The sequence below is a fragment of the Pseudomonas sp. M2(2023) genome, from assembly GCF_030263955.1.
GTDB classification, from domain to species: domain Bacteria; phylum Pseudomonadota; class Gammaproteobacteria; order Pseudomonadales; family Pseudomonadaceae; genus Aquipseudomonas; species Aquipseudomonas asiatica.
Map to the genome: position 1 here is coordinate 1,549,986 of NZ_CP127114.1, position 55,156 is coordinate 1,605,141.

Annotated in this window: 54 protein-coding genes, 5 tRNA genes and 1 pseudogene (2 of these 60 only partly in view); 46 read left to right on the forward strand and 14 right to left on the reverse strand. The window is 62.8% G+C overall.

Features of this window, described 5'->3' with window-relative positions; translation table 11 throughout:
* On the forward strand, positions 1–637 hold the final stretch of the coding sequence (locus QN085_RS07185; RefSeq protein ID WP_013971539.1) for a DEAD/DEAH box helicase. 1,043 nt of this gene lie to the left of the window's left edge; the window shows 637 of its 1,680 coding nt (coding positions 1,044–1,680); the start codon falls outside the window, past its left edge; the stop codon is at positions 635–637.
* A gap of 152 nt (positions 638–789) precedes the next feature.
* On the opposite strand, the gene QN085_RS07190 is transcribed toward QN085_RS07185, so the two are convergent.
* Complete coding sequence (locus QN085_RS07190) at positions 790–1,557, reverse strand: DODA-type extradiol aromatic ring-opening family dioxygenase (RefSeq protein WP_285690197.1); 768 nt, start codon at positions 1,555–1,557, stop codon at positions 790–792.
* Positions 1,558–1,658: 101 nt separating this feature from the next.
* On the opposite strand from QN085_RS07190, the gene QN085_RS07195 reads away from it, so the two are divergent.
* Positions 1,659–2,309, forward strand: a complete 651-nt coding sequence (locus tag QN085_RS07195; protein WP_024086512.1) for a thiopurine S-methyltransferase — start codon at positions 1,659–1,661, stop codon at positions 2,307–2,309.
* A 169-nt stretch (positions 2,310–2,478) separates the two neighbouring features.
* On the opposite strand, the gene htpX is transcribed toward QN085_RS07195, so the two are convergent.
* Complete coding sequence (gene htpX / locus QN085_RS07200) at positions 2,479–3,366, reverse strand: protease HtpX (RefSeq protein ID WP_003259721.1); 888 nt, start codon at positions 3,364–3,366, stop codon at positions 2,479–2,481.
* 293 nt (positions 3,367–3,659) lie between these two features.
* Positions 3,660–4,871, reverse strand: a complete 1,212-nt coding sequence (locus tag QN085_RS07205) for a pyridoxal phosphate-dependent aminotransferase (protein WP_013971543.1) — start codon at positions 4,869–4,871, stop codon at positions 3,660–3,662.
* A 167-nt stretch (positions 4,872–5,038) separates the two neighbouring features.
* Here QN085_RS07205 and msrB point away from each other — a divergent pair, with 167 nt between their 5' ends.
* Together msrB and QN085_RS07215 are read left to right on the forward strand one after the other, a co-directional pair.
* Positions 5,039–5,434, forward strand: a complete 396-nt coding sequence (msrB, locus tag QN085_RS07210; protein ID WP_038409123.1) for a peptide-methionine (R)-S-oxide reductase MsrB — start codon at positions 5,039–5,041, stop codon at positions 5,432–5,434.
* A gap of 13 nt (positions 5,435–5,447) precedes the next feature.
* Positions 5,448–5,936 carry a glutathione peroxidase gene (locus QN085_RS07215; protein ID WP_285690202.1) on the forward strand — a complete coding sequence of 163 codons (489 nt, stop codon included), beginning with the start codon at positions 5,448–5,450 and terminating at the stop codon, positions 5,934–5,936.
* On the opposite strand, the gene QN085_RS07220 is transcribed toward QN085_RS07215, so the two are convergent.
* Positions 5,926–8,283, reverse strand: coding sequence for a hybrid sensor histidine kinase/response regulator (locus QN085_RS07220; RefSeq protein WP_024086513.1), 2,358 nt, complete (start codon positions 8,281–8,283; stop codon positions 5,926–5,928). The two genes, QN085_RS07215 and QN085_RS07220, sit on opposite strands and share 11 nt — an antisense overlap.
* A 200-nt stretch (positions 8,284–8,483) precedes the next feature.
* Between QN085_RS07220 and QN085_RS07225 the strand changes: the two genes are divergently transcribed.
* Both QN085_RS07225 and msrC read left to right on the forward strand, forming a co-directional pair.
* A complete protein-coding gene (locus tag QN085_RS07225; protein ID WP_013971547.1) occupies positions 8,484–9,371 on the forward strand; it encodes an ATP-binding protein in 888 nt (295 codons plus the stop codon).
* A complete protein-coding gene (gene msrC / locus QN085_RS07230) occupies positions 9,372–9,854 on the forward strand; it encodes a free L-methionine (R)-S-oxide reductase MsrC (protein WP_003260813.1) in 483 nt (160 codons plus the stop codon).
* A gap of 127 nt (positions 9,855–9,981) precedes the next feature.
* Here msrC and QN085_RS07235 read toward each other — a convergent pair whose 3' ends face one another.
* Positions 9,982–10,749, reverse strand: a complete 768-nt coding sequence (locus QN085_RS07235) for a hypothetical protein (RefSeq protein ID WP_013971548.1) — start codon at positions 10,747–10,749, stop codon at positions 9,982–9,984.
* A 377-nt stretch (positions 10,750–11,126) separates the two neighbouring features.
* Here QN085_RS07235 and QN085_RS07240 point away from each other — a divergent pair.
* The 5 genes from QN085_RS07240 to QN085_RS07260 all read left to right on the forward strand — a co-directional run bounded on the left by QN085_RS07240 (position 11,127) and on the right by QN085_RS07260 (position 11,689).
* A tRNA-Glu gene (locus QN085_RS07240) sits at positions 11,127–11,202 on the forward strand.
* Between the two features lie 4 nt (positions 11,203–11,206).
* A tRNA-Gly gene (locus QN085_RS07245) sits at positions 11,207–11,282 on the forward strand.
* A 91-nt stretch (positions 11,283–11,373) separates the two neighbouring features.
* A tRNA-Glu gene (locus tag QN085_RS07250) sits at positions 11,374–11,449 on the forward strand.
* A gap of 3 nt (positions 11,450–11,452) precedes the next feature.
* Positions 11,453–11,528, forward strand: a tRNA-Gly gene (locus QN085_RS07255).
* 85 nt (positions 11,529–11,613) lie between these two features.
* Positions 11,614–11,689 (forward strand) — tRNA-Gly (locus QN085_RS07260).
* Positions 11,690–11,929: 240 nt separating this feature from the next.
* On the opposite strand, the gene QN085_RS25940 is transcribed toward QN085_RS07260, so the two are convergent.
* Positions 11,930–12,049 carry a fimbrial protein gene (locus QN085_RS25940; RefSeq protein ID WP_410953376.1) on the reverse strand — a complete coding sequence of 40 codons (120 nt, stop codon included), beginning with the start codon at positions 12,047–12,049 and terminating at the stop codon, positions 11,930–11,932.
* 65 nt (positions 12,050–12,114) lie between these two features.
* Between QN085_RS25940 and QN085_RS07265 the strand changes: the two genes are divergently transcribed.
* The 3 genes from QN085_RS07265 to QN085_RS07275 all read left to right on the forward strand — a co-directional run bounded on the left by QN085_RS07265 (position 12,115) and on the right by QN085_RS07275 (position 16,798).
* Positions 12,115–12,987, forward strand: coding sequence for a hypothetical protein (locus QN085_RS07265; RefSeq protein ID WP_285690207.1), 873 nt, complete (start codon positions 12,115–12,117; stop codon positions 12,985–12,987).
* A 114-nt stretch (positions 12,988–13,101) separates the two neighbouring features.
* Positions 13,102–15,282 (forward strand): autotransporter outer membrane beta-barrel domain-containing protein, encoded by a 2,181-nt coding sequence (locus QN085_RS07270; protein WP_285690209.1) that lies wholly within the window; start codon positions 13,102–13,104, stop codon positions 15,280–15,282.
* Positions 15,283–15,340: 58 nt separating this feature from the next.
* On the forward strand, positions 15,341–16,798 hold the full coding sequence (locus QN085_RS07275) for a hypothetical protein (RefSeq protein WP_285690212.1): 1,458 nt from the start codon (positions 15,341–15,343) through the stop codon (positions 16,796–16,798).
* Here QN085_RS07275 and QN085_RS07280 read toward each other — a convergent pair.
* The 4 genes from QN085_RS07280 to QN085_RS07295 all read right to left on the reverse strand — a co-directional run bounded on the left by QN085_RS07280 (position 16,782) and on the right by QN085_RS07295 (position 21,245).
* A complete protein-coding gene (locus QN085_RS07280; protein WP_031324438.1) occupies positions 16,782–17,525 on the reverse strand; it encodes a fimbrial biogenesis chaperone in 744 nt (247 codons plus the stop codon). The genes QN085_RS07275 and QN085_RS07280 overlap by 17 nt on opposite strands.
* Before the next feature lie 57 nt (positions 17,526–17,582).
* A complete protein-coding gene (locus QN085_RS07285; RefSeq protein ID WP_013971556.1) occupies positions 17,583–18,128 on the reverse strand; it encodes a fimbrial protein in 546 nt (181 codons plus the stop codon).
* A gap of 179 nt (positions 18,129–18,307) precedes the next feature.
* Positions 18,308–18,718 carry a PA2817 family protein gene (locus tag QN085_RS07290; RefSeq protein WP_013971557.1) on the reverse strand — a complete coding sequence of 137 codons (411 nt, stop codon included), beginning with the start codon at positions 18,716–18,718 and terminating at the stop codon, positions 18,308–18,310.
* Between the two features lie 79 nt (positions 18,719–18,797).
* Positions 18,798–21,245 (reverse strand): acyl-CoA dehydrogenase, encoded by a 2,448-nt coding sequence (locus tag QN085_RS07295; RefSeq protein ID WP_285690217.1) that lies wholly within the window; start codon positions 21,243–21,245, stop codon positions 18,798–18,800.
* A 284-nt stretch (positions 21,246–21,529) separates the two neighbouring features.
* On the opposite strand from QN085_RS07295, the gene QN085_RS07300 reads away from it, so the two are divergent.
* From QN085_RS07300 to QN085_RS07310, 3 genes are all read left to right on the forward strand, one after another.
* Complete coding sequence (locus QN085_RS07300; RefSeq protein WP_024086519.1) at positions 21,530–22,153, forward strand: glutathione S-transferase; 624 nt, start codon at positions 21,530–21,532, stop codon at positions 22,151–22,153.
* 144 nt (positions 22,154–22,297) lie between these two features.
* Positions 22,298–23,230: an ABC transporter ATP-binding protein gene (locus QN085_RS07305; protein ID WP_013971560.1), complete on the forward strand. Its 933-nt coding sequence runs from the start codon at positions 22,298–22,300 to the stop codon at positions 23,228–23,230.
* Entirely contained in the window at positions 23,227–24,006 is a 780-nt protein-coding gene (locus QN085_RS07310) for an ABC transporter permease (RefSeq protein ID WP_003260104.1), read from the forward strand. Before QN085_RS07305 ends, QN085_RS07310 begins: the two co-directional genes overlap by 4 nt.
* 9 nt (positions 24,007–24,015) lie before the next feature.
* Here the strand turns inward: QN085_RS07310 and QN085_RS07315 are convergent.
* Positions 24,016–24,522: pseudogene (locus tag QN085_RS07315) on the reverse strand (DUF2062 domain-containing protein); the annotation flags it as partial.
* 142 nt (positions 24,523–24,664) lie between these two features.
* Between QN085_RS07315 and QN085_RS07320 the strand changes: the two are divergent.
* From QN085_RS07320 to murB, 8 genes are all read left to right on the forward strand, one after another.
* Complete coding sequence (locus QN085_RS07320) at positions 24,665–26,878, forward strand: DNA internalization-related competence protein ComEC/Rec2 (protein ID WP_024086520.1); 2,214 nt, start codon at positions 24,665–24,667, stop codon at positions 26,876–26,878.
* A gap of 331 nt (positions 26,879–27,209) precedes the next feature.
* Positions 27,210–27,845, forward strand: a complete 636-nt coding sequence (gene pocA, locus QN085_RS07325; protein WP_003259970.1) for a flagellar polar localization protein PocA — start codon at positions 27,210–27,212, stop codon at positions 27,843–27,845.
* Complete coding sequence (gene pocB, locus QN085_RS07330; protein ID WP_023662669.1) at positions 27,842–28,276, forward strand: flagellar polar localization protein PocB; 435 nt, start codon at positions 27,842–27,844, stop codon at positions 28,274–28,276. Before pocA ends, pocB begins: the two co-directional genes overlap by 4 nt.
* Positions 28,276–29,277 (forward strand): tetraacyldisaccharide 4'-kinase, encoded by a 1,002-nt coding sequence (gene lpxK / locus QN085_RS07335; protein WP_196184115.1) that lies wholly within the window; start codon positions 28,276–28,278, stop codon positions 29,275–29,277. Before pocB ends, lpxK begins: the two co-directional genes overlap by 1 nt.
* Before the next feature lie 44 nt (positions 29,278–29,321).
* A complete protein-coding gene (locus QN085_RS07340; protein ID WP_011532874.1) occupies positions 29,322–29,507 on the forward strand; it encodes a Trm112 family protein in 186 nt (61 codons plus the stop codon).
* Entirely contained in the window at positions 29,504–30,268 is a 765-nt protein-coding gene (kdsB, locus tag QN085_RS07345) for a 3-deoxy-manno-octulosonate cytidylyltransferase (RefSeq protein WP_013971566.1), read from the forward strand. The genes QN085_RS07340 and kdsB overlap by 4 nt, the downstream gene beginning before the upstream one ends.
* On the forward strand, positions 30,268–30,732 hold the full coding sequence (locus QN085_RS07350; protein ID WP_003259973.1) for a low molecular weight protein-tyrosine-phosphatase: 465 nt from the start codon (positions 30,268–30,270) through the stop codon (positions 30,730–30,732). The genes kdsB and QN085_RS07350 overlap by 1 nt, the downstream gene beginning before the upstream one ends.
* Positions 30,729–31,748 carry a UDP-N-acetylmuramate dehydrogenase gene (gene murB / locus QN085_RS07355; RefSeq protein WP_023662429.1) on the forward strand — a complete coding sequence of 340 codons (1,020 nt, stop codon included), beginning with the start codon at positions 30,729–30,731 and terminating at the stop codon, positions 31,746–31,748. The genes QN085_RS07350 and murB overlap by 4 nt, the downstream gene beginning before the upstream one ends.
* A 184-nt stretch (positions 31,749–31,932) precedes the next feature.
* Here murB and rne read toward each other — a convergent pair whose 3' ends face one another.
* On the reverse strand, positions 31,933–35,205 hold the full coding sequence (rne, locus tag QN085_RS07360; protein WP_024086521.1) for a ribonuclease E: 3,273 nt from the start codon (positions 35,203–35,205) through the stop codon (positions 31,933–31,935).
* Between the two features lie 799 nt (positions 35,206–36,004).
* On the opposite strand from rne, the gene rluC reads away from it, so the two are divergent.
* The 4 genes from rluC to QN085_RS07380 all read left to right on the forward strand — a co-directional run bounded on the left by rluC (position 36,005) and on the right by QN085_RS07380 (position 39,841).
* Positions 36,005–36,961 carry a 23S rRNA pseudouridine(955/2504/2580) synthase RluC gene (gene rluC, locus QN085_RS07365; RefSeq protein ID WP_013971570.1) on the forward strand — a complete coding sequence of 319 codons (957 nt, stop codon included), beginning with the start codon at positions 36,005–36,007 and terminating at the stop codon, positions 36,959–36,961.
* Positions 36,962–36,964: 3 nt separating this feature from the next.
* Positions 36,965–37,639, forward strand: a complete 675-nt coding sequence (locus QN085_RS07370) for an HAD family hydrolase (RefSeq protein ID WP_013971571.1) — start codon at positions 36,965–36,967, stop codon at positions 37,637–37,639.
* Positions 37,640–37,645: 6 nt separating this feature from the next.
* Positions 37,646–38,635 (forward strand): signal peptide peptidase SppA, encoded by a 990-nt coding sequence (gene sppA, locus QN085_RS07375; protein WP_013971572.1) that lies wholly within the window; start codon positions 37,646–37,648, stop codon positions 38,633–38,635.
* Between the two features lie 252 nt (positions 38,636–38,887).
* Positions 38,888–39,841 carry an IS110 family RNA-guided transposase gene (locus QN085_RS07380; RefSeq protein WP_013973518.1) on the forward strand — a complete coding sequence of 318 codons (954 nt, stop codon included), beginning with the start codon at positions 38,888–38,890 and terminating at the stop codon, positions 39,839–39,841.
* Between the two features lie 102 nt (positions 39,842–39,943).
* Here QN085_RS07380 and QN085_RS07385 read toward each other — a convergent pair whose 3' ends face one another.
* Positions 39,944–40,522 (reverse strand): Maf family protein, encoded by a 579-nt coding sequence (locus QN085_RS07385; RefSeq protein ID WP_024086523.1) that lies wholly within the window; start codon positions 40,520–40,522, stop codon positions 39,944–39,946.
* A 96-nt stretch (positions 40,523–40,618) separates the two neighbouring features.
* Between QN085_RS07385 and QN085_RS07390 the strand changes: the two genes are divergently transcribed.
* The 17 genes from QN085_RS07390 (at position 40,619) to QN085_RS07470 (ending at position 54,616) form a co-directional block, all read left to right on the forward strand.
* Positions 40,619–41,146, forward strand: coding sequence for a YceD family protein (locus QN085_RS07390; RefSeq protein WP_012313431.1), 528 nt, complete (start codon positions 40,619–40,621; stop codon positions 41,144–41,146).
* Between the two features lie 13 nt (positions 41,147–41,159).
* The gene (rpmF, locus tag QN085_RS07395) at positions 41,160–41,342 is read left to right on the forward strand and encodes a 50S ribosomal protein L32 (RefSeq protein WP_003247154.1); all 183 of its coding nucleotides are present in this window, start codon (positions 41,160–41,162) and stop codon (positions 41,340–41,342) included.
* Between the two features lie 3 nt (positions 41,343–41,345).
* Positions 41,346–42,356 carry a phosphate acyltransferase PlsX gene (gene plsX, locus QN085_RS07400; protein ID WP_023661403.1) on the forward strand — a complete coding sequence of 337 codons (1,011 nt, stop codon included), beginning with the start codon at positions 41,346–41,348 and terminating at the stop codon, positions 42,354–42,356.
* Positions 42,357–42,608: 252 nt separating this feature from the next.
* Positions 42,609–43,547 (forward strand): ACP S-malonyltransferase, encoded by a 939-nt coding sequence (fabD, locus tag QN085_RS07405; RefSeq protein ID WP_023661404.1) that lies wholly within the window; start codon positions 42,609–42,611, stop codon positions 43,545–43,547.
* A gap of 15 nt (positions 43,548–43,562) precedes the next feature.
* Positions 43,563–44,303: a 3-oxoacyl-ACP reductase FabG gene (gene fabG / locus QN085_RS07410; protein WP_003247160.1), complete on the forward strand. Its 741-nt coding sequence runs from the start codon at positions 43,563–43,565 to the stop codon at positions 44,301–44,303.
* 203 nt (positions 44,304–44,506) lie between these two features.
* Positions 44,507–44,743, forward strand: coding sequence for an acyl carrier protein (gene acpP / locus QN085_RS07415; protein WP_013971576.1), 237 nt, complete (start codon positions 44,507–44,509; stop codon positions 44,741–44,743).
* A 188-nt stretch (positions 44,744–44,931) separates the two neighbouring features.
* Positions 44,932–46,176: a beta-ketoacyl-ACP synthase II gene (fabF, locus tag QN085_RS07420; protein ID WP_015269411.1), complete on the forward strand. Its 1,245-nt coding sequence runs from the start codon at positions 44,932–44,934 to the stop codon at positions 46,174–46,176.
* Positions 46,176–46,991: an aminodeoxychorismate lyase gene (gene pabC, locus QN085_RS07425; RefSeq protein WP_013971578.1), complete on the forward strand. Its 816-nt coding sequence runs from the start codon at positions 46,176–46,178 to the stop codon at positions 46,989–46,991. The genes fabF and pabC overlap by 1 nt, the downstream gene beginning before the upstream one ends.
* A 4-nt stretch (positions 46,992–46,995) precedes the next feature.
* On the forward strand, positions 46,996–48,198 hold the full coding sequence (gene mltG, locus QN085_RS07430) for an endolytic transglycosylase MltG (RefSeq protein WP_013971579.1): 1,203 nt from the start codon (positions 46,996–46,998) through the stop codon (positions 48,196–48,198).
* Positions 48,199–48,207: 9 nt separating this feature from the next.
* Positions 48,208–48,840, forward strand: coding sequence for a dTMP kinase (gene tmk, locus QN085_RS07435; protein ID WP_023661450.1), 633 nt, complete (start codon positions 48,208–48,210; stop codon positions 48,838–48,840).
* Positions 48,833–49,819, forward strand: a complete 987-nt coding sequence (locus QN085_RS07440; RefSeq protein WP_013971581.1) for a DNA polymerase III subunit delta' — start codon at positions 48,833–48,835, stop codon at positions 49,817–49,819. Before tmk ends, QN085_RS07440 begins: the two co-directional genes overlap by 8 nt.
* 30 nt (positions 49,820–49,849) lie before the next feature.
* Complete coding sequence (locus QN085_RS07445) at positions 49,850–50,632, forward strand: TatD family hydrolase (protein WP_013971582.1); 783 nt, start codon at positions 49,850–49,852, stop codon at positions 50,630–50,632.
* Between the two features lie 411 nt (positions 50,633–51,043).
* Positions 51,044–51,679, forward strand: coding sequence for a TetR/AcrR family transcriptional regulator (locus tag QN085_RS07450; protein ID WP_013971583.1), 636 nt, complete (start codon positions 51,044–51,046; stop codon positions 51,677–51,679).
* 153 nt (positions 51,680–51,832) lie between these two features.
* A complete protein-coding gene (locus QN085_RS07455) occupies positions 51,833–52,801 on the forward strand; it encodes a GTP 3',8-cyclase MoaA (RefSeq protein WP_023661448.1) in 969 nt (322 codons plus the stop codon).
* Positions 52,802–52,867: 66 nt separating this feature from the next.
* A complete protein-coding gene (locus QN085_RS07460) occupies positions 52,868–53,473 on the forward strand; it encodes a DUF4823 domain-containing protein (RefSeq protein WP_013971585.1) in 606 nt (201 codons plus the stop codon).
* Between the two features lie 10 nt (positions 53,474–53,483).
* Positions 53,484–54,044 (forward strand): DUF1285 domain-containing protein, encoded by a 561-nt coding sequence (locus QN085_RS07465; protein ID WP_023661447.1) that lies wholly within the window; start codon positions 53,484–53,486, stop codon positions 54,042–54,044.
* Positions 54,045–54,199: 155 nt separating this feature from the next.
* The gene (locus tag QN085_RS07470) at positions 54,200–54,616 is read left to right on the forward strand and encodes a cupin domain-containing protein (protein ID WP_013971587.1); all 417 of its coding nucleotides are present in this window, start codon (positions 54,200–54,202) and stop codon (positions 54,614–54,616) included.
* On the opposite strand, the gene QN085_RS07475 is transcribed toward QN085_RS07470, so the two are convergent.
* A protein-coding gene (locus QN085_RS07475; protein WP_023661446.1) for a cytidine/deoxycytidylate deaminase family protein crosses the window boundary here: on the reverse strand, positions 54,589–55,156 show its end. The gene runs 719 nt beyond the window's last position; only the last 568 of its 1,287 coding nucleotides appear in the window; its start codon lies off the right edge, out of view; it ends in the stop codon at positions 54,589–54,591. The two genes, QN085_RS07470 and QN085_RS07475, sit on opposite strands and share 28 nt — an antisense overlap.

A 55,156-nucleotide genomic window follows, 5' to 3' on the forward strand; every position in this document is an offset into this window, starting at 1 on the left:
GGTCACCCCGCGTGAGCGCCGCATGCTGCAGGTGATCGAGCGCGTAACCGGGCAGAAAGTTGCCGAAGCCCGCCTGCCGAATGCCCAGGCCGTGCTGGACGCCCGCATCAAGAAGCTGACCTCGAGCCTGGCGCCGCTGGTTGCCGAAGCGGAAGCCACCCACGGCGAACTGTTCGACCGCCTGACCGCCGACCTGGGTTGCAGCGCGCGTGCCCTGGCTGCTGCCCTGCTGCGCAAGGCCACCAATGGCCAGGCGCTGGACCTGGCCGCGGTAGAGCGTGAGCAGCCGCTGGTGCCGAGCTTCGCCCCGCGTGGTGAGCGTACCGAGCGTGGTGAGCGTGGCGAGCGCTCGGAGCGTGGTGACCGCGAGCGCCGTGCGCCGATGCCGCTGGCCGAAGGCCGTGTGCGTTGCCGTACTGCCCTGGGTGCCCGTGACGGCATCGCTGCCAAGAACCTGCTGGGCGCGATCCTCAACGAGGGTGGTCTGGCTCGTGACGCCATCGGCCGCATCCAGGTGCGCGACAGCTTCAGCCTGGTCGAGCTGCCGGAAGATGGCCTGGAGAAGCTGCTGTCCAAGCTCAAGGACACCCGCGTGGCTGGCAAGCAGCTGAAGCTGCGTCGCTACCGCGAGGATTGATCCTGGCGCAATGAAAAAATCCCCGGCTTTGGCTGGGGATTTTTTTTGCCTGTGCCGGCCTCTTCGCGGGCTTGCCCGCTCCCACAGGTGCATCACAGCTCTCAAGGCCTGTGGAGGACCTGTGGGAGCGGGCAAGCCCGCGAAGAGGCCCTTCAGTCGAACCGATAAATGTCCATCCCCAACGCCCCCAGGGTAAACCCCTGGTGCACCACCCCGAACTTGCCGCCAGCCCCCTGTGCAAAGAACAGCGGCAGGAAATGCTCATCACTGGGATGGTTACGCACCGCAAACGGCGCCTGCTGCCGATAACCCAGCAACGCTTCCTGGTCATTCGCCCGCAGCTTTTCCACCACCCAATCCCTGAACGCCAGTGCCCAAGGCTCGATCACATCCGGCCCGGCATGCCAGTCCAGTTCGCCCAGGTTGTGGGTAATGCTGCCCGAACCGATCAACAGCACGCCCTGATCGCGCAAACCCGCCAGCGCCTGGCCTACCTTGACCTGCAGCGCCGGCCCCATGTGGCTGGGCAGTGAAACCTGCACCACCGGAACACCCGCATCCGGGTACATCAGCGACAGCGGCACCCAGGCACCATGGTCGAACGGCCGCTGCGCGTCCAGCCGGGCTGGCAGCCCGGCAGCCTGCAGCAGTTCACTGACCTGGCCGGCCAGGGTGGGGTCACCCGGCGCCGGGTACTGAACCGCATACAGCGCCGGTGGGAAGCCGTAGAAGTCATGCCAGGTCTCTGGTTGTGCGCTGCCGGTAACCAGCAGTTCGCGGCTTTCCCAGTGCGCCGACACCACCACGATCGCTTTCGGCCGGGGCAGGGCATTGGCAAGCCCTGCCAGCGCAGGCCCGCTGGCGCCGGGTTGCAGGGCAAGCATGAGAGAACCATGGGAAATGAACAGGCTGGGCAGCATGGCGGGGTCCTGACGGTTAAGATGCAATCATCTTCGATCAACTACAGATCGAAATCCAAACCAACTTTTACCGACAAACCATCTAAAAATCAGGAGTGATCATGGAGCCAGCGTTCTGGCAGCAGAGGTGGGCCGACAACCAGATCGGCTTTCACCAGGCGCAGGTGAACCCCTATCTGCAGAGGTACTGGCCAACGCTTGGCCTGGCGCCGGGCAGCCGCGTGCTGGTGCCGTTGTGCGGCAAGAGCCTGGACCTGGCCTGGCTGGCCGGGCAGGGGTATCGCGTGTTGGGCGTAGAGTTGTCGCGGCAAGCGGTGGAGGCATTCTTCCGTGAGCATGGGCTTGAAGCCGAGGTGCAACAGCGCGGGGTTTTCGAAGTTTGGCGCAGTGGTGACGTTGAGCTCTGGTGTGGGGATTTCTTTGCGTTGAAGGTCGAGGATATTGGCGATTGCGCGGGGCTGTATGACCGGGCGGCGTTGATTGCCTTGCCGCCGCAGATGCGTGTGGCTTACATGCAGCTGTTGTCGGGCTTGCTGCCGGCGGGTTGCCAGGGGTTGGTGGTGACTCTGGATTATGACCAGGCTTTGCTGGACGGACCGCCGTTTTCGGTCGGGGATGAAGAGCTGCGGCAGGGGTTTACCGGGTGGCAGGTGGATGAGCTGGAGGCTGTGGAGGTGATTGAAGAAAGCCCGAAGTTTTCGCAGGCCGGGGTATCGAGTTTGTTGGAGCGGGTGTACCGGGTTAGCCGATGACAGGTGTGTAGCCTGCACCGGCCCTTTCGCGGGTGAACCCGCTCCCACAGGTACTGCACAATCCTCAAGGTGTGTGGTGAACTTGTGGGAGCGGGTTTACCCGCGAAGAGGCCGGCACAGGTGTACAAAAAAAGGCGACCGCAGTCGCCCTTTTGTTTTACCGATTGGATCAACCGCGACGGCGCAGGGCCTCGATACGGTCTTCCAGCGGCGGGTGGCTCATCAGCAGCCCGGCCAGGCCGTGCTTCAGGCCACCATTGATGCCGAAGGCCTTCATGGTGTCGGGCATGTGCACCGGCAGGCCTTGCTCCACGCGCAGGCGCTGCAGGGCGCCGATCATTGCTGCGGTACCGGCCAGCTGTGCACCGGCTTCGTCGGCGCGGTATTCGCGGCGGCGCGAGAACCACATCACGATCATGCTGGCCAGAATGCCCAGGATCAGCTCGGCAACGATGGTCGCTACGTAGTAGGCAATGCCCTGGCCTTCTTCGTTCTTGAAGATCACCTTGTCGACGAAGTTGCCGATGATGCGCGCGAAGAACATCACGAAGGTGTTCACCACGCCTTGCACCAGCGCCAAGGTGACCATGTCGCCGTTGGCCACGTGGCCGATCTCGTGGGCCAGCACTGCGCGCACTTCATCGGGCGAGAAACGCTCCAGCAGGCCCTGGGACACGGCGACCAGCGCGTCGTTGCGGTTCCAGCCGGTGGCGAAGGCGTTGGCCTCGTACGCCGGGAAGATACCCACCTCGGGCATCTTGATGCCCGCTTCACGGGACAGCTCTTCCACCGTTTGCAGCAGCCACTGTTCGTGGCGGGTGCGCGGCTGGCTGATGATCTGGGTACCGGTGGTCATCTTCGCCATCCACTTGGAGATGAACAGCGAGACGAGGGAGCCGGCAAAGCCGAACACGGCGCAGAACACCAGCAGGCTGCTGAGGTTCAGGTCGACCCCGTTGGCGGCCATGAACCCGTTGAAACCGAACAGGCTCAGGGTAATGCTTGCAACCAGCACCACCGCGAGGTTGGTGGCTACAAACAACAGAATGCGCATCATGGTTGTTACGTTCTCCTGACGGATGAGTTGTCGCTTACTGCGGGGTATATAAGGGGCCGGCCGTGCCGATTCAATCGGGCGACTATTTCAAACTGTGTACGGCGGAGTATGGCAGAGGATGGCGCGGGGGCTGTGGGATAGAGCGTTGCAGGATGTAAGAAACATCCTGTGGGGTTTTGGGGGCTGCTTTGCAGCCCATCGCGACACAAGGCCGCTCCTACAACTGATCGCGTAACCCTGTAGGAGCGGCCTTGTGTCGCGAAAGGGGCGCAAAGCGCCCCCAGGGCCTTCACTTACTGCGAATAACCCTTCAGGAAATTCCCGATCCGGCCAATCGCCGCCTCCAGGTCATCCACCCGCGGCAAAGTGACCACGCGGAAGTGGTCCGGCCACGGCCAGTTGAACGCCGTACCTTGAACGATCAGCAGCTTTTCCGACAGCAGCAGGTCGAGCACGAACTTCTCGTCGTTGTGGATCGGGCAAACCTTCGGGTCGATCTTCGGGAATGCATACAGCGCACCCATCGGCTTCACGCAGCTAACGCCCGGGATGTCGTTCAGCAACTCGTAGGTGCGGTTGCGCTGCTCCAGCAGGCGGCCGGGTGGCAGCACCAGGTCGTTGATGCTCTGGTAGCCGCCCAGCGCGGTCTGGATGGCATGCTGGGCCGGCACGTTGGCGCACAGGCGCATGTTGGCCAGCATGTCGATGCCTTCGATGTAGCTTTGTGCGTGGTGCTTGGGCCCGGAGATGATCAGCCAGCCGGAACGGAAGCCCGCCACCCGGTACGACTTGGACAGGCCGTTGAAGGTCAGGCACAGCAGGTCGGGGGCCAGCGAGGCGGTGCTGATGTGCACGGCTTCGTCGTACAGGATCTTGTCGTAGATCTCGTCGGAGAACACCACAAGGTTGTGCTGGCGAGCCAGCTCCAGCATGCCCAGCAGCAGCTCTTTGGAGTACACCGCGCCGGTCGGGTTGTTCGGGTTGATGATCACCAGGGCCTTGGTGTTCGGGGTGATCTTGGCCTTGATGTCCTCAAGGTCTGGGAACCAGTCGGCCTGCTCGTCGCACAGGTAGTGCACCGGCTTGCCGCCGGCCAGGCTCACGGCAGCGGTCCACAGCGGGTAGTCGGGGGCAGGGATCAGCACTTCATCGCCGTTGTTGAGCAGCGCCTGCATCGACATCACGATCAGCTCGGACACACCATTACCCAGGTAGATGTCCTCGATGCCGACGCCTTCGATCTGCTTCTGCTGGCAGTACTGCATCACCGCCTTGCGCGCGCTGAACAGGCCTTTGGAGTCGCTGTAGCCCTGCGCGGTGGGCAGGTTGCGGATCACATCCTGGAGGATTTCGTCAGGCGCCTCGAAGCCAAACGGCGCCGGGTTGCCGATGTTCAGCTTGAGGATGCGGTGGCCTTCCTCTTCCAGGCGCTTGGCGTGCTTGAGCACTGGGCCGCGAATGTCGTAGCAGACATTGGCGAGCTTGTTCGATTTGCTGAACTGCATGATGGGATCCCGATTGAGAAAACGCGCTACGCCCCGCCGAAAGGTTTGAAAGGGCAGGAAGCGGGTGCCAGACTGAACGCCTGGCACACGAAGCCAACTAATATACGTGCCACCCGCGCCCCGGAAAAGACGGTGCGCAGTGAAATTCAGCCTGCCGAGGTCCCTACATGCAAAAGATCGAGAAAACCCTGGAGCAATGGCGGTCGATGCTCGACCCCGAGCAGTACCAGGTGTGCCGCCTCAAGGGCACCGAGCGGCCGTTCAGCGGCAAGTACAATAGCGAGCGCCGCGACGGCATCTACCACTGCATCTGCTGCGGCCTGCCGCTGTTCGATGCGCAGACCAAGTTCGATTCCGGCTGCGGCTGGCCGAGCTTCTACGCACCCATCGAGGAAGCCGCGATGATCGAGATTCGCGACACCTCCCACGGCATGATCCGCACCGAAGTTACCTGTGCCCGCTGCGATGCGCACCTGGGCCACGTATTCCCCGATGGTCCGCCACCGACCGGCCTGCGCTACTGCATCAACTCGGTGTGCATCGACCTGCGCCCGCGCGACTGACCGGAGCCCGACCATGGCTGGATCGATACTGGACATCCCCTGCGTGACCCTGGGCGGCGAGCACAAGAAGCTCGGCGACTTCCCCGGCAAGGCGCTGCTGGTGGTCAATACCGCCAGCCAGTGCGGCTTTACCCCGCAGTACAAGGGCCTGGAGCAACTGTGGCAGGCTTATCGCGCGCGTGGCCTGGTGGTGCTGGGCTTCCCCTGCAACCAGTTCGGCAAGCAGGAGCCGGGCGATGCACGGGAAATTGCCCAGTTCTGCGAGCGCAATTTCGGTGTGAGCTTCCCGCTGTTCCGCAAGGTCGAGGTCAACGGCCCCGGCAGCCACCCGCTGTTCGTCGAACTCAAGCAGCGCGCCCCGGGCATTCTGGGCAGCCAGAAGATCAAGTGGAACTTCACCAAGTTCCTGGTCTACCCGGCCTCTGGCCAGGTAACGCGCTACGCCCCCACCACCAAGCCGCAGGCCCTGGAAGCGGACATCGAGCGCCTGCTCAGCCGTTGACCGGCACCCAGTGGTCGACCAGCGCCAGCAACTCTTCACGGCGGAACGGCTTGGCCAGGTAGTCGTTCATGCCGGCTGCCCGGCAGCGCTCGCGCTCTTCGGGCATGGCGTTGGCGGTGAGGGCGACGATTGGCAGGTCGGGCCAGCGACCGCTTTGGCGGATACGCCGGCTGGCCTCGTAGCCGTCCATCACCGGCATGTTGCAATCCATCAGGACCAGGTCGAATTCGTCCTGTTCCAGTAGCTCCAGGGCCTCGGCGCCTTGGGTGGCCAGCTGTACCTGGCAGCCGAGCTTGGCCAGCATGCCCTTGGCCACCAGCTGGTTTACCGGGTTGTCCTCCACCAGCAAGATGCGCGCGCGGCCTTGGTCCAGTGTGATGGCCGGGGTAGCCAGCGGGTGTTCGGGCTCATGGCCCTGCAAGGTGCGGCGCAAGGTCTGGTACAGGGCGTTGCGCGCCAGCGGCCGGGCCAGTTGGTGCAGGGGGGCGAGGGCGACCGACTGTTCGCTGGGCAGGAAGTTGCCGTAGGCGGTCACCAGCAAGATCGGTGTTTTCAATGCCGGGCGCAGTTCGAACAGGTGGTCCAGGCTGTCGGTGATGAGCAGGTCGATGGCCGTCGCGTCGAGCCCCGCGCAGCTGTCATGGTGCTGGTAGGCAAGGCCCCAGGCAGGCAGCAGGTCCTGCAATAGTTCATCGAGCCCGCTGCCGGCCGTGCTCAGCGCCGCCACGCGCCCGTGCAACGGTGCTGGCGCAATGGCCTCGGTGTGCACGGCCAGTGGCAGTTCGGCGGTGAAGCGGCTGCCGAAGCCAGGGTCGGACTTGATGTGCAGGTGGCCCTGCATGGCCTTGCACAGGTTGCGTGTCAGCGCCAGGCCCAGGCCGGTGCCGCCGTACTGGCGGGTGATGCCGGCGCCGGCCTGGGTGAATGGCTGGAAGATCCGTGCCTGGGCTTCTTCGGGGATGCCGATGCCGGTGTCGCGCACTTCCAGGCGCACACCGCCGACGATGGTCGACAGGCGCACATCCACGCGGCCGAAGCGGGTGAACTTGAGGGCGTTGGACAGCAGGTTGCTGACGATCTGCCGTACCCGCGTGGGGTCGCCAAGCACGCTGCTGGGGAAGTCGCGGGCGATCAGGCAGGTCAGCTCCACGCTTTGCGCGGTGTTCTGCGACAGCAGGTTGGCAGTGTCCTCGACCATCGAGCCCATGTCGAACGGAATGCGCTCCAGCTCCAGCTGGCCGGCATCGAACTTGGACAGGTCGAGAATATCGTTGAGCAACTCCACCAGCACCTTGCCCGAGTCATGGGCTATCGCCAGCTGCTGGCGTTGCTCGCTGGGCAGCGGGCTGTCCAGGGCAAGGGCGATCATGCCGAGCATGCCGTTGAGCGGGGTACGGATTTCGTGGCTCATGTTGGCGAGGAAGGCGGCGCGCGCCTGGGCCATGTCCAGCGCCCGGCGGCGGGCTTCTTCCAACTCCTGGTTGGACAGGCTCAGGCTGCTGTTGCTGGCCTTCAGCTCGTTGGTGCGTGCCGAGACGATATCTTCCAGCTCGTTGAGGTACTGGGTCAGGCGGTTTTCTGCGGTGCGCCGCTGATCGATCTCGGTGGCCATGCTGACGAACTGCTGGTTGGCGACCCTTACCAGTACGCCGATTTCGTCATGTTCATGTCCGGGTGGGCATTGCAGGCGGGTTTGCGTGGGTTTGCGCGGGTCGCTGCCGCTGAGCGCACCAATTACCGTCACCAGCGGCTTGGTCAGCATCATGTAGAACAGCGCCAGGAGGATGCCGGTCAGCACCAGGCTACGGGCGAAGCCGTTGAGCAGGGTGATCCCGGCACGGTCGAGAAAGCGGCTGCCGAAGGCGTAGGTGTCCACCTCCAGGTAGAGGGTGCCGAGGTTTTCCTCGGGCATGTGGGTCAGATACAGGCGTTCCTTGAACTGGCGCTGATCGCCGAACAGGAAGTCGCTGAGTGGCCGGTAGCGGTCCTCCAGGCGCGGTCGTTCGACGTCGGCCAGTACCGTTTCGTTGTTGTCGATCAGCCGCGCACGGATGATGGCCGGCGACTCCAGCAGGCCGCGAGTCAGCTCCAGCGCCAGTTCCGAGTCGATGTTGTAGGCGATGCGCGAGGCCGGGTTGTGGCTGATTTGCAGCAAGGCGCGCACTTCACGGTTGATGGACGCGTCTTCGCTGGCATAATCGATGCCGATCTGGATGAGACTGAGCAATGTTCCCAGGATGAAGCCGACCAGGACTGTCAACCGGGCTTGCTTGTATGACAGGCGATTGGTGAACTTGATATCCATGTGTCCCGAGCCGGTTTCACGTCCCTTGCGCTGCGCAAGCATAGCCGAATAGCCCCGGCTGCTGGTGGGTCTGTCACACATTCAGCCTTGATTGCTCTACTGGCTGTGCCGGCCTATTCGCGGCTAAAGCCGCTCCCACAGGTACATCACAGGTCTCAAGGGCGGTGATAAACCTGTGGGAGCGGCTTTAGCCGCGAAGAGGCCGGCACAGCAGCCCCGAATCTGAACTTGCAGGAGCCCTGATGGACGCTCGCTTGATTGCTTTCCTGGACCGCGCCGAATCGGTACTGGCCCGCCTCGAACCCCTGTTGCCGGCCCAGCGCCCGAACATCGACTGGGCCACTACCCTGGCCGCGCGCTGGCAGCGTGATGGCCGCAGCGGCTACCTGCTGCCACTGGAAGTCAGCCTGGACATTCGCCTCAGCGACCTGATCGGCGTCGACCAGCAGCGTGACCAATTGGGCCGCAACACCCATCAGTTCATCAACGGCATGCCTGCCAACCATGCACTGCTGTGGGGCTCGCGCGGCACCGGCAAGTCGTCGCTGGTACGTGCCCTGCTGGCCGAGCACGCGGGTGCCGGCCTGCGCCTGATCGAAATCGAACGCGACCACCTGGCCGACCTGCCACGGGTGGTCGAGCAGCTGCAGAAGCTGCCGCAGCGCTTCATCCTGTTCTGCGACGACCTGTCGTTCGAAGCCGGGGAGGGCGACTACCGGGTGCTCAAGAGCGTGCTCGACGGCTCGCTCGAGCAGGCTCCGGACAACGTGCTGCTGTACGCCACCTCCAACCGCCGCCACCTGGTGCCGGAAAAGGAGAGCGACAACGAGAACTGGAAGCGCGTGGACGGCGAGCTGCACCCCAGTGAAGCGGTGGAAGACAAGATTGCCCTGTCCGACCGTTTTGGCCTGTGGCTGTCGTTCTACCCCTTCACCCAGGAACACTTCCTGAACGTGGTCGAGCACTGGATCGGCCAGCTCGCGCAAACTGCCGGCCTGGCCTGGCAGCGCAGCGAAGAACTCGACATCCTCGCCGTGCGCTGGGCCACCGGCCGCGGTAACCGTAATGGCCGTTGTGCCTATCAGTTCGCCCGCTACTGGGTCGGGCTGCAATTGCTGGAGCAAAAGTAAATGATCGACCTCAATGCCAGTGGCGCCGGCCTCGACGGTTACAACCTGCTGGCGGCGCAAGTGCAGGCGCTGTTTGCCGACGAGCGTGACTTCATCGCCAATGCCGCGCAGTTTTCGGCATTCCTCTATAACCAGGTGGACGACCTCAACTGGGCGGGGTTCTACCTCAACCGCAACGAAGAACTGGTGCTGGGCCCGTTCCAGGGCCAGGTGGCGTGCGTGCGCATCCCGTTCAGCAAGGGCGTGTGCGGGGCGGCAGCGGCCACCCGGCAGACTCAGCGGGTAGAGGACGTGCATGCGTTCCCAGGGCATATTGCCTGTGACAGTGCGTCCAACAGCGAGCTGGTAATCCCGCTGGTGAAGGAGGGCAGGTTGATTGGTGTGCTGGACCTGGACAGCCCGAAGCTTGGGCGCTTCAGTGAGGCGGATCAGGTGGGGCTGGAGCGGTTGGCGGCGATTTTTCTGGAGCTGACCGACTGCTGATGGTCGCTGCCTGTACCGGCCTCTTCGCGGCTAAAGCCGCTCCTACAAGGATCGCACCAAGCCTGAGGGCGATGCGGTCCCTGTAGGAGCGGCTTTAGCCGCGAAGAGGCCGGTACAGGTTAAAGCATCAGTCGTACATCACCTTCTTCTTCCAGGTCTCTTCCTCATCGGTCTTGAGCCCCTGGGTCAGTTCATTCTGCTCGTCCTCCGCCGGGGCCAGGCGGTCCAGCACCTGGGCGTTGGCCCGAGCCAGCAGCTTCTCCAGGTACGTCAGCTGCTCTTCATACACCTTCGGTTCCGGCTGCTTGCGCAGGTACTGCACGCCGCGCTCGAAGGCCAGGCGCGCCTGGCCTGGCTGGTTCTGCTGCAGGGCCTGCTGGCCGAGGTTGTTGAAGAACTCGATATGCAGCAGCACCAGGATATGGCGGATTTCCTTGATCCATTGCTTGGCCTCGGGCGTGGGCAGGAAGCCCTCCTGGGCGGCTCGGGTCACCTGGTTGTGCAACGCCTCCAGCAGGAAACGCACATCCTTGGCCTTGATCTCGGTCTGGATCGGGTTGGGCGGGTTGTTCACCGGGATCTGCGTACCCTGGGCAATCAGGTTTTCCAGTTCGGCGATGCGCGCCTTGATCTCGGCATTGTGCTTGTCCATCGCCAATTGACGCTGGTTGAGGTTGAGCTCCAGGCGGGTCAGCAGCAACTTCAGCGCCGGGGTCATGAACTGGCCGGGGAAGGTCTCGGTGATTTCGCCACAGCGGCGCAGGCGGTCGGCCAGCTCGATCTTCATCCGGGCGCGCTCGAGCTTGCCGTTCTCGACCACATTGTTTAGGTAGCCGATCACGATCAGCAGCGCGATACCCGCCACGATGAGCAGGGTGATCAGAAGTGGTGTCACCGTTAATGCCTCATTGAAGAAGAATTACAGCTTTGAGTGTAGTGAGTTCGGTGTGGGACGAACAGCTGCTAAATCCCTGTGCCGGCCCTTTCGCGGCTAAAGCCGCTCCCACAGGTACGGCACTGCCTTCAAGCTGCGCACGGTCCCTGTGGGAGCGGCTTTAGCCGCGAAAGGGCCGGCACAGGATTGCTTCTCTCTATATCGGCAACCCATCCCGCATCTGCACCCCAACACACCCGGAAGTCATTGATTTAAATAAATTTCTACAAAGGGGTTGACGCCTGTCCGAACCATCCATAGAATGCGCGCCACTTGCAGCGTAAAGCACACAGCGAAACGCGGCAGGGAGTGAAAGCAGGCAGTAATGCCAGCAGCGTGTCCCCTTCGTCTAGTGGCCTAGGACACCGCCCTTTCACGGCGGTAACAGGGGTTCGAGTCCCCTAGGGGACGCCAAATTGCGGGAATAGCTCAGTTGGTAGAGCACGACCTTGCCAAGGTCGGGGTCGCGAGTTCGAGTCTCGTTTCCCGCTCCAGTTTCTCCGGCAACGCTTAACTGCGGGGCAGGAAAAGAAAATCCAGGCTGAATCGTGAGGTTCAAACCTGGTGCACTGAAAAGTGTCGTGTGTCCCCTTCGTCTAGTGGCCTAGGACACCGCCCTTTCACGGCGGTAACAGGGGTTCGAGTCCCCTAGGGGACGCCATTTGCGGGAATAGCTCAGTTGGTAGAGCACGACCTTGCCAAGGTCGGGGTCGCGAGTTCGAGTCTCGTTTCCCGCTCCAGTTTAAATACTGTGGCGTCTATGCGGTGCAGTGGTGGTGAAGGTCTTCAAGGCGCTTCACGCCGATAGTGGTAAAGCTTCAAAATGCGGGAATAGCTCAGTTGGTAGAGCACGACCTTGCCAAGGTCGGGGTCGCGAGTTCGAGTCTCGTTTCCCGCTCCAAACATGTAACCAGACGCCCCGACTTGTTCGGGGCGTTTGCTTTTGTACTGAAAAAAGCTCTCCAGCCTCTCATGGCTTCATTTTCCTGGCTCCCAGGACACGGATTGCCCGCTTGGGCTGTACGTGGTGGGCGCACCCTATAACGAGAAATGCTCCCCATCTTTCGATGCGGAGCATTTTTGCGTTTTTGCTTTTCCCAAACCAACAACCTGGCAAGCAAGTTGCCAGGCCGGGTGCAAATCAGCGATAAGTGACGGTGAAATTGAGTGCTCCATTGGCCTCGCCCGGGGTTACGGTGGGCGCGGTCTGGTAATAGCGGGCCTGGAAATTCAGGGTGAGGTCGCCGGGGCTCAGCGGCATCACGGCAACTTCTTCTTCCAGCCGAAAGGGCCACCGTGCCGCAAGGTGGTCGGGACATCGATGTCATGGTCAATCTCGAGCGGGTTGGCCCAGTCGGCCCTGATCCAGATCCGGAGTGGCCGGAGCCGGTGAACCCGCGGCTGCCGCTTCCTGCTGTTTACGGCAAGAAATCCGACACCGAGAACACTTTGCTTCCTGATGATGAGTTCGAGGCTGCACGGTTACTTCTGAAAATTGATGCTTCATTGCAGGAGAACGACGTACTCACGTTCTACTGGGACGACACCCATCTCGACACATTGGACTATTCATTGGCAACAGACGATATCGGTGAAGATATGGAATTCGAGGTGCCATGGGCGGCCATAGCAGCGAGGGGCAACGATATCGTTCCAGTCCACTACAAGGTCAGGCGACCGGGCAACCCGAACGTTGTATGGTCCGATACCGTCGATGTAGACGTGACTGCCATCGGCATCCATCCGGAACAACCAAAGTTCCTGGGCGGCAATACCAGTGAACCTGTCGGCTGGCTGACCTGCGATGCGCTTTACGATGACGGTGATCCAGATAACCCGCTTGACCCTGCGATCCGTGTCCAGGTACCGGATCTGGCGCAGTATGGGCTCAAAGTGGGTGACAAGGTGACGCTGAAATGGACTGCCGTTCAAGGATTAGAAGGCGAAACACCAGTAGCTGGTGTGGATTTGGACGAAACAATCGACCTCACAGCGACCAACATCAATGGTTTCGTCTGGCGTGTACAGCCTTATGCAAAACATATTCTGCCCATCTTCAATCCTCCTATCCATGATGGGCGAGGAAGGGTCCACTACGAGTTTGAGTTGGCAGGGCGTACCTATGAATCGGACATCGAAGAGGAGGTTGTTGCCATGCACGACGCTGAGGGCTCCTGCCCATTGAGATCCAGACCCTGAGGATGTGAGGAAAGGCCGTCCATTCGGCATTTGTCGGCTTTTCCTACATATCGTGGCGGTTTTTCTTTGTAGCTTTGTAAGTCTTCGACGCATTTCTTACAGGCGAGCTTTCTTATGAAGTCTATTCAGTGTTTTGGTTTGAATGTGATAACCCGCAGCCTCAGAGCATCCTTGCTGCTGCTTTGGGCGGCTCCGGTTTGGGCGCAAACCATTGTCGATGGCAAGTTGAACATCGATGCTTCGACCGCGCCCGACAGTTACCTGGTCAGAGCCGGGGGGCAATTGAATGCCACTGGCGCCACCACCCAGCGCATCAGGGCAAACGCAGGCACTGAGTTGAACCTGCAAGGCACCACGGTCGATGGGGGAACATTGGAAGGCGTGACGCTCATTTCGGCAAACGGGACTATCAGCGGTAACAGTTCCATACGCGCCGACCTGTTCGGGTTGAGCCTTGCTCGTCAAGGGGTGGTGGGCTCAACGGTGACAGTCAGTGACAGCCGTATTGAAGGGGGACAGGGGGGGGCGTCACTGAGTGCCGGCTCTGCACTGGTGCTGGAAAACAGTTCACTGGTCAGCAATGGCAACTCGGGGGCGGCGCAATTGTTCGGTAACGCCAGTCTGATTGCCAGCGGCAGCACCATCAGTGGGGCACGCACCGGTCTGGAGATTCTGGGCGACCCAGATTTTGCCGATGCGGCCACGGTAAGCCTGGTTGGGTCTCATGTCGAAGGCCTGGACGGTTCTGCAATCGTCGTAGGCGATGCTTTACTGGGGCCTGCGAGTGCCAATATCCAGGTCGGAGCGGGTTCGACCCTCACGGGCAGCAACGGTACCCTGCTGGAAGTGGTGGGCAACTCCACGGCGAACCTGAGCGTCGACAACGCTCAACTGGTAGGGGATGTACGTGCCGAAGAAGGCTCGACCGCGAATGTGAGCCTGGATAACCATGCCAGTCTGACCGGCCGCCTGGAAAATGTGGCAAGCCTGACGCTGGCCAATCAGGGGCGTTGGACCATGGTCGAGGACAGCCAGGTCGACAACCTGCAGATGAACGGCGGGGAGGTACGCTTCGGTGAAGCCAATCAGTACCAGCGTTTGACCCTGGGTAGTTTGGCGGGGAGCGGCACGCTCATCATGGACGCCAATTTCGCGAACGGGCAAACCGACTTCCTGGAAGTGACCGGGAATGCCAGCGGTAATCATAGCTTGCTGGTCGGTAGTAGCGGCGCCGAGCCGACCGCGCCGAATTCATTGCACCTGGTCCACATCGAGAGTGGCGATGCTTCGTTCTCGTTGCTCAACGGGCCGGTGGACCTAGGCGCGTTTTCCTATGCCTTGGCACAGCGTGGCAACGATTGGTTCCTTGATGGTTCGAGCAAGGTCATCAGCCCTGGCACCGCATCGGTGCTGGCGTTGTTCAATACTGCGCCGACGGTCTGGTACGGTGAGTTGACCAGCTTGCGTGGGCGCATGGGCGAATTGCGCCTGGACGAGCGCAAGACAGGGGCCTGGGCCAGAGCTTATGGCAACCAGTACAACGTCGGCGAGCAGGCAGGTTACAAGCAGACGCAACAAGGGTTTTCCCTGGGGGCGGACACGCCATTGCCTTGGGGCGACGGGCAGTGGTTGGCGGGGGTCATGGCCGGGCACAGTTCGTCCGATCTCAACCTGACCCGTGGCGGTTCTGCCGAAGTCAAAAGCTACTACCTCGGCCTGTATGCCACTTGGCTCGATGCAGATAGCGGCTATTACTTCGATGGCGTGGTCAAACTCAACCGCTTCGACAACGATTCAAAGGTGACTCTGAGCGATGGCGAGCGTGCCAAGGGCAGCTACGACAACCTGGGTGTCGGTGGATCTGTAGAGTTCGGCCGTCATATCGCCTTGGGCGACGGTTATTTCGTCGAGCCATATACACAGTGGTCGGCAGTGAGCATCGCGGGCAAGGACTACAGCCTGGACAACGGTCTCAAGGCACACGGTGACGACACCCGATCACTGCTGGGCAAGGCCGGCGCCACCCTGGGGCGTACGTTCGACCTGGATGAGGGGCGTTTCGCCCAGCCCTATCTTCGCGTCGCGTATGCCCATGAATTCGTGAGCGATAATCAGGTGAAGGTCAATGACCATCGTTTCGACAATGACCTGGCCGGTTCGCGTGGTGAACTGGGGGTCGGAATAGCGGTGGCGCTGGACGAGCGCCTGCAAATGCATGCCGATTTCGATTACAGCAACGGTGAGCGGATCGAGCAACCGTGGGGTGCGAATATCGGCGTGAGCTATCGCTGGTAACGTTGGCAAGGGTGAGCGAGTGCTCACCCTTGGCGTTTTGGTTTTGGAGGAAGGCATCATGCCTATGGATTCATCACACGGCGCCAATTTTCTCGACCCTCCTTCGACACCAGCGGCGTTGGAGGACATCCCGGATGGCGCGCCTGGGTTGTTGCCGGTTGCAACGCTGGGCCTTCCCTTGCGGATCGAGGTTCTAATGTGGCCGATTTCCAATCCTGGGCCCGGTGGCAACCGGGAAACTCTCTCTCTTTTCTGGAATGGCGACTTCATTGATGACAAGACCTGGTACGCCGAGATCGATCCTGCTGAGTTGTTCATCGATGTACCGGCCGACTACCTGCTCAAGGAAGGCGAGGTTCTGGTTACCTATTGCGTTCGGGGCTATAACGGAATGAAGACTGAATCCAGGGCCCTGACCTTGACCATCGATCGCACTGCACCGATTCTGGGAGGAGACAGAGGACGGCTTGAATTTCCTGACCTGGGCTCACAGCCGGTAACTGACAAGTTTCTCAAGGACCATGGCGAAGTGTTGCGGGCGAGCGTGCCGGACTATCAGGGATTCATGCCGGGCGACACGATCGTCTACTACTGGGATGACGAGCCGCTGGACAACACCCAGGTAGGCGAACGCACCTTGACCGCTGCGGATGCCGGCCAGCCGGTGCTCATTGAATATGACGGCAAGATGATCCGGGAGCGCGGTGATGGTGGCCGCTATGCGCAGTATCTGCTGCGTGATCGTGCCGGAAACACCAGCATGACGTCTGTGCCCAAGGCCGTCACCGTCGATGCCAAACCTGTACCTCGTGTATTGCCCTGGCCTGAAGTGCCGCTGGCGGCTGGCAGTCAGGAGCAGGTGGTTCTGCAACTGAGCGACATGTATGAGCCACTGGAAATACGGATACCCGATTCGGCTGTCATTCATCCGGGCGAGCCGTTCACGGTGGAATGGGCACCTGGATTTTTCGGTGAGCAGTTGCTGCCGGGTGTGGAGGGGGGGCGTCGCTACTGCATTGGCGAGCGTCACGTAGTTGCCATGAGCGGCAAGACGGTACCGCTGCGTTACAAGGTAGACGCAAGCGATGGCCCTTGGGTATCGGCTGTCAGGCAGGTCATGGTACAGCCGTTTCCACGCAACATGATGACTATCCCAAAGCTATCGGGTACCGAAGGTAATACCTTCTCATTGAAGGAGCAGGCGCAGAATCCTGCGATTACCCTGGCGCCCTGGAAACTGATCGGTCTGGACCAGAGGGTTCGCATCGACGTTACTGGGGTATCCGCTGAGGGTGCCGGTAGTGCTCTGCCAGTCATGCACGATCATGCGATCACCGAGGAAGAGGTGACCTCAGGGATCGGTGCAAACGGTGATGTAACAGTGCCACTGACATTCTTGGGCAGTTTGCAGCTGGGGCAGCAATTCTCGGTAGAGGTGAGGGTCAGTTTCGACGCCGGCCAAACCTGGCCGGACTTGCCGAATTTCGAGCCGCTACATATCACCTTGCAGCCTTGAGAGTCAGTGGCTGCCGGATGACGGCAGTAGAGGCACCATAGTCGTTGAGGGTATTGAAAGTTACCTGCAGCCCTTGCAGCCTGCGGATTTGCGTCAGCCGGTAGGACTGTTGGGCGAAAGGAAGTGCCATGGCCATGGCGCTGGGTTTTTCCGATTGCCCGGCACCACTGACTTCCAGTTGGTCGAAAGTGAAGTGAAATGGTGTCGGGTTGTCGACCACCAGATACAGGGCGTCATCGCGTTGCTGCAGAAACCAGTTCAGTTGCTTGACGTTATCCTGCGGCAAGCCCTTGAGTTGGGTGGGGCGATAGAACAGCTTGATGCGGGTACGCATGGCGACGTTCAACTGGTTCCGGCCAGACGTTTCCTGCTGCGGAATTTCCTGGACATTGAAGAAGAACAGCGACTCACGGTCTTGCGGAAGGTCGTTGGGCAGTCGGTTGATCTGCACCAGTTGGTCTTTGCCAGGGTCCAGGCGGAACAGCACCGGGGTTGGCACCAACGGTACGGCGGTGAGTGTATCGTCCGCCTGGGTATTGACCCACGTCTGCACGGCGAAAGGCCTGTTGGTCGGGTTGGCGACCACGACCGAAGAGCTGCGAGCGTCGCTGGCGTGAATCACCCGGGTAGCGTTGATGGTCAGCGCGGCTTCGGCGGCTGGCAGTGAAAGGGCCAGGCACAGAGGGAGCAGGGCGCGTCGGAGGCGTTGGTATCCAGTGTTAGACATGATTTGCACAGGGCGTTGTGAAGTAGGGGCCGCGCCGCGCTCGGCGCGGCCAGGGGGCTATTTCAGGTCGAACACGAAAGGAATCGTGGCGTTGACTGGCCCGGCGGTGACAACGGCTGCGGTCGAGCGCAGGTTGGCGTAGAACAGCATGTTGCTTTCGCCGGTGTCGTTCAGGTCATATTCCTTGGATTCGGCTCCCCAAGGGATGATGGCGCCGGTGTTGTCCTTGATTGCCAGCGCTACGCCAGCGGCGCTGCCAGGGTGCAGTGCATGCAGAGCGTCGCCCGTGCCTGCCGGGCCGTCTTTGCCAGCGAAGGATACGACACCTTTCTTGCCGGTCGGGTCGCAACCGGTTCCGGCAGTGATGCTAATGCCAAAGCCCAGAGGGGTCGACTCTTTGTCAATGGCGCCCGTGAGCTTGGAAGCTTCAGCCTCAGGCAACACGATTGGGTTCAGTGTCGCACCGCTATAAGGGTCGACAATCTCGATGGAGCAGGTGTTGCCGTTGACTTTGCCGGTGAAGAGGATGGTGTCGCTGTCTGGCAAGGCATGGGCCGTACTGGCGGCCACGGCCAAGCCGAGGGCGATCAAGGTCTTTTTCATTGGAAATACCCGTTGGTCAGTTTTGAGTCCTGGTCAGCGCTGGTCAGCAATTGCAGGGCCGCATGCAGGTTAAGCAGGCCGGCACCGAGCGTCTGTAAGGCGAATCAACATGAGCACGGGGGATTGCGGTTGGCTACAGCGTCAAGTCGCGCCTCGATCAGGCGCGACTGTCGAGGTGGTCAGTGGCTGGCAGAGTCGCCTGGTAACGAGAGCAGTTGTTTTTCCTGGTGCCAGTCGAACGGCTCGTCGTTCTGCTCCGCTTCGTAGCGGCGCTCTTCAAGGCGCTGGTACAGGTCCAGCTCCTCGTCAGGCATGTAGTGCAGGCAGTCTCCCCCGAAGAACCACAGCAGGTCGCGTGGTACCAGGTGCGCGATTTGCGGGTAGCGCTGGATCACCTGGCAGATCAGGTCCTGGCCCAGATATTGGCTTTCCAGCGGATTCTGCGGCAGCAGGCTCAGCAGTTCGTCGAAACGCTCGAGGAACAGGGCGTGGCTTTCCTCTGGTACCTGCTCGGCGTCACCCAGGGCCACCAGGATGGTACGCAGGTGGTTAAGCAGTTGCAGGTGATATTCCAGGTGGGGGTTGGCCATTGGGGCGGTCCTCGGGGTGGTTGAAACGGGGGCGGAGTATACGCGGGTTACAGAAGGGGCCGCAAAACGGCCCCCTGGCTCAGCGTACCTTGCCTGGTTCGGGCAGCAACTGTGTCTTGTCGAAGGCATCCACATCGATCACTGCCCGCCGGGCGTGCTCTGCCTCCTGCAGTCGTTGCCCCTCACCAGGCTGTAGCGCACCGCTTTCCACTGCCGCATCGATTATCGACTGCCCCGTTGCAGGCCGAACCTTGCCTTCCTTGATAGCCTGGTGCAGTGCCTTGTGCAGTGGGGCCGCCCCATCCAGCAAGTCGGCGGCCCGCTGTAGTGCCGCTACCGGGTCGCCTTCGGCCTGCGGGCGGAAGCAACCTGCAAGCAGCTCCTCCAGGGCTGGGTCGCCCTTGCTGCGACCGATCAACGCCGCCACTTCGGCATCCAGTTCATCGCTTGGGCCGGTGTGGCGGCGGCCGAAGGGGAACACCAGCACGCGCAACGCACAGCCGACAAAGCGGTTGGGGAAATTGTCGAGCAACCGATCCAGGGCTGTTTCTGCCTGGCCCAGGCTTTCTTCCATCGCCCAGCGCAGCAAAGGTTGCATATGTTCCGGTGAGCCCAGGTCGTGATATCGCTTGAGCGCAGCGCTGCCCAGGTACAAGTAACTCAGCACATCCCCCAGCCTTGCGCTCAGCCGTTCGCGGCGTTTCAGTGCGCCGCCCAGCAACATCATCGACAGGTCAGCCAGCATGGCGAAGGCCGCTGCCTGGCGGTTGAGTGCACGGAAGTAGCCTTGGCTCAGGGCATCGCCGGGCACGGATTCCAGTCGCCCCAGCCCCAGGCTGAGTATCAGTGTGCTGGCCGCATTGCCGGCGGCGAACATGATGTGTTTCATCAGCAGGTCATCGAATTCCCTCAATGCCTGGTCACCGTCCTCGCGCCCGGCCAAAGCCATTTCCTTGAGCACGAACGGATGGCAGCGGATGGCGCCCTGGCCGAAGATCATCAGGTTGCGCGAAAGAATGTTGGCGCCTTCGACGGTGATGAAGATCGGCGCGCCTTGCCAGTTGCGCCCCAGGTAGTTGTTCGGGCCCATGATGATGCCCTTGCCGCCATGCACATCCATGGCGTGCTGGATGCACTCGCGGCCACGCTCGGTGAGGTGGTACTTGAGGATCGCCGACAGCACCGAAGGTTTTTCGCCCAGGTCCACGGCCTTGGCGGTCAGCAGCCGCGCGCTGTCCATCAGCCAGGCATTGCCGCCGATGCGTGCCAGCGACTCCTGGATGCCTTCGAAGGCGGCCAACGGAACATTGAACTGTTCGCGGATATTGGCATATTGGCCGGTGACCAGGCTGGTGTATTTGGCAGCGCCAGTGCCTACGGCCGGCAGGGAGATGGAGCGGCCTACCGACAGGCAGTTCATCAGCATCATCCAGCCCTTGCCGAGCATGGCCTGGCCACCGATGAGGAAATCCAGCGGCACGAATACGTCCTTGCCGCTGTTGGGGCCGTTCATGAACGCGGCGCCCAGTGGCAGGTGGCGTTTGCCGATTTCGACGCCGGGCGTGTCGGTAGGGATCAGCGCCAGGCTGATACCCAGATCTTCCTGCTCGCCGAGCAGGTGGTCCGGGTCGTAGGCCTTGAACGCCAGGCCCAGCAGGGTGGCGACGGGCCCGAGGGTGATATAGCGCTTTTCCCAGTTCAGGCGCAGGCCGATGACCTCTTCGCCGTTCCATTGCCCCTTGCAGACCACGCCGGTGTCAGGCATGGCGCCTGCGTCGGAGCCGGCCAGCGGGCCGGTGAGGGCGAAGCAGGGGATTTCATCGCCACGCGCCAGGCGTGGCAGGTAGTGGTTGCGTTGTTCGTCGGTGCCGTAATGCAGCAGCAGCTCGGCCGGGCCGAGCGAGTTGGGCACCATCACGGTAGAAGCCAGGTCGCCGCTGCGGGTGGCCAGTTTCATCGCCACCTGGGAGTGGGCGTATGCCGAAAAGCCTTTGCCGCCGTACTCCTTGGGAATTATCAGGGCGAAAAAGCCATTCTGCTTGATATGTGCCCAGGCATCGGCCGGCAGGTCCATGTCCTGGCCGATCTGCCAGTCGCTGACCATGGCGCACAGTTGTTCCGTCGGGCCGTCGATGAAGGCCTGTTCTTCTTCGGTCAGCTGCGGAGCCGGGTAGGCGAGCAGGGTGCGCCAATCGGGACGGCCGCTGAACAGTTCGCCGTCCCACCATACGGTGCCTGCGTCGATCGCCTCGCGCTCGGTCTGCGACATAGGAGGCAGGGTGCGCTGGAACCAGTTGAACACGGGGCCTGTGAATACCTTGCGGCGCCATTCCGGCAGCGCCACCAGGGCGACTTTCAGGGCCAGCACTATCCAGATCAGTGTCAGCAGCCAGCCGGGAGCACTGCTGAAAATGCCCATCAGCAGTACATAAGCCGCCATGATGCCAAGAATCTGCAAGGGCGCCAGGCGCCGGTGCGTGAGGTACGCCGCGCCGATCACCAGCACTACCAACCACAACAGCAACATAATCGGTCCTCCTTGGAACCAGGGGGGTAAGCCGTCCCAGACAGCTTAGACGCAACGCTGCGAACGGCCGGGTCAGAACAGTGACAGGGTATGGCGGTGGGAGTTTCAGTCCGGTGTTTGTCTGTACCGGCCTCTTCGCGGGTGAACCCGCTCCCACAGGTACTGCATCACTCTCAGGTCTGGCGCAGAACCCTGTAGGAGCGGGTTTACCCGCGAAGAGGCCGGTACAGGCGACGAAAGTCTGGAGTAGACTGCACCACCTCCGCATTCATAAGGACGTTGCCATGCTGAAGATCTGGGGCCGCAAGAATTCGAGCAATGTGCGCAAGGCGCTATGGATCGCCCACGAACTGGGCCTGGATTTCGAGTCGATCGACGCCGGCGGCGCCTTCGGCGTGGTCAACGAGCCGCACTACCGTGCCCGCAACCCCAACGGCCTGGTGCCGATGCTGGAAGACGGCGACCTGACCCTGTGGGAGTCCAATACCATCGTCCGCTACCTGTGCGCCGAGTACGGTGCGGAGCAGGGCTGGTACCTGGACGACCCGCGTCAGCGCGCCCTGGCGGACAAGTGGATGGACTGGACCACCTCGTCCTTCGCCACGCCATTCCGCCCACTGTTCTGGGGCCTGTTGCGCACCCCGGAAGACCAGCGCGACTGGGTGGCGATCAACGCTGCGCACAAGCAATGCGCCCAGCTGCTGGCCATTGCCGACGAGGCCCTGGCCAAACAGCCGTACCTTTCCGGTGACCAGATCGGCATGGGCGACATCCCACTGGGCAGCTTCATCTATGCCTGGTTCGAAATGCCCATCGAGCGCCCGGCCATGCGTCACCTGGAGGCCTGGTACGAGCGCCTCAAGGCCCGTCCTGCCTACCAGGCAGCGGTAATGACTGCGCTGACCTGATCGAACACCACGGCCACTTCGATAGTCATTATCAATACACATGACTGTACTTGTGCGGCCAGGCCAAGCACCATTGGCCGCACTCACTGCGCCAGTGCCTTTACCTGGCGTGTCCTGCACCTTTTTCTCGGTAAGTGACCCGCTATGAGTTCCGCCCTGTCCATCCGACAGCTGACCAAGACCTACGGCAACGGCTTCCAGGCCCTCAAGGGCATCGATCTGGATGTTGCCGAAGGCGACTTCTTCGCCTTGCTCGGCCCCAACGGCGCGGGCAAGTCCACCACCATCGGCATCCTCTCCACCCTGGTCAACAAGACCAGCGGCACGGTCAACGTGTTCGGCCACGATCTGGACCGCGAGCCGTCGGCGCTCAAGCGTTGCCTGGGCGTGGTGCCGCAGGAGTTCAACTTCAACCAGTTCGAGAAAACCTTCGACATCGTCGTGACCCAGGCCGGTTACTACGGCATCCCGCCCAAGGTGGCCAAGGAGCGTGCCGAGCAGTACCTGACCCAGCTCGGCCTGTGGGACAAGCGTGACGTGCAGTCGCGTTCGCTGTCGGGGGGCATGAAGCGCCGCCTGATGATTGCCCGCGCGCTGATCCACGAGCCGCGCCTGCTGATTCTCGATGAGCCCACCGCCGGTGTGGACATCGAACTGCGCCGTTCGATGTGGAGCTTCCTCACCGAGCTGAACCAGAAGGGCATCACCATCATCCTCACCACCCACTACCTGGAAGAGGCCGAGCAGCTGTGCCGTAACATCGGCATCATCGACCACGGCACCATCGTCGAGAACACCAGCATGCGCCAGTTGCTGGGCAAGCTGCATGTCGAAACCTTCGTCCTCGACCTCAGGCAGGACCTGGCCACTGCACCGGTGCTGCAGGGCTACCCGTGCCGGTTGCTGACCCCGCACACCCTGGAAGTGCAGGTGGACAAGGACATCGGCATCACTGCGCTGTTCGGCCAGCTGGCGCTGCAGAACATCGAGGTGCAGAGCCTGCGCAACAAGACCAACCGACTCGAGGAGCTGTTCGTGTCCCTGGTGGAAAAAAACCTGTCGAAGGTGGCCGTATGAGTGTGGAACTGCGCACCAACTGGGTCGCCCTGAACACCATCGTCTACCGCGAAGTGCGGCGCTTCCTGCGTATCTGGCCGCAGACCCTGCTGCCGCCGGCGATCACCATGGTCCTGTACTTCGTCATCTTCGGTAACCTGATCGGCCGGCAGATCGGCGACATGGGTGGCTTCACCTACATGGAATACATCGTGCCGGGGCTGATCATGATGTCGGTGATCACCAACTCCTACGGCAACGTGGTGTCGAGCTTCTTCGGCAGCAAGTTCCAGCGCTCCATCGAAGAGCTGATGGTGTCGCCGGTATCGCCACACACCATCCTCGTCGGTTATGTGCTGGGTGGCGTGCTGCGTGGCTTGGCGGTGGGCGTGATCGTGACTTTCCTGTCGCTGTTCTTCACCCACCTGCAGGTGCACCACCTGGGCGTGACCGTGGTCGTGGTGCTGCTGACCGCCACCATCTTCTCGCTGCTGGGCTTCGTCAACGCGGTGTTCGCGCGCAACTTCGACGACATCTCGATCATCCCGACCTTCGTGCTGACGCCGCTGACCTACCTGGGCGGGGTGTTCTATTCGATCAACCTGCTGCCGCCGTTCTGGCAGACCGTGTCGTTGGCCAACCCGGTGCTGCACATGGTCAACTCGTTCCGCTACGGCATCCTAGGGGTGTCGGATATCAGCATTGGCACGGCGATTACCTTCATGCTGGTCGCCACCGCGGTGCTCTACCTGGTGTGCGTTCGCCTGCTGGTCAGCGGCCGCGGCATGCGTGCCTGAAGCCTTGCACCGGCATTGGCGCAGACGCCACTGCCGGCCCACCCACCAGCGCCAGTAGAGCATGGTGGTGAAGTAGCCAAGGATGCCCAGCACCACACCGCACACTACCGAGCCGAGCAGGAAGGGTTGCCACAGCGTCGACAACTGGTCGGTGATCCACTGGAAAGTCAGTTCGTCGGGCAGGGTGCGCGGCGGTACCTGCATCAGCCAGGCGCCGGTCATGTAAGTGACGAAGAACACCGGTGGCATGGTCAGCGGGTTGGTCAGCCAAACCAGGCTGACCGCGATCGGCAGGTTGCCGCGTAGCGGAATGGCCAGCGCGGCAGCCAGCAGCATTTGCGCCGGCATCGGGATCAGCGCCGCGAACAGGCCAACGCCCATTGCCCTCGCCACCGAATGGCGGTTCAGGTGCCAGAGGTTCGGGTCATGCAGCAACTTGCCGAAAAAGCGTAAGGACTTGTGTTCCCGAATACTGGTCGGGTCCGGCATGTAGCGTTTGAAAAGTCGGCGCGGCATGTAGGCTCCCGGAGCGTTGATCCGGGCAGTATGCCCTGATTCCCGCTCAGTCTCGTTTAGAGTTTGTGACAATTGTTGAGCAAGCACTGGCGGCAATTGGGCTATGCCTCAGAAGGTGATTTCGCTTCTGGAGCTCTACTTCATGCGCACAGGGATGTTTGCGCTCGCGCTCGGGCTGTTGTGCCTGGGCTTTCTCCCCGCATTGCCATCTGTCGGATGGCTAGTGCTGCTGGCTGTAGCCGGTGGCCTCGGCCTGTTCACGCGGCTGTGGCCGCTGGGCTGTTTTCTGTTGGGCCTGTGTTGGGCCTGCTGGTCTGCGCAGCAGGCCCTGGATGACCGCCTGGCCACCGGGCTGGATGGTCGCACCTTGTGGCTTGAGGGCCGGGTGGTCGGCCTGCCGACCCGGACTGCGCAGGGTGTGCGCTTCGAGCTGGACGCGGCCCGCTCGCGGCGGGCAGAGCTGCCGCAGCGCCTGCAACTGAGCTGGTTCGACGGCCCGCCGCTGCGCGCGGGCGAGCAGTGGCGGCTGGCGGTGACCTTGCAGCGCCCGGCCGGGCTGCTCAACCCGCATGGGCCGGACCGTGAGGCGCAATTGCTGGCGCGGCGGGTCGGTGCGACCGGTACGGTCAAGGCCGGGCAGTTGCTGGCGCCGGTTGCCGGCGGCTGGCGCGACACGCTGCGCCAGCGCCTGCTGGCAGTGGACGCCAATGGCCGGCAGGCAGCGTTGGTGGCGCTGGTGCTTGGCGACGGCGCGGGCCTGGCCCGGGAGGACTGGCAAACGTTGCAGGCCACCGGCACGGTGCACCTGCTGGTGATCTCCGGCCAGCACATCGGCTTGGTTGCCGGCTTGCTGTATGGCCTGGTTGCCGGGCTGGCGCGTTGGGGGCTGTGGCCCGCTCGTCTGCCGTGGCTGCCCTGGGCGTGTGGCTTGGCCATGGCTGCTGCACTGGCCTACGGTTGGTTGGCTGGTGGCGGTGTACCGGTGCAGCGTGCCTGCCTGATGCTGGCCGTGGTGTTGCTCTGGCGCCTGCGTTTTCGCCAACTGGGTGCGACCTTGCCGTTGTTGCTGGCGCTGGTTGCCGTACTGTTGCTGGAACCGTTGGCCGCGCTGCTGCCCGGGTTCTGGCTATCGTTCGCGGCCGTGGCCACGCTTGTCTATTGCTTCAGTGCCCGCCTGGGCAACTGGCGGCCCTGGCAGGCCTGGACGCGGGCGCAATGGGTGATTGCGATCGGCTTGTTGCCGGTACTGCTGGCTACGGGCTTGCCGGTGAGCTTGAGTGCGCCGCTGGCCAACCTTGTTGCGGTGCCGTGGGTCAGCTTGGCAGTGCTGCCATTGGCGTTGCTGGGCACTTTGCTGCTGCCGTTGGGCGGGGTAGGGGAGGCGCTGCTCTGGCTGGCGGGTGGTTTGCTTGATGTGCTTTTCCGGCTGCTGGCGCTGGCGGCCCAGCAGCCGGCGTGGCTGCCACCAGCCGTGCCGTTGTGGGCCTGGCTGCTGGTGTGCCTGGGTGCGCTGCTGGTTTTGATGCCCCGTGGCGTACCACTGCGCGGGTTGGGTGGCGTAATGCTGCTGGCGCTGTGGGTACCCCGGGAGACGGTGCCGTTCGGCCAGGTCGAGGTCTGGCAGCTGGACGTCGGCCAGGGGCTGGCGGTGCTGTTGCGCACTCGGCATCACAACCTGCTGTACGACGCCGGGCCGGCCAGGGGAGAGAGCGACCTGGGCGAGCGGGTGGTGTTGCCGACCTTGCGCAAGCTGGGGGTGGGCAGCCTGGACTTGATGCTGGTCAGCCACGCCCATGCCGACCACGCCGGTGGTGCTGGTGCAATCATACGTGGCCTGCCGGTCAAGCGGGTAATCGGCGGCGAAGTGCTGGATGAAATGCGACTGCAACCTTGTGCCAGTGGCGAGCAATGGACGTGGGATGGCGTGCGCTTTTCGCTGTGGCGCTGGGCTGATGGACAGAGCAGCAATGACCGCTCCTGTGCGTTGCTGGTCGAGGCGCAGGGTGAGCGGTTGTTGCTGGCGGGAGATATGGAAGCCGGTGCCGAACGGGCCTGGCTGGCGGCCACAGAAGCGCCGCGGATCGACTGGCTGCAGTCGCCGCACCATGGCAGCCGCAGTTCGTCCAGCGAGGCCTTCATCCGCGCCACGGCGCCGCGCGGGGTACTGATTTCGCGCGGGCGCAACAACAGCTTCGGGCACCCGCATGCGCAGGTGGTCGAACGTTATCGGCGGCATGGGGTGGTGATGCATGACACGGCGGAGCAGGGGGCGTTGCGGTTGGTGCTGGGGAGGCTGGGGGAAGTCGAGAGTGTGCGCCGACAGCGGCGTTTCTGGAGGGATGCGGGCGGTGGCTGAGCAGGCCCTTTCGCGGGTAAACCCACACAGGGACGGCGTCGCACTTGAGATCACGCGGTACCTGTGGGAGCGGGCATGCCCGCGAACACCGGCAAAGCCGGTGCCATCCACCGCGTCGTCTTTTTCGCGGGCGCGCCCGCTCCCACAGGTACTGCGCTGGCTTCGAATTGACGCTGAACCTGTGGGAGCGGGTTCACCCGCGAAAGGGCCAGTTCAGCCACCCGACAGCTCAAGGTTGAAACCGGGGTAGGCCAATTCCCTGACCTCCGGCAGATGAGCCCCCGGCGCGCCTATGGTAGAGTGGCGGCCTTTTTCCGAAGGGGCGTTTACTGTGTGGGAATTGGTCAAGTCCGGTGGTTGGATGATGCTGCCGATCATTCTGAGCTCCATCGCTGCCATGGCTATCGTCGTCGAGCGCCTGTGGACCCTGCGCGTCAGTCGCGTCACCCCGCCGCACCTGCTCGGCCAGGTGTGGATATGGATCAAGGACAAGCAGCTGACCAGTGACAAGCTCAAGGCCCTGCGTGCTGATTCGCCATTGGGCGAGATCCTTGCCGCCGGCCTGGCCAACTCGCGCCATGGTCGCGAAATCATGAAGGAATGCATCGAGGAGGCCGCCTCGCGCGTCATCCACGAACTGGAACGCTACATCAGCACCCTCGGCACCATCGCCGCCATGGCCCCGCTGCTGGGCCTGCTGGGCACCGTGCTGGGCATGATCGACATCTTCAGCGCCTTCATGGGCTCGCAGATGACCGCCAACGCCGCAGTGCTGGCCGGTGGTATCTCCAAGGCCCTGGTCACCACCGCGGCCGGCCTGATGGTCGGTATCCCGGCGGTATTCTTCCACCGCTTCCTGCTGCGCCGTATCGATGAGTTGGTGGTGGGCATGGAGCAGGAAGCGATCAAGCTGGTGGAAGTGATCCAGGGCGACCGCGAAGTGGAAGTGGCCGGAGGCAAGGCGTGAAGTTCCGGCGCAATCGCCAGCGGGAGAACGTCGACATCAACCTGGCGTCGCTGATCGACGTGGTGTTCGTCCTGCTGCTGTTCTTCGTGGTCACCACCACCTTCACCCGCGAGACCCAGCTGCGCGTCGAGCTGCCCGAAGCCGCCAGCGCCGAGCCGGCGGCGCTCGACCAGGGCAAACTGGTGGAAATCACCATCAGCGCCGAAGGCGTGTACTCGGTGAACAACCACCTGCTGCCCAAAAGCGACCTGGCCACCCTGAGCGAAGCGATCGAGCGTGAGTCGGGCGGCGACAACAAGCTGCCGCTGGCCATCAGCGCCGACGGCAAGACCCCGCACCAGGCCGTGGTCACTGCGATGGATGCCGCCGGCAAGCTCGGTTTCAGCCAGTTGCGCATGACCACTGTCGAGGCGGCCCAGGGCACACCTTGATGGCCTTCGCCGACCGTCTGCTCGCCGCCTGGTACGCCGGGCACCCGGCCCTGGCGCTGCTGCGCCCGCTGGAGGCACTGTATCGCCGCGTGGTCACGCGCAAGCGGGCGCGTTTTCTCAGCGGCGAAAGTGCCAGCTACCGGGCCCCGGTGCCGGTCATCGTGGTGGGTAACATTACCGTGGGTGGTACCGGCAAGACGCCGATGATCCTCTGGCTGATTGAGCACTGCCGCAAGCAGGGGTTGAAGGTGGGCGTGGTCAGCCGTGGCTATGGCGCCAAACCGCCGCAGCTACCCTGGCGCGTGCAGCCCGATCAGGCGGCTGGGCAGGCCGGCGACGAACCGCTGCTGATCGTGCAGCGCACCGGCGTGCCGCTGATGATCGACCCCGACCGCTCCCGCGCCGTGCAGGCATTACTGGCCAGTGAACCCCTCGACCTGATCCTGTGTGACGACGGCATGCAGCACTATCGCCTGGCGCGCGACCTGGAGCTGGTGCTGATCGATGCCGCCCGCGGCCTGGGCAATGGCCGCTGCCTGCCGGCGGGGCCGTTGCGTGAGCCCGCCGAGCGCCTGCACGAGGCTGATGCAGTGCTGTTCAACGGCGCCAGCGCAGACCGCGCCGATGGCTTCGGCTTCCGCCTGCAGCCGTCCGCCCTGGTCAACCTGCGCAGTGGCGAGCGCCGTGCGCTTGACCATTTTCCCGCAGGCCAACGCCTGCACGCGGTGGCCGGTATCGGCAACCCGCAACGTTTCTTCAATACCCTGCTGGGGCTAAACTGGCAGCCGGTGCCGCATCCCTTTGCCGACCATGCGCAGTTCAGCGCCCGGAGCCTGGCCTTCAGCCCGCCGCTGCCGCTGGTCATGACCGAGAAGGATGCGGTGAAATGCCGGGCCTTCGCCGCTGACGACTGGTGGTACCTGGCCGTCGAGGCGCAGCCCACGCCGGCTTTCAGCGCCTGGTTCGACAACCAGTTGCAACGCTTGCTGCGCAAGCCCTGAGCCCTTTTTCAATTCCCGGCCACCTGGCCTAAAGGAAGCCTCAAATGGACACCAAACTGCTCGATATCCTGGCCTGCCCGATCACCAAGGGCCCGCTCAAGCTCAGTGCCGACAAGACCGAGCTGATCAGCAAGGGCGCCGGCCTGGCCTACCCGATCCGCGACGGCATCCCGGTCATGCTGGAAAGCGAGGCGCGCACCCTGACTGATGAAGAGCGTCTGGACAAATGAGCCTGGATTTCACCGTGGTGATCCCCGCCCGTCTGCGCTCCACACGACTGCCGGGCAAGCCATTGCTGCTGATCGCTGGCAAGCCGATGGTGCAGCACGTGTGGGAACAGGCCCGCAAGAGCGGCGCGGGCCGCGTAGTCATCGCCACCGATGACGCCAGCATTCTGGAGGCCTGTCAGGCCTTCGGAGCTGAAGTGCTGATGACCCGTGCTGACCATGAGTCCGGCACCGATCGCCTGGCCGAAGTGGTCGCACACCTGGGGCTGCCGGCCGATGCCATCGTGGTCAACGTACAGGGCGACGAGCCGCTGATCCCGCCGGTGATCATCGACCAGGTGGCAGCCAACCTGGCGGCGCATCCGGAAGCCGGCATCTCCACTCTGGCCGAACCGATCCATGAGCCGGAAACCGTGTTCAACCCCAATGCGGTCAAGGTGGTCAGCGACAAGAATGGCCTCGCCCTGGCCTTCAGCCGTGCGCCGCTGCCCTGGGCCCGCGATGCTTTTGCCAAGGACCGCAACCTGTTGCCAGAAGGCGTGCCATATCGCCGCCACATCGGCATGTACGCGTACCGCGTCGGCTTCCTGCAGGACTTCGTCAGTTGGGGCCCATGCTGGCTTGAGCAAACCGAAGCGCTGGAGCAACTGCGTGCCCTGTGGCATGGCGTGCGCATCCACGTCGAAGACGCCATCGAGGCGCCTGCCGTGGGCGTGGATACCCCTGAAGACCTGGAGCGCGTACGGCGCTTGCTGGAGGCCTGATGCGCGTCCTGTTCGTCTGCCTTGGCAATATCTGTCGCTCGCCCACCGCCGAAGGCGTGCTGCGCCATCAATTGCAGGCTGCCGGGCTTGCCGACCGGGTGCATGTAGCCTCGGCCGGCACCGGCGACTGGCACGTCGGCAAGGCGCCCGACAGCCGCACCTGCAAGGCAGCGCTGGCGCGTGGCTATGACCTCTCGCAGCAACGCGCCCAGCAGGTCAAGGCGGCGCACTTTGCCGAATATGACCTGATCCTGGCCATGGACGAAAGCAACCTCGGCCATTTGCGTGCGATGCGCCCGCACACGGCAGTGGGCGAGCTCGACCTGTTCCTGCGCCGTTATGGCGCAGCGCTGGATGAAGTGCCGGACCCGTACTACGGTGGCGCCGACGGCTTCGAGCAGGTGCTCGACCTGGTTGAAGCGGCGTGCCAGGCGCTGGTCCTGGAAATCAAGGGGCGGCTATGACAGTGCAGTGGCAGGAGCAGGTATCGCTCAAGCCGTACAACACCTTTGGCATCGACGTGAAGGCGCGGTATTTCACCCAGGCACATGATGACCAGGAGGTGCGCCTGGCGCTGGCCCAGGCGCGGCAAGGCGGCGTGCCGGTGCTGGTGATTGGCGGTGGCAGCAACCTGCTGCTGACCCGCGATATCGATGCGCTGGTGCTGCATATGGCCAGCCGTGGTCGGCGCGTGCTCAGCGACGATGGCGAACGTATCGTGGTCGAGGCCGAGGCCGGTGAGCCGTGGCACCCGTTCGTGCAGTGGACACTGGCGCAGGGCTATTGCGGGCTGGAGAACCTCAGCCTGATCCCTGGCACCGTGGGCGCCGCGCCGATGCAGAACGTGGGCGCCTATGGCGTGGAGATCAAGGACGTATTTGTCGGCTTGACCGCCCTGGACCGCGAGACCGGCGAGTTGCGTGACTTCGGCCTGGCTGAATGTGCCTTCGGGTATCGCGACAGCCTGTTCAAGCGCAACCCTGGGCGTTGGTTGATCCTGCGTGTGCGCTTTGCCTTGAGCCGTACGCTACAGGCTCACCTGGACTACGGCCCGGTGCGCCAGCGCCTGGCGGAACAGGGCGTGACCGAGCCGACCGCGCAGGCGATCAGCGAGGCGATCTGCAGCATTCGCCGCGAGAAGCTCCCAGACCCGGCAGAGCTGGGTAATGCCGGGAGCTTCTTCAAGAACCCGGTGGTCTCGGCGGAGCTGGTCGAGCGTATCCGTGCGCAGTACCCGGGAGTGGTGGCGTATCCGCAGGCCGATGGCCAGGTGAAGCTGGCGGCAGGCTGGTTGATCGAGCAGGCTGGCTGGAAGGGCCACCGCGAGGGGGATGCGGGGGTGCATCGTTTGCAGTCGTTGGTGCTGGTCAACTACGGCCAGGCGAGCGGGGCGCAGATGCATGCACTGGCGCGGCGGATCCAGGCCGATATCCTCGAGCGGTTCGGGGTCGAGCTGGAGATGGAGCCTAACCTCTACTGATTCAGTGCCTGGGCTGGCCCTTTCGCGGCTGAAGCCGCTCCCACAGGGACTTCATAGGGCCTGAGGGTGGTGGGCACTGTAGGAGCGGGTTTACCCGCGAAGAGGCCGGTACAGGAAAAACGCCCAGCCAAGAAAAAGCCCCGCCAGTGCGAACTGGCGGGGCTTTTTCATTCAGCCTTGGCTATCAACCGTGATGAGGCTTTTGCTCATCGCTGGCTTCCAGGGCTGGCTCCTCGGTGGCTGCGGCAGCTTCCTGTGCGGCCTTGGCGGCAGCCTCGGCCTCACGCTTGCGGCGACGCACTTCACGCGGGTCGTTCGGCGCACGGCCGTTGGCCAGCATGACAGTGGCAGGTTCCACCGCCGCAGGGGCTTCGACCGGTGCAGGCTCGACCGCCACTGGGGCAGGCTCGGCCACCACTTCTGGCTGGGCTTCGACAACCGGGGCAGGTTGCTCGGCAACCGGAGCGGCTTCGATCACGGCCGGGGCCTGCTCGATTTCACCGGCCTCGACGGCAGGCGCTTCTACCGGTGCTTCGGCAACCACTACCGGTTCGGCAGCAGGTGCTTCGTCGACCACTGGTTGCGGAGCGATTTCGACCACTGGCTCGGCAGTTGCCTCGACCACGGCTACAGGCTCGCTGACCGGCTGCTCGACCACTGGGGCCTCGGCCACTTCTTCAGCCTTGGCGGCAGCTTCGATCTGCTCGAACTTCTCAGCCTGCTCGACCTGCTGGGCGACTTCGGCGGTGGCAAGCTCGGCCTGCTGGTTGGCCTGGGCTTCGGCGTCGGCACTGATGTTGCTGCTGGCGACAGCGGCAGTCACGGCCAGGCCGGCGGCCAGTTCGGCACCCAGCTCGGTGGCCTGGTGCTGTTGTGGCTGCTCTTCGCTGCCTTCTTCCTCGCTGCCATCGATCAGCTCGCCGTTGGCGTTGCGCTGACGCTCACGACGGTTGCTGCGACGACGCTGGCCACGGGAACGGCGGCGCGGGCGCTCGCCATCGGTGCCTTCCTGTTCGTCCTGCAGCAGCTCTTCGTTCGGCAGTTGCTCTTCGGCCAGCTCGGCAGCCTGCTCGGCGGCTTCTTCGGCTACGCGTGGCTGACGTTCTTCGCGTGGTGGGCGAGGGGCGCGTTCTTCGCGTGGAGCACGTTCTTCACGAGGTGCGCGCTCTTCACGAGGAGCACGTTCTTCGCGAGGTGCGCGTTCTTCACGTGGAGCACGTTCTTCACGAGGTGCGCGCTCTTCACGTGGTGCGCGTTCCTCGCGAGGTGCACGCTCTTCACGCGGGGTACGTTCTTCACGGGCTACACGTTCCTCGCGCTGCTGACGTTCTTCACGCTCGGCAGGGGTGGCGTCCAGTGGCTCGCGCAGTTCGCGCACGCGCTCTTCGCCACGGTTGCCGCGGCGGTCTTCGCGTGGCTGGCGTGGAGCACGCTCTTCGCGTGGAGCACGTTCTTCACGCGGTGCACGCTCTTCGCGTGGGGCGCGTTCTTCACGTGGTGCACGCTCTTCGCGTGGGGCGCGTTCTTCACGTGGTGCGCGTTCTTCGCGCGGGGCACGTTCTTCACGAGGTGCGCGCTCGGCACGTTCTTCACGCGGCTTGCGTTCTTCGTCGCGACGGCCGTTGCGGTTGCGGCTTTGCTGGCGGCCGTTGCGGCGTTCTTCGTTGCGTGGGCTGCGCTCGGCGGCCGGCTTCTCGGCGGCAGTGACAACCGGCGCTGCGGCAGGCTCTTCCTTGCCGGCGAACAGGCTTACCAGCGACTTCACCAGGCCCTTGAACAGGCTTGGCTCCGGAGCGACCGGGGCAGGGGCGACCGGTGCGGCAGGCTGCGGTTCTTCGACAGTGGCCGGTACCGGCGCGTTGGCGCGGGCCGGGGCGGTCTTGACTGCGGCTTCCTGGCGAACCAGGGTGCGGGTGGCGGTCGGCTGCGGCGCTTCTTCGGCTTCGGCGGCGGCGATCTCGTAGCTGGACTGGTTGCTCAGCACTTCCGGATTGTCGTCGCGCAGGCGCTGTACTTCGAAGTGAGGAGTTTCCAGGTGATCGTTCGGCAGGATGATGATGCGCGCACGGGTGCGCAGTTCGATCTTGGTGATCGAGTTGCGCTTCTCGTTGAGCAGGAAGGCAGCCACCGGGATCGGCACCTGGGCGCGAACTTCGGCGGTGCGGTCCTTCAGGGCTTCTTCTTCGATCAGGCGCAGGATGGCCAGCGACAGCGATTCGACGTCACGGATGATGCCGGTGCCGGAGCAGCGTGGGCAGACGATGCCGCTGCTTTCGCCCAGCGAAGGGCGCAGGCGCTGACGGGACATTTCCAGCAGGCCGAAGCGCGAGATGCGGCCGACCTGGACGCGGGCGCGGTCGGCTTCCAGGCACTCGCGAACACGTTCTTCGACGGCGCGCTGGTTTTTCGCCGGGGTCATGTCGATGAAGTCGATGACGATCAGGCCACCGATGTCACGCAGGCGCAGCTGGCGGGCGATTTCCTCGGCCGCTTCCAGGTTGGTCTGCAGGGCGGTTTCTTCGATGTCGCTGCCTTTGGTGGCACGCGCCGAGTTGATGTCGATCGACACCAGGGCTTCGGTCGGGTCGATCACGATCGAACCGCCGGACGGCAGGTCGACCACGCGCTGGAAGGCGGTCTCGATCTGGCTTTCGATCTGGAAGCGGTTGAACAGCGGCACGCTGTCTTCGTACAGCTTGACCTTGCTGGCGTACTGCGGCATGACCTGGCGGATGAAGGTCAGGGCTTCTTCCTGGGCATCGATGCTGTCGATCAGCACTTCGCCGATGTCCTGGCGCAGGTAGTCGCGGATGGCGCGAATGATGACGTTGCTTTCCTGGTAGATCAGGAATGGCGCGGCGCGGTCCTGGGACGCTTCCTTGATGGCGGTCCACAGTTGCAGCAGGTAGTCGAGGTCCCACTGCATTTCTTCGCTGCTGCGGCCAAGGCCGGCAGTACGCACGATCAGGCCCATGTCGCCCGGCACGGTCAGGCCGTTCAGGGCTTCACGCAGTTCGTTGCGCTCTTCGCCTTCGATGCGGCGGGAGATGCCACCGGCGCGCGGGTTGTTCGGCATCAGCACCAGGTAGCGGCCGGCCAGGCTGATGAAGGTGGTGAGGGCGGCGCCTTTGTTGCCACGCTCTTCCTTCTCGACCTGGACGATGACTTCCTGGCCTTCGCTCAGTACTTCCTTGATGTTGACCCGCCCTTCGGGGGCTTTCTTGAAGTATTCGCGGGAGATTTCTTTCAGCGGCAGGAAGCCGTGACGTTCGGAGCCGAAGTCGACGAAGGCGGCTTCGAGGCTGGGTTCGATGCGGGTGATCTTGCCTTTGTAGATGTTGGCCTTTTTCTGCTCGCGCGCGCCGGACTCGATGTCCAGGTCGTAGAGACGTTGGCCGTCCACCAGGGCTACACGCAACTCTTCGGGTTGAGTCGCGTTAATCAGCATTCTTTTCATGTTGTACCGTCGGTTTCCGGGCTGCCGGAAACGGCGTTCGGCACACACGACGTCTCATGGTCGGTGCCAAGGTGCGCAAAGGGTGGCCGGGCCACCCCCGTGTCGAGCAACGTTCGGCACCAGCCGGTTGCCCAGCCTGCCGTTGTCGCGACGACGCGTCCTGTTTGCTGCGGTGCCAACAAGGCCCCGGTGGCTTCGAATTGGAATCCGAATCAACCAAGCGGGCCTTGTGCACTCAGTCAGGAGGAGGAATCAACCGTCAGCCGTGGACGCCCGGGGGCATCTGTTCAGGACCTTATCCGCTCGCCAGCCGTTCAGTGGGCTGGTGGGCCGGACGCGGTGCTACACGGTCCGAGGGCTGTGCATCTCCACCCTGCACGTATCCCTGATAATTCGGGTGCTGCCGCGCGCTGAATCCGCAACGGGTTGCATTTTTCGCCAGCGCAGGTACTGCGCTGGCGCCATTCATGTCCAAGGCAGGTATTTCCGAAGCATTCGCCGGGCGTTGCGTGGAAGCGACGGGGCGGGCAGAGGTGCAGCGAAAAGAATCGGGTAAGCAGGTGAAACACCGCACTTGTCGTTTTTTTTCGGTCTTCTCTACACAGCGCTGGTGGCGATTCCAGGCAATTCGGTAAACTGGCGAAAACCCCGTAGGACGGCCTCGCGTCCTGGAGAATTGCGTTGGTCAGGGACCGGCTAGGAGCCTGGTGCCGCTGGCCTGCCGCTTTTGGCGGCGTTCGCGACTATAGCAGCAATGATTAAGTGCTTCAATTCCATAAAAAATTGTTATGATCCCGCCATGACGACCAATACCCCTCCGACTTCCGGCGTTCAGCTGATCGAAGTCGCGCCGGAGCTTGCCGGCCAACGCATCGACAATTTCCTCATCACGGCCCTCAAGGGCGTGCCCAAGACCCTGGTTTACCGCATCCTGCGCAAGGGTGAAGTACGGGTCAACAAGGGCCGCGTCAAGCCGGAGTACAAGATCCAGGCCGGCGACATCGTGCGGGTACCGCCCGTCCGCCTGCCGGAACGTGACGAGCCGGCGCCGGTAGCCCAGGGCCTGTTGCAGCGCCTGGAAGCGGCCATCGTCTACGAAGACAAGGCGCTGATCGTGATGAACAAGCCGGCCGGCATCGCCGTGCATGGCGGCAGCGGCCTGAGCTTCGGCGTGATCGAGGCGCTGCGCCAGTTGCGCCCGGACGCCAAGGAGCTGGAGCTGGTGCACCGCCTGGACCGCGATACCTCCGGCCTGCTGATGATCGCCAAGAAGCGCAGCATGCTGCGCCACCTGCACGCCGCGCTGCGCGGCGACGGTGTCGACAAGCGTTACATGGCGCTGGTGCGCGGCCACTGGCCGACCTCGAAGAAGCAGGTCAGCGCGCCGTTGCTCAAGAGCAACCTGCGCTCCGGCGAGCGCATGGTCGAGGTGAACGACGAGGGCAAGGAGGCACTGACCCTGTTCCGTGTGCTGCGCCGCTTCGGCGAGTTCGCCACCATTGTCGAGGCGCGCCCGATCACTGGCCGTACCCACCAGATCCGTGTGCACACCCTGCATGCCGGGCATATGATCGCTGGCGACAGCAAGTACGGTGACGAAGACTTCAGTCGTGAAATTCGCGACTTGGGCGGCAAGCGCCTGTTCCTGCATGCCTACGCACTGACCGTGCCGCTGCCGGACGGTGGCGAGCTGAAGCTCGAGGCGCCGGTGGATGAAGTCTGGGCGAAAACCGTTGAGCGTCTGAGTGCGTCCTGATCTATGAAAAAAGGCTATGAGCTACTGATCTTCGACTGGGACGGCACCCTGGCCGACTCGATCGGGCGTATCGTCGAGGCCATGAACGCCGCCGCCGAGCGTGCCGGTGAGGCGCAAAGCAGCGAGGATGCGGTCAAGGGCATCATCGGCCTGGCCCTGGGCGAGGCGATCCACACCCTGTACCCGCACCTGGCGCCTGCTCAGGTCGAAAAGTTTCGTCAGCACTATGCCGATATCTACATGGCCCTGGACCAGCAGCCCTCGCCGCTGTTCGAGGGTGTGGTCGAGTCGCTGGATGCCTTCCGTGCCGAGGGTTACCGCCTGGCGGTGGCCACCGGCAAGGCGCGTCGCGGGCTGGACCGGGTGCTCAAGGCCAATGGCTGGGAGCAGTTCTTCGACATCACTCGCGCCGCCGACGAAACTCGCGGCAAGCCGCACCCGCTGATGCTCGAGGAAATTCTCGGGCATTGCGGTGTCGAAGCAGGGCGTGCGCTGATGGTTGGCGATTCGGCATTCGATCTGCAGATGGCCAGCAATGCCGGCATGCATTCGGTGGCCGTGGGCTATGGTGCCATGTCGCTGCAGGCACTGGCCGAGTTTGGTCCGCAGGTGTGCATCGATCATTTTTCCCAGTTGCGTGAGTGGCTGGGTGGTTCCGCAATTCCATTTCCAAGGTAGGTAAGCATGGCAGACGAATGGAAAGCCCCCGAGGCCGAACCCGAGGAGCGCGAAGAGCGCAAGAGCTGGAAACTGCTGGAAAAGACCCTGCTGGCAGGCGTTCAGGAGCAGCGCCGGGCGCGACGCTGGGGGATCTTCTTCAAGTTGCTGACCTTCGTCTACCTGTTCGGCATCCTGATCCTGTTCACGCCGTTGATGGACATGGACAAGGCAGCGTCGCGCAGTGCCAGCCATACCGCGCTGGTCGAGGTGCGCGGGGTGATTGCCGACCAGGAGCCAGCCAGCGCCGACAATATCGTCAAGAGCCTGCGCGAGGCGTTCAAGGACAGCAAGACCAAGGCTGTGGTGATGCGCATCAACAGCCCGGGAGGCAGCCCGGTGCAGTCGGGTTACGTGTATGACGAAATCCGCCGTCTGCGGGCCGAATACCCGGCCATCAAGCTGTATGCGGTCATCGCCGACCTTGGCGCTTCCGGTGCCTACTACATCGCCAGTGCGGCGGACGAGATCTATGCCGACAAGGCCAGCCTGGTGGGCTCGATTGGTGTGACGGCGGCCGGTTATGGCTTTGTCGGCACCATGGAGAAGCTGGGTGTGGAGCGGCGTACCTACACTGCAGGCGAGCACAAGGCCTTCCTCGATCCGTTCTCGCCGCAGAAGCCGGAAGAGACCGAGTTCTGGCAGGGCGTACTGAATACCACGCACCAGCAGTTCATTGCCATGGTCAAGCAGGGGCGGGGTGAGCGCCTGAAGGACAAGGAGCATCCGGAGCTCTTCAGTGGCCTGGTCTGGTCGGGCGAGCAGGCCAAGGAGCTGGGCCTGGTGGATGGGCTGGGCAGTGCCAGCTATGTGGCGCGCGAGATCGTGGGCGAGAAGGAGTTGGTGGACTTCACCGTGCAGGAGTCGGCGCTCGATCGCTTCTCCAAGCGCGTTGGCGCCAGCGTGGCTGAGCGCTTGGCGATGTGGATGGGCTTCCAGGGGCCGCAGTTGCGCTGATCCGGGATTGCCGGGGGCGCTTTTCGCCCCTTCGCGGGCATGCCCGCTTGTATGGTTAGACTTGAAGGGGTGGTGGGACTAAATGCCCGATTCTGACTGTTCACAGCAGTACAGACCGTGGGAGACATCGCCCCACCCCTTCCACCAAAGCGCCGATAAAGAATGCATCGTTTGCAAGCGACGATAGAAGCAAGCCAGCGCCTCTTGGTGAAACCCCTTCAAGCCGAAAAACCATAACGTGAGGAGCCGCCCATGGCAATGCAGGTAGGTAAGTTGATCGTGGGTGCGGATGTCGCGAAGGCTGAGCTGGTTATCCACCACGATGATCGCGACGAGATCATCAGGCTGAAAAACTCCAAACTCGAGATCAGAAGGTGGCTCAAGCAACAAACCCTCAACACCGCTATCGCTGTTGAGGCGACCAATGTCTACCACTTGGACCTGGTTGAATTGGCCCACAGCCTAGGCTTCGAGGTCTATGTCATCGATGGTTTTCAATTGAGCAACTACCGGAAAAGTGTTGGGGGACGGGTTAAAACCGACCCCTCCGATGCTCGGTTGTTGTCCCGTTTTTTAAAAAATGAAGGCGAGGACCTTCGCCCTTGGAGCCCGCCTCCCGCTGTCTACGGCAAGCTTCAGAGCCTCTTGCGACGCAGAGCCGCCTTGGTGACTGCTCGTACTGCAATGACTCAGAGCTGGGCTAACGAAAGCCTTTTGAAAGCCGCCTTCGAAACTTTTGTGAAGTCGATAGATCGGCTGGATCAGTTGATTCAAAAGAAGATTAAAGAAGTACTGCGAGACGCTGGGCTACAGGAACAAGTCGCTCGCTGCCAGGCAGTAGAGGGCATTGGTTTTCTCACCGCCGCAGCATTGGTGATGGCTTTTACAAGGGGCGAGTTCAAAAGCAGTGACTCGTACATTGCATTCCTAGGAATGGATTTACGAGTCAGTGATTCCGGGCAGAAGAATGGGCGACGTCGCCTCACCAAGCGAGGTTGTTCAGAAATTCGTCGCTTATTGCACAACGCTGCGATGGCGGCCAGCAGATCGGCAGCCTGGAAAGGGCTTTACGAACAGCATCGGAGCAGTGGTAAAGCAACAACCCAAGCTTTGGTAATCCTGGCAAGAAAGCTCGCGCGGGTGGCATTCGCCCTGATGAAAAATCAGGACGAATACGTCACTAAAGGCGCGAAACTGGCTTGCTGAAAACCATAGAATCTCCCACAGGGATCGTGCAAGGCCCGCAGGTTGCGACACGCCTGTGGGAGCGGGCGTGCCCGCGAAGGGCCGCAGCGCGGCCCCAAAATCTCAGGGAATCACCACCCCTTCTCTGGTCAACATATCCACCAATCTAATCAGCGGCAGCCCGATCAGGCTGGTCGCATCGCACCCGTGCGTGCTCTGGAACAGGCTCACTCCCAACCCCTCGGCCTTGAAGCTGCCGGCGCAGTCCAGCGGCTGCTCCGCCGCCACATAGCGCTCCACCCGCTGCCGGTCCAGTTCGCGCAGGGTCACGGTAAACGGCACGCAGTCCACCTGGCAGTGCCCGGTGGCGCTGTTCAGCAACGCCAGCCCGGTCAGGAAGCTCACCTGCTGCCCGCTGCACTCCAGCAGCTGCTCGCAGGCCCGCTCGAAGGTATGCGGCTTGCCCAGTACCTGCTCGCCCAGCACCGCAACCTGGTCCGAACCAATGATCAGGTACCCGGGGTGGCTGCCTGCCAGGGCCTCGGCTTTTTGCCTGGCCAGCCGCCGCACCAGCTCCGCCGCCGGTTCGTCATCCAGGCGTCGCTCGTCTATATCGGGGCTTGCCCAGGTGAAGGGCAGGCGCAGGCGTGCAAGCAGTTCGCGGCGGTAGGCAGAGCTGGAAGCCAGTAACAGAGGAAGCATGGTAGACTCCTGAATCGGTTGAACAAATTCTATCACGCACGATGCCGCCGAATTTCCTTTGACAGGGGCGGGGGGCATCCCTAGAATGCTGCGCCTATGTTGAATGACCCGATTCCACCTCACGTTGACCCGCGCAAATTAGCCGATCGTGGCGTAACCCTTAACGGTTCGCTGCAGCTCGCTGATTTGGAAAGACTCTGCGACCCGCTTTCCGACAATGTCGGTACGGTGCAGGCGAAGTTCGATTTTGAACGAGATGAACAGCACGTGGTGGTTATCCACAGCGAGCTGGACGTCGAGGTCAAGATGGTTTGCCAGCGTTGTCTTGAGCTGGTCACCCTGCCGATCCACAGCGAATGTACATACGCCGTGGTGAAGGAGGGTGCGAATACCCAGTCGTTGCCGAAAGGCTATGACGTGCTGGAACTGGGCGAAGATCCTTTGGATCTGCAGGCATTGATCGAGGAGGAGCTTCTGCTCGCCTTGCCAATCGTGCCTGCTCATCATCCGGAAGAATGCCAGCAGCCGGCGGGCGCAGACGAGCCCGAATCGAGCAAGGACGAGGTATCGCGGTCCAACCCGTTCAGTGTTTTGGCGCAGTTAAAGCGTGACCCAAACGTTTAGGAGTTAATCAATTATGGCTGTTCAGCAGAACAAAAAATCCCGCTCTGCCCGTGACATGCGCCGTTCGCACGACGCCCTGTCGGAAAACGCGCTGTCGGTAGAGAAAACCACCGGTGAAGTACACCTGCGTCACCACGTTTCGCCAGAAGGCGTATACCGTGGTCGCAAAGTGGTCGACAAGGGCGCTGACGAGTAATCCTTGTCCGCTCAGATCATCGCGATCGACGCAATGGGCGGGGACTTCGGTCCCCGCAGCATTGTCCAGGCTAGCATTGCCTGCCTTTCGGCTACCCCCTCGCTGCACCTGACCCTCGTCGGTCAACCCTCTCTCCTCGAAGATCTTGTCAGCGGCCTTGCGGCTGCGGATCGCGCGCGCCTGCAAATCGTGGCCGCCAGCGAGGTAATCGGTATGGACGAGCGGCCATCCCAGGCGCTGCGCGGCAAGCCGGACTCGTCGATGCGCATCGCCCTCGAACTGGTGCGCGACGGCAAGGCTCAGGCCTGCGTCAGCGCTGGCAATACCGGGGCGCTGATGGCGCTCTCGCGTTTCGTGCTCAAGACACTGCCGGGTATCGACCGGCCGGCCATGGTGGCGGCGATCCCGACCCAGACCGGTTACTGCCAGTTGCTCGACCTTGGCGCCAACGTCGACTGCAGCGCCGAGAACCTCTACCAGTTCGCCGTGATGGGCTCGGTGGCCGCCCAGGCCCTGGGTGTGCAGCGGCCGCGCGTGGCGCTGCTTAACATCGGTACCGAGGACATCAAGGGCAACCAGCAGGTCAAGCTGGCGGCCAGCCTGTTGCAGAACGCTCGCGGGCTCAACTACATAGGCTTCGTCGAAGGTGACGGGTTATATCGCGGCGAAGCCGATGTGGTGGTGTGCGACGGGTTCGTCGGCAACATCCTGCTCAAGTCGAGCGAGGGGCTGGCGACGATGATCGGTGCGCGCATCGAGCAGCTGTTCAAGGGTGGTGTGTTGTCGCGGGCGGCCGGGGCTGTGGCCATGCCGCTGCTCAAACGCCTGCAGGCCGATTTGGCACCGGCGCGGCACAATGGCGCGAGTTTCCTGGGGTTGCAGGGCATCGTCATCAAGAGCCATGGCTCGGCGGGGGTGCAGGGCTTCCAGAGTGCCATCCAGCGGGCGTTGATCGAGATCCAGGAAAACCTGCCGCAGCGCTTGCATGGGCGGCTCGAGGACCTGCTGTTGTAGCCTGTGCCGGCCTCTTCGCGGGTAAACCCGCTCCCACAGGTGCCCCATAACCTTCAGGTCTGTGGTGCCCATGTGGGAGCGGGTTTACCCGCGAAGAGGCCGGTGCTGAAGGAATAAAGACCTTAGGCATATCGCCGCTGAAGTGCTTAAATGTGACCGCTTGGTCTGTGTATCCATCCAAGCTTTCAGATTCCGCGCCTGGTCCAAAGCCGGCGCACCCTATCCGACGACAAGATCATAAGGGCTTGTTCAATGTCTGCATCTCTCGCATTCGTCTTTCCCGGTCAAGGTTCCCAGTCGCTGGGCATGCTCGCCGAGCTCGGCGCCGAGAAGCCAGTGATCATCGAAACCTTCAAGGAAGCGTCCGAGGCACTCGGTTACGACCTGTGGAAGCTGGTCCAGGAAGGCCCGGAAGAGCAACTCAACCAGACCGACAAGACCCAGCCGGCCATTCTCACCGCCTCCATCGCGCTGTGGCGCCTGTGGCTGGAGGAGGGTGGTGCCAGGCCGGCCTTCGTCTCCGGTCACAGTCTGGGTGAATACAGCGCCCTGGTTGCCGCCGGCAGCCTGAGCCTGAAAGATGCCGTGCGCCTGGTTGAGCGCCGGGGCCAGCTGATGCAGGAAGCCGTGCCGGCCGGACATGGCGCCATGGCCGCCATTCTTGGCCTGGACGACGCCGTGGTCGTGGAAATCTGCGCCGAAGCGGCCGAAGACCAGGTGGTCAGCGCGGTCAACTTCAACTCGCCAGGCCAGGTGGTCATCGCCGGCAACAAGGCCGCCGTCGATCGCGCCATCGAGCTGTGCAAGGCCAAGGGTGCCAAGCGCGCCCTGCCGCTGGCGGTCAGCGTGCCGTCGCACTGCGCGCTGATGAAGCCGGCTGCCGAGCGCTTTGCCGAGTCGGTCAACGCCATTGAGTGGCACGCCCCGCAAATTCCTGTGGTGCAGAACGTGACCGCTGCCGTTGCCGCTGACCTCGATGCCCTCAAGCACGACCTGCTGGCGCAGCTGTACCAGCCAGTGCGCTGGGTCGAATGCGTGCAGACCCTGGCCGCTAACGGTGCGGTCAACCTGGTCGAGTGCGGCCCGGGCAAGGTCCTGGCCGGCCTGAACAAGCGTTGCGCCGATGGCGTGACCACCTACAACCTCAATACCCCTGACGCCGTCGCCGCCACCCGCGCGGCACTGGCCTGATTTGGAGAAGCTTGCATGAGCCTGCAAGGTAAAGTTGCACTGGTCACCGGCGCCAGCCGTGGCATTGGCCAGGCCATCGCCCTCGAGCTGGGCCGCCAGGGCGCGACCGTGATCGGCACCGCCACTTCGGCCTCCGGCGCCGAGCGCATTGCTGCCACCCTGAAAGAACACGGCATCACCGGTACCGGCATGGAACTGAACGTGACCAGCGCCGAATCGGTTGAAGCTGTGCTGGCCGCCATCGGCGAGCAGTTCGGCGCACCGGCCATCCTGGTCAACAACGCCGGTATCACCCGTGACAACCTCATGCTGCGCATGAAGGACGACGAGTGGTTCGACGTGATCGATACCAACCTGAACAGCCTCTACCGTCTGTCCAAGGGTGTGCTGCGTGGCATGACCAAGGCACGTTGGGGCCGTATCATCAGCATCGGCTCGGTCGTCGGTGCCATGGGCAACGCCGGCCAAGCCAACTACGCGGCCGCCAAGGCCGGCCTGGAAGGCTTCAGCCGCGCCCTGGCGCGTGAAGTGGGCTCGCGTGGCATCACCGTCAACTCGGTGACCCCGGGCTTCATCGACACCGACATGACCCGCGAGCTGCCAGAAGCGCAGCGCGAAGCCCTGCAGACCCAGATCCCGCTGGGCCGCCTGGGCCAGGCCGACGAAATTGCCAAGGTGGTTTCGTTCCTGGCATCCGACGGCGCAGCCTACGTAACCGGCGCTACCGTGCCGGTCAACGGCGGGATGTACATGTAACACTGCAACTCAATGTGACGGATTTCGTAAAAAAAGAGTCATACTGCGAGCCTAAAATCCGTTATAAAGCTGCAACCAGATTCCAGGCAGCGGGTGTGGTGACTGGTGTGAAGGTGCGTTGAGCTTGAAAAGCGAACGTCTTTCTATAAAATTAGCCACCGGCCAGCTGCCTGACATATGTCCATTAGGAGTGAAAACTAGGTATGAGCACCATCGAAGAACGCGTCAAGAAAATCGTCGCCGAGCAACTGGGCGTCAAGGAAGAGGAAGTGACTCTCGAGAAGTCCTTCGTCGATGACCTGGGTGCCGATTCGCTTGACACCGTTGAGCTGGTGATGGCTCTGGAAGAGGAATTCGAGACCGAAATCCCTGACGAAGAAGCCGAGAAGATCACTACCGTTCAAGCTGCTGTAGACTACGTCAAAGCCCACCAGGCCTAAGACGCTGTAGTCGACGCTTCTTGTCGGGAAAAACCGCACTGCCTTTGCCGGCGTGCGGTTTTTTCTTTGCGAGCACCCTGCGTTTTGCAGGATGGTCTCGTTCACCGGGTATCAAGAGCTTGTTGCCATTTCATTCCATCGCTTGAATGCAATGGCAAGAAACTCTGTCATTAGAAAAGGAGAGTACTGTGTCGCGTAGACGCGTCGTGGTCACCGGTATGGGTATGCTGTCGCCACTGGGTACTGATGTACCGAGCACCTGGCAGGGCATTCTGGCTGGCCGCAGTGGCATCGGTCCGATCGAACACACGGATCTGTCTGCCTACTCCACCCGTTTTGGCGGCTCGGTGAAAGGCTTCGAGGTCGAGCAATACCTGTCGGCCAAAGAGGCCCGCAAGCTCGACCTGTTCATCCAGTACGGCCTGGCGGCCGGGTTCCAGGCAGTGCGTAATGCCGGCCTGGAAGTCACCGACGCCAACCGCCAGCGTATTGGCGTGGCCATGGGCTCGGGTATCGGCGGCCTGACCAATATCGAAGAAACCAGCCGCACCCTGCACGACTCGGGGCCGCGTCGTATTTCGCCTTTCTTCGTGCCTGGCTCGATCATCAACATGATCTCCGGCTTCCTGTCGATCCACCTGGGGCTTCAAGGGCCGAACTACGCCATCGCCACCGCGTGCACCACTGGTACCCACTGCATCGGCATGGCTGCGCGCAACATCGCCTACGGTGAAGCCGACGTGATGATCGCCGGCGGTGCCGAAATGGCTGCCTGCGGCCTGGGCATGGGCGGCTTCGGCGCCTCCCGCGCACTGTCCACTCGCAACGACGAGCCGACCCGTGCCAGCCGCCCGTGGGACAAGGGCCGTGACGGCTTCGTGCTGTCCGACGGTGCTGGTGCCCTGGTGCTCGAAGAACTGGAGCATGCCAAGGCCCGCGGCGCGACCATCTATGCCGAACTGGTCGGGTTCGGCATGAGCGGTGACGCTTACCACATGACTTCGCCGCCCGACACTGGTGAAGGTGCTGCCCGTTGCATGGCCAACGCCTTGCGCGATGCCGGCATCCAGCCGGAAGAGGTCAGCTACATCAACGCCCATGGCACCTCGACCCCTGCTGGCGACGTGGCCGAAGTGGCGGCGATCAAGCGCGTGTTCGGTGAGCATGCCTACAAGCTGGCGGTCAGCTCGACCAAGTCGATGACCGGCCACCTGTTGGGCGCCGCCGGTGCCGTAGAAGCGATCTTCAGCGTGCTGGCAATCAACAGCCAGATGGCTCCGCCCACCATCAACCTGGACGAGCCGGACGAAGGCTGCGACCTCGACTTCGTGCCGCACCAAGCGCGCAGCATGCCGATCGATGTGGTGCTGTCCAACTCGTTCGGCTTTGGCGGTACCAACGGTTCGCTGGTATTCCGCCGGTTCGCCGGTTGATGCAAAGCTGGATCGATGGCCAGCCGGCGGCTGCAGTCAACCTGCAGAACCGCGGCCTGGCCTACGGCGATGGGCTATTCGAGACCATCGCCGTGCGCGACGGCCGGCCCAGCTTGCTGGACGGCCACCTCGCACGCCTGGCGCTGGGTTGCCAGCGCCTGGCGATCAGTACCGACCTGGCGCTGGTACGCGACGAACTCCTGCGCTATGCCAGCCAGCTCGGTGATGGTGTAGCCAAACTCATCCTTACTCGTGGTGACAGCCAGCGCGGTTACGCACCGGTTGCCGGTGCCGCGCCGCGGCGTATTCTGCAGGGCAGCCCGTTGCCCAGCTATCCTGTCGACAATGCCGAGCAGGGCGTGCGACTGTTTCCGTGCCAGACCCGGCTTGGGGAACAACCGCTGCTGGCCGGCCTCAAACACCTCAACCGCCTGGAGCAGGTGCTGGCCCGTGCCGAATGGCAGGACAGCGAACATGCCGAAGGCCTGATGCGTGATGGGCAGGGCAGGGTGATCGAAGGTGTGTACAGCAATCTGTTCCTGGTGCGCGATGGCGCGCTGTTCACGGCTGACCTCAGCCGCTGTGGCGTCGCTGGCGTGATGCGGGGCGCGTTGCTGGAACAGGCAGTGCTGCAGGGCATCCCGGTGCAGGTCTGCGATCTGCCGTTCGACGCTCTGGAGCAGGCAGATGAAGTATTTGTCTGCAACAGCGTCTACGGTGTCTGGCCCGTGCGAGGCGTTGCCGAGCTAAACTGGTCGCCGGGCCCGCTCACCCGTAAACTGCAGGCCGTTGCCCGTACGTTACTGGAAACCTGAATTCGTGAGACGTAAATTCCTGCTGCTGCTGGAAATGGGCTTGATCCTCGCCGGCCTTGCCGTGGGCTGGTCGGCCTGGAAGGTCAACTCGGTCCTGGAGCAGCCTCTGCACGTGACGCAGGAGCGCCTGCTGGACGTGCCCAATGGCACCACCCCCAACCGCATGTTCTATCGCATGCAGAACGAAGGGTTGCTCGACGACGCCGTCTGGTTGCGTCTGTACTGGCGTTTCAACATGGCTGGCACCCCTCTGCACACCGGTGAGTATCGCCTGACCCCCGGCATGACCGTGGAGCAGCTGTTCGATGCCTGGCGTCGGGCCGACGTGGTGCAGTACAACCTCACCCTGGTCGAAGGCTGGACCTTCCGCCAGGTGCGCGCGGCCGTGGCCAAGCATGAAAAGATCAAGCACACCCTGGACGGGCTGTCCGATTCGGAAGTGATGGACAAGCTCGGCCATACCGGTGTGTTCCCTGAAGGGCGCTTCTTCCCGGACACCTACCGCTTCGTGCGCGGCATGAGCGACGTCGAGTTGCTGCAGCAGGCCTACATGCGCCTGGACGAAGTGCTGGCCAAGGAGTGGGCCGAGCGCACCACCGACCTGCCATACCGCGACCCGTACCAGGCGCTGATCATGGCTTCGCTGGTAGAGAAGGAGACCGGCATTCCCCAGGAGCGCGGGCAGATCGCCGGCGTTTTCGTGCGGCGCCTGCGCCTGGGCATGATGCTGCAGACCGACCCGACGGTGATCTACGGCATGGGTGAGCGCTACAACGGCAAGATCACCCGCGCCGACCTGCGCGAGCCGACGCCCTACAACACCTACACCATCACCGGCCTGCCGCCGACCCCGATCGCCATGGTCGGTCGCGAAGCGATTCACGCGGCGCTCAACCCGTCCGATGGCACCAGCCTGTACTTCGTTGCCCGTGGCGATGGCAGCCACGTGTTTTCCGACGACCTCGACGACCACAACTCGGCGGTGCGCGAGTTCCAGCTCAAGCGCCGTGCGGACTACCGCTCCAGCCCCGCGCCGCAATCGCAGCCAGAGCCACAACCACAATCAGGTACCGACGAGGCCGAACAACCCGAAGCCCCTGCCGACGAGTCTACCGCGCAGCCAGCGCCCGACCAGCCGCCTGTGCAGGACGCCCCTGCCGGCGGCGCGCAAGCGGCCGAACGGCCGATGCCTGACGAACAACATTAAGGACTGCCTGTGAGCGGCTTGTTTATTACTTTGGAAGGCCCGGAAGGTGCGGGCAAGAGCACCAACCGCGACTACCTGGCTGCGCGCCTGTGCGAGCAGGGCCTGGACGTAGTGTTGACCCGTGAGCCCGGCGGCACGCCGCTGGCCGAAAAGGTGCGTGAGCTGCTGCTGGCGCCCAGCGATGAAAGCATGGCGGCCGACACCGAACTGTTGCTGGTGTTCGCTGCGCGTGCCCAGCACCTGGCGCAGGTGATCCGGCCGGCGCTGGCCCGCGGGGCCGTAGTCTTGTGTGACAGGTTTACCGATGCGACATACGCCTACCAGGGCGGCGGGCGTGGTTTGCCAGTCGAGCGTATCGCCATCCTGGAGCAATTCGTCCAGGGCGACCTGCGCCCGGACCTGACTCTGGTCTTCGATCTGCCGGTCGAAGTGGGCCTGGCCCGCGCCGCCGCCCGCGGCCGCCTGGACCGTTTCGAGCAGGAAGGCCAGGCGTTCTTCGAAGCAGTGCGCCAGGCCTACCTGCAGCGCGCCGGCCGCGAACCACAGCGCTATACCCTGCTTGATGCCGCCCAGCCTCTGGAGGCCGTGCAGCGCTCCATCGATGCGTTGCTACCAGGCATCGTGGAGCGTTGCCGTGGCTGAGGCCTATCCCTGGCAGCAGGCCCTCTGGCAGCAGCTGGCCGGCCGCAGCCAGCACGCTCACGCCTACCTGCTGCATGGGCCGCAGGGTATCGGCAAGCGGGCCTTGGCCGAGCGCCTGATGGCCCGCCTGCTGTGCCAGCAGCCCCAGGCCCTGGAGGCCTGTGGCGCGTGCAAGTCCTGCCTGCTGCTCAAGGCCGGCAGCCACCCGGACAACTTCGTACTCGAGCCCGAAGAAGCTGACAAGCCTATCAAGGTAGATCAGGTACGCGAGCTGGTGGCCTTCGTGGTGCAGACCGCGCAGCTGGGTGGGCGCAAGGTGGTACTGATCGAGCCGGTGGAGGCGATGAACGTCAACGCCTCCAACGCCCTGCTCAAGAGCCTCGAAGAACCCTCCGGTGATACCGTGTTGCTGCTGGTCACCCACCAGCCCAGCCGTCTGTTGCCGACCATCAAGAGCCGTTGCCAGCAGGTCGCCTGCCCGCAGCCCAGCCTGGCCCAGAGCCAAGCCTGGCTGGCCGGCGCGCTGCCCGACAGTGACGAGACCGAGCGCGACGAGTTGCTGACCCTGGCTGCCGGTTCGCCGCTGATGGCGGTCAGCTTGCAGGCGCAAGGCGTGCGAGAGCAGCGTGCGCTGGTCACCGACGGGGTGAAGAAGCTGCTCAAGCAGCAGCAATCGCCCAGCCAGCTGGCCGATGCCTGGAACGGTGTGCCGTTGTTGCTGCTGTTCGACTGGTTCTGCGATTGGGCGCACCTGATTCTGCGCTACCAATTGACCCAGGACGAGGAAGGGCTAGGCTTGGCCGATATGCGCAAGGTGGTGCAGTACCTGGCGCAGAAGAGCCACCAGGCCAAGGTACTGGAGGTGCAGGCATGGATCCTGGAGCAGCGCCAGAAGGTGCTGGGCAAGGCCAACCTCAACCGCGCCCTGCTGCTTGAATCGCTGCTGGCCCACTGGCTGCAGTTGCCGGGCGCCCGCTGATTTTCATTTTATCATGTGTGTCGTTATCCCATGCTCGTAGATTCCCATTGCCACCTCGACCGTCTTGACCTGAGCGCCCATCAGGGCTCCCTCGATGCTGCCCTGCAGGCGGCGCGTGAGCGCGGGGTCGGGCATTTCCTGTGTATTGGCGTCAGTGCCGAGAATGCTGGTGCGGTGAAGGCGCTGAGCGAGCGTTACGCCGATGTCGATTGCTCGGTGGGCGTGCACCCGCTGGACCTGGCGCCGGGCGAAACGCCGGCGCTGGAATGGCTGCTGCGCGAGCTGGCTCACCCGCATGTGGTGGCGATTGGCGAAACCGGGCTGGATTACCACTACGAGCCGGAAGCAGCCGAGTTGCAGCAAGCCTCGTTCCGCCTGCACCTGGAGGCCTCGCGGCAGACCGGCAAGCCGGTGATCGTGCATACCCGTGCGGCGCGTGCCGATACCCTGGCGCTGCTGCGCGAGGCCAACCTGCCGCAGGCCGGCGTGCTGCACTGCTTCACCGAAGACTGGGACATGGCCAAGGCGGCGCTGGACCTGGGGTATTACATTTCGTTGTCTGGCATCGTTACCTTCCGCAATGCCGATGCCCTGCGTGAAGTGGCGCGGCAGGTGCCGGTCGATCGTTTGCTGGTGGAAACGGATTCGCCGTACCTGGCGCCGATTCCGTATCGCGGCAAGCCGAATTTGCCGCAGTATGTGCGTGAGGTGGCGGAGTACGTGGCTTCGTTGCGCGGGGCCAGTTATGAGCAGTTGGCCGAACAGACCACTGCCAACTTCAAGCGCTTGTTCCCGTTGGCGCGGGTGGCCTGACTCGAAGGGGTGGCGGGCGCCTGGTGTTCCTCATGCAATCCCCACCAACCCCAAACCTGAACCCCCGGCTTCATTTCCCCTCGAAACACCCAAAAAAAACCCGGGTTCTGGGGGGGGAATCCGGGTTAAGACCATTAGGAGTAAAACAAAGGTACGCGGTCCCTGAGCACCTTTATCGGCGCGCCACTTGGGGGGGATGCGCCGCGCCAACACTTCAAGTATTAGTCAGCTTTGGCGCAGTGCCAGTGCATATTGATCGATTTTTAAACAAATTTGGAATACGTCCACGTTTCATTCCTCCCGCAGCGCATGGCCATAAGCATCGTGAAACACAGACATGCTTGGATGATCCGTGCAATTTCTTGCAAGTTAGGCATAATAAACCGCTTCGATTGTCATCCAGTCCTTCCTATGCAGAAAGAACCTCGTAAGGTCCGTGAGTTTCGCCGTCGCGAACAGGAAATCCTCGACACCGCGCTCAAGCTGTTTCTCGAACAGGGGGAAGACAGCGTCACCGTCGAGATGATCGCCGACGCCGTGGGCATCGGCAAAGGCACGATCTACAAGCACTTCAAGTCCAAGGCGGAGATCTACCTGCGCCTGATGCTCGACTACGAGCGCGACCTGAACGGGCTGTTGCATTCGGCCGACGTCGATCGCGACAAGGAAGCCCTGTCGCGAGCCTACTTCGAGTTCCGCATGCGCGATCCGCAGCGTTACCGGCTGTTCGACCGCCTGGAAGAAAAGGTGGTCAAGGGCAACCAGGTACCGGAAATGGTCGAACAGCTGCACAGCATACGTGCCTCCAACTTCGACCGCCTGACCCAGCTGATCAAGGGCCGTATCAGCGAAGGCAAGCTCGAAGACGTGCCGCCGTATTTCCACTATTGCGCCGCCTGGGCGCTGGTGCACGGCGCCGTGGCGCTTTACCACTCGCCGTTCTGGAGCAATGTGCTGGAGGACCAGGAAGGCTTCTTCCAGTTCCTGATGGACATTGGCGTGCGCATGGGCAACAAGCGCAAGCGCGACCCGGAACCTTCGAACTGAAGCATCCGCGTTCAGGTAATACGCAGTACCGGTAGCAGCAGCCTTGTGCTGCGAAAGGCTGCTCCTACCTATTTCGGCGATGTGCAGGGCTTGCAAAAAACTGATTTATGAGTCAGGTTTTGCCGGCCCCCATCATCCATGCCGGAGTCATTCATGATCGTCGATCGTCAAGGCAGGCGTTTTCGCAACCTGCGCGTCAGCCTGACGGCTGCCTGTAACTATGCCTGCACCTACTGCGTGCCAGACGGCAAGCGCCTGGTGGCAGCACAGGACGAACTGTCGGCGGAGGCACTGGCTCGTGGCGTGGCCTACCTGATCGAAGCCGCCGGCATCGAACGCTTGCGCATCACCGGCGGTGAGCCATTGGTCAGTCCGCGTCTGGATGCTTTCCTGGCCGCCGTGGCCAAGCTCGACCTTGACGATATCTCGATGACTACCAATGGCCAGTTGCTGGCGCGCAAGTTGCCCCAGTTGCAGGCGGCAGGTATCCGCCGATTGAACGTTTCCCTCGACACCCTCGACCCTCAGGCGTTCCGCCGTATTGCCCGGGGCGGCGACCTGGCCAGCGTGCTGGCGGGGATGGAGCGGGCCAGCGCCATGGGCATGCAGATCAAGGTGAACATGGTGCCGATGCGCGGGTACAACCTCGATCAGGTGCTGCCGCTGCTGGATTATTGCCTTGAGCGCGGCTTCGAACTGCGCTTCATCGAGCTCATGCGCATGGGCCACCTGGCGCGTGACCAAAACGTCTTTCTGCAGCAGTTCGTCGGCCTCGACCAACTGCTCGTACTGATTGCTGGCAAGCATGCCTACGTTCAGGTCGATGCTCCGCTGGACGCCACTGCCTTGCGTTATCAGGTGCCCGGCAGAGGCCACTTCGGCGTGATCGCCAACGAAAGCGTACCGTTCTGCCGCACCTGCTCGCGGCTGCGCCTGTCTTCCACGGGCTGGCTGCATGGCTGCCTGTCGTCGGGCAATCGTCATTTCGTCGGTGACCTTCTGGAAAAACCGCGCCATCAGGCGCTGCCGGCGCTGCAGCGCTTGCTGGTCAAGGCCTTGGCAGACAAGCAGGACCTGGCGTTCTCCGGCGATGTGATGGTGATGAAGGTGATTGGCGGCTGAAGCTGGCGCAAAAGCTGCATCCGCCAGCTATTCGCCGGTTTTTCGTCGCCGGCCACTGGAGGAAAGATGCGTAGCCTGGTTTTGCTGCTGGCGCTGATGGCGTTGGGCGGTTGCATGAATGTCAGCGATATGGGCGAGGGCGTCCGTTACCACATGAGCGATGCCGGTCTGCTGGACCACAGCGATACCCGTCGCACCCTGTCGATCCGCCTGCAGCCCGATTCGTTCATCTTCATCGGCCAGGGCGCGTTCGTGCCTCCGGGCAAGGGACCGGTGCCGCGGCAGAACGCGGTGGCCGAGCAGGCTTACAAGAGCTTCGTCGAATATTTCCCGCTGGTACGTCGCGCCCAAGGGCCACTGGGCCTGGAAGAGGCCATTGCCCAGGCGCGTTCGGTGGGTGCCGACTACGTGCTGTACACCCGCTTCGCGCGCACCGACGACCGTATCGGCAATGGCGACGAGTGGTATGACGAACAAGCGGTCGACCGCCTGGGCTGGGACACCGGCGTGGTGCAGATGATGCTCATCGAAACCAGCACCCGCTACCTGATCGACACTGCACGTATCAAGAGTCGTGGCGGTTTGTTGACGTTCCACGATAAAACTCCGGAGGATTTGCTAGGCGCGCCGATGCGCGAGTACGCTCGTAGCCTTCTGGGTGTGAGTGAATGAGGCAAGCGTGATGAGCGATTCCGGCAAGGCCAATGATCTTCTGGCGCAGATTCCCAAGGCCAAGGGCCTGCCGCCGGTACATCTGTGGAACCCGGACTTCTGCGGTGACATCGACATGCGCATCGCCCGTGATGGCACCTGGTATTACCTGGGAACGCCGATCGGTCGCAAGCCGATGGTGCGGCTGTTTTCCACCATCATCCGCCGCGATGGCGATGACTACTTCCTGATTACCCCGGTAGAGAAGGTGGGCATCCGCGTCGACGATGCGCCGTTCGTGGCTGTGGCGTTGGATGTGGAAGGTGAGGGTGAGCAGCAGGTGCTGCGCTTCACCAGCAATGTCGAGGACCAGGTCGAAGCCGGGCCGGCCAACCCGCTGCGCGTGGTGATCGACCCGGTCACGCAGGAGCCATCGCCGTATGTGCTGATGCGCAGCAACCTCGAGGCGCTGATTCATCGCAATGTGTTCTACCAGTTGGTAGAGCTGGCGGTGCCGCGTGAGATCGACGGGGAAGAGTGGCTTGGGGTCTGGAGCCACGGTGAGTTTTATCCGATCGGGCGTAGCAGCTGAGATATCTGGTGCCTGCACCGGCCTTTTCGCGGGCAAGCCCGCGAAGAGGACGGCACAGGCAATGATCGGCCTCTTGGTTTTTCCCCGAATTGGTCATTTGTCTCTCTGCCCCACAGGCCTAACCTGCAGGCAATTGCCATCCAGGAGAAGCCCCCATGAAACCCTTTAGCATCATCCTTCTTGCCCTGTTCGTCGCTCAAACCCCTGCCTGGGCGCACGGCGACGCTGCCGACCAAGTCAAGGTCCTGCAGCAGCAACAACCCTCGAACGCCCCCGGCAAGAGCGCCGTGATGCTCACCGTCAGCTACGCCCCCGGCCAGGCATCACCCGCGCATCAGCACCCGGGCGCAGTGATGGCCTACGTGCTGGAAGGGGCAGTGGTATCGAAGCTCGATAACGAGCCGGAGAAAACCTACAAGGCCGGTGAATATTGGTACGAAGCCCCGGGTACCGTGCACAGCGTGTCGCGCAACGCCAGTCAGAAGCAGTCAGCCAAGTTGCTGGTCTGGAGCCTGGTGGATGAAGGCAGTGCGGTCACATTGCCCTATCCGGCAGCAGGCTCGGAGCGCTGAGCCTGCCCCAGCCGGGTTGTAACTTCCTGCATCAGGTTCGGGTCCAGTACCTGGCAAGGCGCGACCTGCACGTTGCTCGTGTAGAACGGCGGCAGATTCTGCGCCAGTCGCGCAACATCCTTGGCAGTGCAGCCTGTTGGCAGCAATACATATTGCAGGCTTGAGGGGAAGGACGGCGCGGTGTGCCGTTCCATGGTGGAGCCATACGCGCCAAGGGTCATGACCGCCTCGCTGCCGGCTGGGTCCGGAAAACGGAGCAGGACGAATGTGCAGTAACGGGGGTGGGTGAGATGCTGGTGTGCTTCGTCGCGGACCTGTGGGTCGTCATGGTTCATCAGGTTCCAGCGCAGCGCGGCGTAGCTGCGAGTGGTCTCCATGAACGCAGTGCGAATGGGGGAGCGCGTTTCGTCACCGCCCAGGCAGGACAGCAGATTGCCGAATGGGTCCAGCAAGGCTACGGCGTTGCACGTATCTGCCGCGAGAGCTGTGTCGACCAATGGCGCGGCCAGTTCGATGCCGGGCAGGCGAGGATCTGCACTT

Excerpts from the sequence above, each read along its gene's own strand:
- QN085_RS07190 (WP_285690197.1), bottom strand. The coding sequence starts at position 1,557 with ATGCTGCCCAGCCTGTTCATTTCCCATGGTTCTCTCATGCTTGCCCTG.
- QN085_RS07195 (WP_024086512.1), top strand. The coding sequence starts at position 1,659 with ATGGAGCCAGCGTTCTGGCAGCAGAGGTGGGCCGACAACCAGATCGGC.
- htpX (WP_003259721.1), bottom strand. The coding sequence starts at position 3,366 with ATGATGCGCATTCTGTTGTTTGTAGCCACCAACCTCGCGGTGGTGCTG.
- QN085_RS07205 (WP_013971543.1), bottom strand. The coding sequence starts at position 4,871 with ATGCAGTTCAGCAAATCGAACAAGCTCGCCAATGTCTGCTACGACATT.
- msrB (WP_038409123.1), top strand. The coding sequence starts at position 5,039 with ATGCAAAAGATCGAGAAAACCCTGGAGCAATGGCGGTCGATGCTCGAC.
- QN085_RS07215 (WP_285690202.1), top strand. The coding sequence starts at position 5,448 with ATGGCTGGATCGATACTGGACATCCCCTGCGTGACCCTGGGCGGCGAG.
- QN085_RS07220 (WP_024086513.1), bottom strand. The coding sequence starts at position 8,283 with ATGCTTGCGCAGCGCAAGGGACGTGAAACCGGCTCGGGACACATGGAT.
- QN085_RS07225 (WP_013971547.1), top strand. The coding sequence starts at position 8,484 with ATGGACGCTCGCTTGATTGCTTTCCTGGACCGCGCCGAATCGGTACTG.
- msrC (WP_003260813.1), top strand. The coding sequence starts at position 9,372 with ATGATCGACCTCAATGCCAGTGGCGCCGGCCTCGACGGTTACAACCTG.
- QN085_RS25940 (WP_410953376.1), bottom strand. The coding sequence starts at position 12,049 with ATGCCGCTGAGCCCCGGCGACCTCACCCTGAATTTCCAGGCCCGCTAT.
- QN085_RS07265 (WP_285690207.1), top strand. The coding sequence starts at position 12,115 with ATGGTCAATCTCGAGCGGGTTGGCCCAGTCGGCCCTGATCCAGATCCG.
- QN085_RS07270 (WP_285690209.1), top strand. The coding sequence starts at position 13,102 with ATGAAGTCTATTCAGTGTTTTGGTTTGAATGTGATAACCCGCAGCCTC.
- QN085_RS07275 (WP_285690212.1), top strand. The coding sequence starts at position 15,341 with ATGCCTATGGATTCATCACACGGCGCCAATTTTCTCGACCCTCCTTCG.
- QN085_RS07280 (WP_031324438.1), bottom strand. The coding sequence starts at position 17,525 with ATGTCTAACACTGGATACCAACGCCTCCGACGCGCCCTGCTCCCTCTG.
- QN085_RS07285 (WP_013971556.1), bottom strand. The coding sequence starts at position 18,128 with ATGAAAAAGACCTTGATCGCCCTCGGCTTGGCCGTGGCCGCCAGTACG.
- QN085_RS07290 (WP_013971557.1), bottom strand. The coding sequence starts at position 18,718 with ATGGCCAACCCCCACCTGGAATATCACCTGCAACTGCTTAACCACCTG.
- QN085_RS07295 (WP_285690217.1), bottom strand. The coding sequence starts at position 21,245 with ATGTTGCTGTTGTGGTTGGTAGTGCTGGTGATCGGCGCGGCGTACCTC.
- QN085_RS07300 (WP_024086519.1), top strand. The coding sequence starts at position 21,530 with ATGCTGAAGATCTGGGGCCGCAAGAATTCGAGCAATGTGCGCAAGGCG.
- QN085_RS07305 (WP_013971560.1), top strand. The coding sequence starts at position 22,298 with ATGAGTTCCGCCCTGTCCATCCGACAGCTGACCAAGACCTACGGCAAC.
- QN085_RS07310 (WP_003260104.1), top strand. The coding sequence starts at position 23,227 with ATGAGTGTGGAACTGCGCACCAACTGGGTCGCCCTGAACACCATCGTC.
- QN085_RS07320 (WP_024086520.1), top strand. The coding sequence starts at position 24,665 with ATGCGCACAGGGATGTTTGCGCTCGCGCTCGGGCTGTTGTGCCTGGGC.
- lpxK (WP_196184115.1), top strand. The coding sequence starts at position 28,276 with ATGGCCTTCGCCGACCGTCTGCTCGCCGCCTGGTACGCCGGGCACCCG.
- QN085_RS07340 (WP_011532874.1), top strand. The coding sequence starts at position 29,322 with ATGGACACCAAACTGCTCGATATCCTGGCCTGCCCGATCACCAAGGGC.
- kdsB (WP_013971566.1), top strand. The coding sequence starts at position 29,504 with ATGAGCCTGGATTTCACCGTGGTGATCCCCGCCCGTCTGCGCTCCACA.
- QN085_RS07350 (WP_003259973.1), top strand. The coding sequence starts at position 30,268 with ATGCGCGTCCTGTTCGTCTGCCTTGGCAATATCTGTCGCTCGCCCACC.
- murB (WP_023662429.1), top strand. The coding sequence starts at position 30,729 with ATGACAGTGCAGTGGCAGGAGCAGGTATCGCTCAAGCCGTACAACACC.
- rne (WP_024086521.1), bottom strand. The coding sequence starts at position 35,205 with ATGAAAAGAATGCTGATTAACGCGACTCAACCCGAAGAGTTGCGTGTA.
- rluC (WP_013971570.1), top strand. The coding sequence starts at position 36,005 with ATGACGACCAATACCCCTCCGACTTCCGGCGTTCAGCTGATCGAAGTC.
- QN085_RS07370 (WP_013971571.1), top strand. The coding sequence starts at position 36,965 with ATGAAAAAAGGCTATGAGCTACTGATCTTCGACTGGGACGGCACCCTG.
- sppA (WP_013971572.1), top strand. The coding sequence starts at position 37,646 with ATGGCAGACGAATGGAAAGCCCCCGAGGCCGAACCCGAGGAGCGCGAA.
- QN085_RS07380 (WP_013973518.1), top strand. The coding sequence starts at position 38,888 with ATGGCAATGCAGGTAGGTAAGTTGATCGTGGGTGCGGATGTCGCGAAG.
- QN085_RS07385 (WP_024086523.1), bottom strand. The coding sequence starts at position 40,522 with ATGCTTCCTCTGTTACTGGCTTCCAGCTCTGCCTACCGCCGCGAACTG.
- QN085_RS07390 (WP_012313431.1), top strand. The coding sequence starts at position 40,619 with ATGTTGAATGACCCGATTCCACCTCACGTTGACCCGCGCAAATTAGCC.
- rpmF (WP_003247154.1), top strand. The coding sequence starts at position 41,160 with ATGGCTGTTCAGCAGAACAAAAAATCCCGCTCTGCCCGTGACATGCGC.
- fabD (WP_023661404.1), top strand. The coding sequence starts at position 42,609 with ATGTCTGCATCTCTCGCATTCGTCTTTCCCGGTCAAGGTTCCCAGTCG.
- fabG (WP_003247160.1), top strand. The coding sequence starts at position 43,563 with ATGAGCCTGCAAGGTAAAGTTGCACTGGTCACCGGCGCCAGCCGTGGC.
- acpP (WP_013971576.1), top strand. The coding sequence starts at position 44,507 with ATGAGCACCATCGAAGAACGCGTCAAGAAAATCGTCGCCGAGCAACTG.
- pabC (WP_013971578.1), top strand. The coding sequence starts at position 46,176 with ATGCAAAGCTGGATCGATGGCCAGCCGGCGGCTGCAGTCAACCTGCAG.
- QN085_RS07445 (WP_013971582.1), top strand. The coding sequence starts at position 49,850 with ATGCTCGTAGATTCCCATTGCCACCTCGACCGTCTTGACCTGAGCGCC.
- QN085_RS07450 (WP_013971583.1), top strand. The coding sequence starts at position 51,044 with ATGCAGAAAGAACCTCGTAAGGTCCGTGAGTTTCGCCGTCGCGAACAG.
- QN085_RS07455 (WP_023661448.1), top strand. The coding sequence starts at position 51,833 with ATGATCGTCGATCGTCAAGGCAGGCGTTTTCGCAACCTGCGCGTCAGC.
- QN085_RS07460 (WP_013971585.1), top strand. The coding sequence starts at position 52,868 with ATGCGTAGCCTGGTTTTGCTGCTGGCGCTGATGGCGTTGGGCGGTTGC.
- QN085_RS07465 (WP_023661447.1), top strand. The coding sequence starts at position 53,484 with ATGAGCGATTCCGGCAAGGCCAATGATCTTCTGGCGCAGATTCCCAAG.
- QN085_RS07470 (WP_013971587.1), top strand. The coding sequence starts at position 54,200 with ATGAAACCCTTTAGCATCATCCTTCTTGCCCTGTTCGTCGCTCAAACC.